At 54.6% G+C, this 57671-nt stretch carries 38 protein-coding genes; 23 read left to right on the top strand and 15 right to left on the bottom strand.

Features of this window, described 5'->3' with window-relative positions; all coding sequences use genetic code 11:
• The first annotated feature begins 2 nt into the window (after nt 1–2).
• The 10 genes from ABQ298_13215 to ABQ298_13170 all read left to right on the top strand — a co-directional run bounded on the left by ABQ298_13215 (nt 3) and on the right by ABQ298_13170 (nt 22813).
• On the top strand, nt 3–317 hold the full coding sequence (locus tag ABQ298_13215) for a hypothetical protein (GenBank protein ID MEQ9825338.1): 315 nt from the start codon (nt 3–5) through the stop codon (nt 315–317).
• 69 nt (nt 318–386) lie between these two features.
• Nucleotides 387–1559 (top strand): Rid family hydrolase, encoded by a 1173-nt coding sequence (locus tag ABQ298_13210; protein ID MEQ9825337.1) that lies wholly within the window; start codon nt 387–389, stop codon nt 1557–1559.
• A gap of 46 nt (nt 1560–1605) precedes the next feature.
• Entirely contained in the window at nt 1606–5145 is a 3540-nt protein-coding gene (locus ABQ298_13205) for an FG-GAP-like repeat-containing protein (GenBank protein ID MEQ9825336.1), read from the top strand.
• A 43-nt stretch (nt 5146–5188) separates the two neighbouring features.
• Nucleotides 5189–7060, top strand: coding sequence for a DUF255 domain-containing protein (locus ABQ298_13200; protein ID MEQ9825335.1), 1872 nt, complete (start codon nt 5189–5191; stop codon nt 7058–7060).
• Between the two features lie 850 nt (nt 7061–7910).
• Complete coding sequence (locus ABQ298_13195) at nt 7911–11534, top strand: TonB-dependent receptor plug domain-containing protein (protein ID MEQ9825334.1); 3624 nt, start codon at nt 7911–7913, stop codon at nt 11532–11534.
• A gap of 350 nt (nt 11535–11884) precedes the next feature.
• Nucleotides 11885–13837 carry a glycoside hydrolase family 97 catalytic domain-containing protein gene (locus tag ABQ298_13190; GenBank protein ID MEQ9825333.1) on the top strand — a complete coding sequence of 651 codons (1953 nt, stop codon included), beginning with the start codon at nt 11885–11887 and terminating at the stop codon, nt 13835–13837.
• A 165-nt stretch (nt 13838–14002) separates the two neighbouring features.
• On the top strand, nt 14003–16030 hold the full coding sequence (locus ABQ298_13185; protein ID MEQ9825332.1) for an alpha-L-arabinofuranosidase C-terminal domain-containing protein: 2028 nt from the start codon (nt 14003–14005) through the stop codon (nt 16028–16030).
• 153 nt (nt 16031–16183) lie between these two features.
• Nucleotides 16184–18262, top strand: a complete 2079-nt coding sequence (locus ABQ298_13180) for a hypothetical protein (GenBank protein MEQ9825331.1) — start codon at nt 16184–16186, stop codon at nt 18260–18262.
• Between the two features lie 258 nt (nt 18263–18520).
• Nucleotides 18521–21673, top strand: a complete 3153-nt coding sequence (locus ABQ298_13175; GenBank protein MEQ9825330.1) for a family 43 glycosylhydrolase — start codon at nt 18521–18523, stop codon at nt 21671–21673.
• A 141-nt stretch (nt 21674–21814) separates the two neighbouring features.
• Nucleotides 21815–22813 (top strand): glycoside hydrolase family 16 protein, encoded by a 999-nt coding sequence (locus ABQ298_13170; protein ID MEQ9825329.1) that lies wholly within the window; start codon nt 21815–21817, stop codon nt 22811–22813.
• A 145-nt stretch (nt 22814–22958) separates the two neighbouring features.
• Here the strand turns inward: ABQ298_13170 and ABQ298_13165 are convergent, their stop codons facing one another.
• From ABQ298_13165 to ABQ298_13150, 4 genes are all read right to left on the bottom strand, one after another.
• Nucleotides 22959–25577, bottom strand: a complete 2619-nt coding sequence (locus ABQ298_13165) for a TonB-dependent receptor (GenBank protein MEQ9825328.1) — start codon at nt 25575–25577, stop codon at nt 22959–22961.
• 239 nt (nt 25578–25816) lie between these two features.
• The gene (locus tag ABQ298_13160) at nt 25817–27301 is read right to left on the bottom strand and encodes a TolC family protein (GenBank protein ID MEQ9825327.1); all 1485 of its coding nucleotides are present in this window, start codon (nt 27299–27301) and stop codon (nt 25817–25819) included.
• A 96-nt stretch (nt 27302–27397) separates the two neighbouring features.
• Nucleotides 27398–29815, bottom strand: coding sequence for an ABC transporter permease (locus ABQ298_13155; protein ID MEQ9825326.1), 2418 nt, complete (start codon nt 29813–29815; stop codon nt 27398–27400).
• 12 nt (nt 29816–29827) lie between these two features.
• Nucleotides 29828–30388 (bottom strand): ATP-binding cassette domain-containing protein, encoded by a 561-nt coding sequence (locus ABQ298_13150; protein ID MEQ9825325.1) that lies wholly within the window; start codon nt 30386–30388, stop codon nt 29828–29830.
• A gap of 141 nt (nt 30389–30529) precedes the next feature.
• On the opposite strand from ABQ298_13150, the gene ABQ298_13145 reads away from it, so the two are divergent.
• Genes ABQ298_13145 through ABQ298_13130 form a run of 4 tightly spaced genes read left to right on the top strand, consistent with a single transcriptional unit; the run spans nt 30530 to nt 36744 of the window.
• Nucleotides 30530–31072 carry a sigma-70 family RNA polymerase sigma factor gene (locus ABQ298_13145; GenBank protein ID MEQ9825324.1) on the top strand — a complete coding sequence of 181 codons (543 nt, stop codon included), beginning with the start codon at nt 30530–30532 and terminating at the stop codon, nt 31070–31072.
• Between the two features lie 2 nt (nt 31073–31074).
• A complete protein-coding gene (locus ABQ298_13140; protein ID MEQ9825323.1) occupies nt 31075–32130 on the top strand; it encodes a FecR domain-containing protein in 1056 nt (351 codons plus the stop codon).
• Nucleotides 32131–32158: 28 nt separating this feature from the next.
• Nucleotides 32159–32557, top strand: a complete 399-nt coding sequence (locus tag ABQ298_13135) for an STN domain-containing protein (protein ID MEQ9825322.1) — start codon at nt 32159–32161, stop codon at nt 32555–32557.
• A gap of 44 nt (nt 32558–32601) precedes the next feature.
• Nucleotides 32602–36744, top strand: coding sequence for a TonB-dependent receptor plug domain-containing protein (locus ABQ298_13130; GenBank protein ID MEQ9825321.1), 4143 nt, complete (start codon nt 32602–32604; stop codon nt 36742–36744).
• Between the two features lie 139 nt (nt 36745–36883).
• On the opposite strand, the gene ABQ298_13125 is transcribed toward ABQ298_13130, so the two are convergent.
• The 11 genes from ABQ298_13125 to uppS all read right to left on the bottom strand — a co-directional run bounded on the left by ABQ298_13125 (nt 36884) and on the right by uppS (nt 50002).
• Complete coding sequence (locus ABQ298_13125; GenBank protein MEQ9825320.1) at nt 36884–37642, bottom strand: alpha/beta fold hydrolase; 759 nt, start codon at nt 37640–37642, stop codon at nt 36884–36886.
• A gap of 136 nt (nt 37643–37778) precedes the next feature.
• Nucleotides 37779–38285, bottom strand: coding sequence for a plastocyanin/azurin family copper-binding protein (locus ABQ298_13120; GenBank protein ID MEQ9825319.1), 507 nt, complete (start codon nt 38283–38285; stop codon nt 37779–37781).
• Between the two features lie 97 nt (nt 38286–38382).
• Nucleotides 38383–40398 carry a plastocyanin/azurin family copper-binding protein gene (locus ABQ298_13115; protein MEQ9825318.1) on the bottom strand — a complete coding sequence of 672 codons (2016 nt, stop codon included), beginning with the start codon at nt 40396–40398 and terminating at the stop codon, nt 38383–38385.
• A 64-nt stretch (nt 40399–40462) separates the two neighbouring features.
• Entirely contained in the window at nt 40463–41836 is a 1374-nt protein-coding gene (locus ABQ298_13110) for a hypothetical protein (GenBank protein ID MEQ9825317.1), read from the bottom strand.
• Nucleotides 41829–42320 carry a DUF2249 domain-containing protein gene (locus ABQ298_13105; protein ID MEQ9825316.1) on the bottom strand — a complete coding sequence of 164 codons (492 nt, stop codon included), beginning with the start codon at nt 42318–42320 and terminating at the stop codon, nt 41829–41831. Before ABQ298_13105 ends, ABQ298_13110 begins: the two co-directional genes overlap by 8 nt.
• A gap of 302 nt (nt 42321–42622) precedes the next feature.
• Nucleotides 42623–43186: a class I SAM-dependent methyltransferase gene (locus ABQ298_13100; protein MEQ9825315.1), complete on the bottom strand. Its 564-nt coding sequence runs from the start codon at nt 43184–43186 to the stop codon at nt 42623–42625.
• Between the two features lie 55 nt (nt 43187–43241).
• Nucleotides 43242–45269, bottom strand: coding sequence for a (E)-4-hydroxy-3-methylbut-2-enyl-diphosphate synthase (gene ispG / locus ABQ298_13095; GenBank protein MEQ9825314.1), 2028 nt, complete (start codon nt 45267–45269; stop codon nt 43242–43244).
• Nucleotides 45270–45281: 12 nt separating this feature from the next.
• Nucleotides 45282–47123, bottom strand: a complete 1842-nt coding sequence (gene rseP / locus ABQ298_13090) for an RIP metalloprotease RseP (protein MEQ9825313.1) — start codon at nt 47121–47123, stop codon at nt 45282–45284.
• Nucleotides 47120–48280 (bottom strand): 1-deoxy-D-xylulose-5-phosphate reductoisomerase, encoded by a 1161-nt coding sequence (dxr, locus tag ABQ298_13085; protein ID MEQ9825312.1) that lies wholly within the window; start codon nt 48278–48280, stop codon nt 47120–47122. The genes rseP and dxr overlap by 4 nt, the downstream gene beginning before the upstream one ends.
• Before the next feature lie 22 nt (nt 48281–48302).
• Nucleotides 48303–49226 (bottom strand): phosphatidate cytidylyltransferase, encoded by a 924-nt coding sequence (locus tag ABQ298_13080; protein MEQ9825311.1) that lies wholly within the window; start codon nt 49224–49226, stop codon nt 48303–48305.
• A 38-nt stretch (nt 49227–49264) separates the two neighbouring features.
• Nucleotides 49265–50002: a polyprenyl diphosphate synthase gene (uppS, locus tag ABQ298_13075; protein MEQ9825310.1), complete on the bottom strand. Its 738-nt coding sequence runs from the start codon at nt 50000–50002 to the stop codon at nt 49265–49267.
• Nucleotides 50003–50248: 246 nt separating this feature from the next.
• Between uppS and ABQ298_13070 the strand changes: the two genes are divergently transcribed.
• From ABQ298_13070 to ABQ298_13030, 9 genes are all read left to right on the top strand, one after another.
• Nucleotides 50249–50542 carry a 4a-hydroxytetrahydrobiopterin dehydratase gene (locus ABQ298_13070; protein ID MEQ9825309.1) on the top strand — a complete coding sequence of 98 codons (294 nt, stop codon included), beginning with the start codon at nt 50249–50251 and terminating at the stop codon, nt 50540–50542.
• Between the two features lie 38 nt (nt 50543–50580).
• On the top strand, nt 50581–51477 hold the full coding sequence (locus ABQ298_13065; protein MEQ9825308.1) for a histone deacetylase: 897 nt from the start codon (nt 50581–50583) through the stop codon (nt 51475–51477).
• A gap of 67 nt (nt 51478–51544) precedes the next feature.
• Nucleotides 51545–52126, top strand: coding sequence for a TlpA disulfide reductase family protein (locus tag ABQ298_13060; protein MEQ9825307.1), 582 nt, complete (start codon nt 51545–51547; stop codon nt 52124–52126).
• Between the two features lie 188 nt (nt 52127–52314).
• The gene (locus ABQ298_13055; protein ID MEQ9825306.1) at nt 52315–53283 is read left to right on the top strand and encodes a CsgG/HfaB family protein; all 969 of its coding nucleotides are present in this window, start codon (nt 52315–52317) and stop codon (nt 53281–53283) included.
• A 104-nt stretch (nt 53284–53387) separates the two neighbouring features.
• The gene (locus ABQ298_13050) at nt 53388–54167 is read left to right on the top strand and encodes an SDR family oxidoreductase (protein MEQ9825305.1); all 780 of its coding nucleotides are present in this window, start codon (nt 53388–53390) and stop codon (nt 54165–54167) included.
• A gap of 17 nt (nt 54168–54184) precedes the next feature.
• On the top strand, nt 54185–55156 hold the full coding sequence (locus tag ABQ298_13045; GenBank protein MEQ9825304.1) for an amidohydrolase family protein: 972 nt from the start codon (nt 54185–54187) through the stop codon (nt 55154–55156).
• Nucleotides 55143–55697 carry a DNA-3-methyladenine glycosylase gene (locus tag ABQ298_13040; protein ID MEQ9825303.1) on the top strand — a complete coding sequence of 185 codons (555 nt, stop codon included), beginning with the start codon at nt 55143–55145 and terminating at the stop codon, nt 55695–55697. Before ABQ298_13045 ends, ABQ298_13040 begins: the two co-directional genes overlap by 14 nt.
• A 50-nt stretch (nt 55698–55747) precedes the next feature.
• The gene (locus tag ABQ298_13035; protein ID MEQ9825302.1) at nt 55748–56338 is read left to right on the top strand and encodes an ACP phosphodiesterase; all 591 of its coding nucleotides are present in this window, start codon (nt 55748–55750) and stop codon (nt 56336–56338) included.
• Nucleotides 56339–56434: 96 nt separating this feature from the next.
• The coding region (locus ABQ298_13030) for a hypothetical protein (GenBank protein ID MEQ9825301.1) at nt 56435–57671 on the top strand (1237 nt) is incomplete at its 3' end.

Below are 57671 nucleotides of genomic sequence, written 5' to 3'. Positions count from 1 at the left end.
CTATGAACAAAACCCCATCCCTATTCCTACGATTACGCTCAGGATTCCTCCTGGCACTGCTTTCGATGATGCTCTTTTCGTGCGTCAAGAGTGAAAATCCAGCCCAGCGAAAAGCTTGGGACAGCGCAGTGGAAAAAGAAAAAACTTACGCTGTTGAAACTGCCGAAACGATCATCGCGGAATACCGTAAAGTGATCGCTATTGAACCTGGGACTCCCCTCGCAAAGGAAGCAGAAAAACGTTTGAAAGCAGTCGAGCAGCGTCTCAAAGCAGATGAACGGCATATTTCCGTGTTCCAGGAACACGGCATCGACTGACTCCTGTGTGATCTCACTGCAGATCGAGCAATTTCACCCCAAGCATTATTCTTCTAACACCCTGAGAACATGATTAATACCCAAAACCCAGCCAAGCTCTTTGTGAAGAAATTCGAACGAAGCGCTTATAACGAGTACTATTTCACGGCGATCATGACCGTCGAAGCTCCGCTGTATGATCAAGTGGAGGCATTGTATGCACAGGTGCTGCATTCATTGAAGCAGCATGAAATACAGGTTATTCAGGAAAAAGTCCATGGATCTTCAACGGTACGCGAAGCGTTTGAACAACACCGCAAAACCGTATACATAGCGAATCATCTGGATGCCAGCATTCCCTACACCTATGTGGAAGGACGTCCACTGTCCGGGCAGAAAGTCGTGAGCTTGCAGGTATGGGGTGTGCAATTGAAAGATCCAAATTTGAGTGTTCGGACCGAGTGGGATTCGGTTGCACCCGTGCGAATTTGGGAAGGGAGCGGGTTCAAGTATGTATACGCCCCATGCATTCATGGGCTGGATCCCCGTCAACCGGACAATGAGGTCTGTGTGCACCGGCAATGCAGCAACATGTTCGAACGGGCAACCCACGTGCTGAACCGCTATGGTATGAGCTTCAAGGAGGTAGTTCGGACCTGGATTTATTCCGCTCGTTTGCTGGATTGGTATGGGGAACTGAATCGGGTCAGGACGGAGCATTTCCGGAAGGTCGGGTTGTATGAAAGCGAGCAGCGTCCGCGCTTTCCTGCGAGCACGGGTATCCAGGGGCGATTCTCCTCGGAAGAATGCTTTTTTGATGTGCTGGCACTTGATTTTCACCCCGAAAGCGGGATCTGCATGACGCCTGTGAACGCAAGTTCGAGGCAGGAGCAAGCCTTTGACTATGGATCATCATTCTCGAGAGGCATGGTGGTGGAACACGATGGGAACAAGACGGTTTACGTCTCGGGAACCGCAGCCATCAACAGTCTGGGCGATAGTATTTACATCGGAGATGCGGAGATGCAGGCACTGGATACGCTCTTGAATATTGCCGCATTGCTGGAGGATCAGGGTGGCAGCCTGCACGACATCGTCTCGGGCGTCGTCTATTGCAAGAATCACGAAGCCTATGACGCCTATCAGCGAGCGATGAAACTGCTGCAGATCCCCTCGCTTCCTCTCGTGTGCGTGGGAGCGGATGTGTGCCGGCATGAACTCCTGATTGAGATTGAAGTGGTGGCAGTCGTGCGAGCTGGATGACTTGTGCTGTCCTTTATTCAACAACCCCAATGACCCAATGATACCCATGAAAATCCAAAAATACTTCCTTTTACTGACGATACTGCCGTGGTTTCAAACCCTGCCTGCGGCTCCAGATTCCGAATGGCATTCGCGTCCACTGGAATGGATGACCAGCGGTGACGCGACATTGTTTACAGCAATCTCCCCGGAAGTATCCGGGCTTGCCCTTATCAACTCGTATGCTGATCCCAACATGTGGGGAGAGCGATACCAGGAGTTTCAGGGCGGTGCGATTGGCACCGGACTCGCTGTGGCTGATGTCGATGGTGATGGGTGGTTGGATCTCTATGTGGTCAACAAGTTTGGCCCCAACGCGCTCTATCGGCAAACGGGACCGCTCGTGTTTGAAGAAATCACTGACACCGCAGGAGTTGCTGGACATCTGGATGCCTGGTGCACGGGAGTATCGTTTGCGGATGTGAACAACGATGGGCGGCCGGACTTGTATGTATGTTATGTCAACGCGCCGAACCGGCTCTACATGAATCTAGGCGGTGGACGTTTTGAAGAGCGATCAGAGGATGCAGGACTCGGCATCGTCAGCGGTTCAGTTGTGGGTGCTTTTGCAGACTATGACCGCGATGGGCATTTGGATCTGTTTCTGGTCGCCAATTTGGCAGATGCTGCGCGCTCACCCAAGGGTGAACCCAACCGGTTGTTTCGCAACGATGGGACGGGACACTTCATGGATGTCACGGAGCAGAGCGGCATCCTTCTTGAGGCTGCTAACACCCATACCGCAACCTGGTGGGATGCCAACGGAGATGGCTGGCCGGACCTCTATGTTTCCAACGACTTCGAATTGCCTGACCGCTTTTATCTCAATAATGGAGATGGCACCTTTACAGAAGTGAGCGAGAGCGCCATTCCCCACACTCCCTGGTATTCCATGGGGGCGGATTTTTGTGACTTCAACAACGATGGACACTTCGACTTTTTTGCCGCAGATATGGCCAACACCACGCACTACAAGTCCAAGGTAGCAATGGGCGACATGGGAGGACTTGTGGACTACATGGATACGCTGGTCACCCCGCAATACATGGTAAATGCCTTTTATATCAACACCGACTCACCTCATTTCATGGAAGGTGCCCGCTTGCTGGGAGTTTCCAGTACGGACTGGACCTGGTCTCCGAGATTTGAAGATCTTGATAATGACGGATGGCAGGATTTGTTTGTGACCAATGGCATGGTTCGCAGTTTTAATGATTCGGATATCCTGAATCGCATCAAGCGTGCAAGTTCTGCTCGAGAGATCATTGCCATGGTCCGGAACAGCCCTCAACTCAAGGAAGACAATCTTGCCTTTCGCAATACGGGTGAATGGAAATTCAAAAAGGTGACGGGTGATTGGGGTTTGAAGGACTTTGGCACCAGTTTTGGGTCGGTCCTCTGTGACCTCGATAATGACGGTGACGTTGACATCGTCTATGCCAACTACGATGGAACGGTATCGCTCTACCGCAACAACAGTACTTCGAATCGCATCACGATCGACTTGGAAGGGGTGAGCAGTAATCGGTGTGGTGTGGGAGCGCAGGTATTTGCGCAGACCTCGACCGGACTGCAGTCCCGTGAGGTGGCCGTGGTTCGCGGTGCGCTTTCGAGTTCGGGAACTCGGGTGCACTTTGGACTGGGCAACGATGAAAGGGTGGAAAAACTGACCATACGCTGGCCCAGTGGTTCCGTGCAGCACTTTACCGATCTGCCAGCCAATCAGGCTTACCATATTCGGGAGCAACATACGCCAGAGCGGTGCGAAGCGAGTTCACCATCACTCCAGTTGCAAGCTCGGTTTACGGAAGTGTCGGAGGAAAGCGGTCTGTCGTTTGAAAACCGGGAAGCCCTCTTCAACGACATGATCAGGCAGTCATTGCTCCCCAATCGCATGAACACGCTTGGCGGAGGAATGGCCTGGGGTGATGCCAATGGAGATGGATTGCATGATCTCTATTTTGCGGGAGCGAAGGGACAGGTGGGACAGTTGTATCTCAATCAGGGGAATGGAACATTCCGCCTGGATTCGCAGACGCAACCGTGGAACCTGAAGGTGGAGACGGAGGAAATGAGTGCAGTGTGGGTTGATGCAAATAGCGATGGAGCGATGGATCTGTATGTGACGAGTGGTGGAGTGGAGTGTGAAGCAGAAGATGTAATACTCGTCGATTCCCTTTACCTCAATGATGGAACGGGGCGTTTTCGTGAAGTGAGTGCAGACACGCTGCCTGCGGTCGCAAGTAGCACTTCGGTGGTAATTGCTGCCGACTATGATCAGGATGGTCAGATGGAGCTTTTTGTCGGAGGTCGGGTTGTCCCGGGCGTCTATCCAGAAATACCCCGCTCAATGCTGCTCAAGCAGGTGGATGGTCGATGGGTGGATGTGACGGCGAAGATGGCACCGGGATTGGAGAAAATCGGCATGGTGACAGGTGCGCTGTGGTCTGATACCGATGGAGATGGTTGGCTCGATCTTGTGCTTGTCGGCGAATGGCAGCCCCTCCGCGTGTTTCGCAATGTGGAGGGCGTGCTGGAGCAGGTTTCACAGGAAGGTCTGGTGGATATCGATTCGCATGGGTGGTGGAATGGACTTGTCGCTGCTGATGTCAACAACGACGGTCACATGGACTACATCGCCACCAACTTTGGACAAAATACGAAGTATCATCCCGGTCAGGACAAACCGGTTGACCTGTATTTCGGAGATTTTGAAGGACGCGGAACCAAAGAAATTGTGGAGGCGAAATACGAAGGAGATTGCCTTTATCCTGTTCGGGGGCGCAGCTGTAGTTCGCGCGCCATGCCTTCATTGAAACGGGAGTTTCCCACTTACAAAGCGTGGGGCAGGGCACTGCTCGAAGAGATCTACGACCTTGATGTGGCGGAACGTCGCTACGTGAAAACCATTGATCACGGAGTCTTTGTGAACCGAGGCGATGGAAGTTTTCGCTTCAAGCCATTGCCCTGGGTATCCCAGATCGCACCGGGATTCGGACTCGTGGCTCAGGACTTTGATGGAGATGGCTTTGTCGATCTGGTGGTCGGACACAACTTCCGTGGACCTCAGGTGGAGACGGGCAGGTTTGATGGTGGACACAGCTGCTTCCTGCGCGGGAATGGAGATGGTACCTTCGAGCAGTTGGACTGGAAGCAAAGCGGTATCCTTATTCCAGAAGAAGTGCGCAGCATTTCGGTTGCGGACCTCAATGGGACGGGTTGGCCGGATCTGGTGATAGGGCGTGTGAATGAGCGGGTTCTGGTGTACCAGAATTCGACCGTCGGAGGAAACTCCTTTGCGGTGAAGCTTGATGCACCTCAGCATCTGAAAGTTGGCGCGCGTTTGACGGTTCGCTTTTCTGACAGTAGTATGCGCGTTTCTGAACTCTTTGCAGGAGAAGGTTACCTTACCCAGTCGCAGCCACTGTTGTTTGTAGGCTATCGTTTAGAGTCTCCCCCAACTCATTTGGAGTTGCGTTGGGCTGATCGAACCATCACTGAGGTCACCTTGGACCAGCCCCTTTCTATCCTCACCATCACACGGTAGACAAAAACATCATCAAAGAATGCATATGAAAAATCTCCCATTCATGAAAATGCCCTTCGGTGGCAACCTCGGGTTTTTGAATTGTATCCTTGTGGGCACCATGCTTGCCGCACCGGTGCAGGCGAGCGAAGGTTATGGTTCACTGTTTGGAACTGACGATGCTGTGACCTGGCATTCGTGGGGACCCGAAACCCAGGCCGAGGTGCTGGAGGCTCAAAAACCGGTATTTTTCTCGATTTCCCACGAATTCAACAACTTGTCCCGGTCGATGGTTACTGAGTCTTTTCAAAATCCAGAAGTCGCCGAAATCCTGGAGTCAGGCTTTACGGTGGTCGTGGTGGACCGCAATGAGCACTCTGCTCTGGCGGGTTATTTTCAGGCAATTTTGCAAGGGACGGTGCAGGTGACAGGGTTTCCGCTCACGGTGTTCACCACCCCCGATCTTCACTGGATCGATGGAGGTGGGTACTTTCCCCCATCCGATACGTGGGGTGGGCAGGGTTTCCCCAATTTGCTGCGAACGGTTCACGACAGTTGGAATCAAGACCGGGAGCAGGTGATCCTGGCAGCGGAGCAGAAGTTGAAAACCCACAATGCCACATTGGGAAGTGCCTCTGTGTCATCCGGAACCCTGGATGCATCCATTCTGGACGCATTGATTCACAACTTGCGAGATGTGCATGACGCCGACTTTGGGGGATTCATTGTTGGACCCAAGACCCCGGATTTTGTGAAGGTTGGCTTGCTCCGCTCTCCGGCTGTCCAGGCCCGCGAACAGGCCGAAGCCGCCACAACAATGGCGGTGGCAACACAGAATGCAGTGCTCGCCAGCAGTATTCATGATGTGGTGAGAGGTGGTTTTTTCAGCTCATCGACGGATGATCTCTGGACGGTGCCCCAGTTTCTCAAAACGGCCTCGGATCAGTGCAAGGCTATCGAATTTCTGGTTGAGCATGAACCATCGCGAGTGCGATTGCTTGAACGCGTAGTGCGTTGCCTGCTTCATGACTTTCAACGAGAGGATGGTTGGTTTGTGGACAGTGTTGTGATTGCAGAGGCTGAACAAGCAGAACTGGAGCAAGCCATGCAGGGCAAGGCGCACCTTTGGTCCTACGATGAGCTGCAGAGCTTACTGGGGGCAGAGGCATTCGAACTTCTGTCGCAATGGGTACAAGTGGAGCCGTCTGGGAATGTACCGGGTGAACAAGATCCCGAAGGGATTTTTCAAAATATGAATCTGCTTCGTCTGAAAAATCCACTGACTGGAGATTTGCCTGAAGCGTTGGTGCACACGTTGGATGTGCTTCGGGACGCGCGCTCCGAAACGACGCAGGTGCTGCGTGAAGGAGCACCCGGACTGACGACCAATGCGCGCATCGTTTCGGCTCTTGTCAGCGCTTCTTCCGTGCTGGGTGATGCTTATCTCAAGCAGGCCTTGGCGCATGCGGATCGTCTGTGGCAGCAATGTGTTGACGCTGAGAGCCATCGCCTGCTGCCCATTGTGCAGCGCGACTCCGCTCAACGTGCTGCAGATCTTGCTTCAGTAGAGTATGCGGCAGTGATCCGCGCGTTTCTCGATCTTGCAGAGGTGTCAGGCGAGTCAGCCTTTTTGGATCGTGCGGTCGCACTGCAAGGCATTTTCGAGCAGTACTATACGAAGGATGGAGGGTTGAGTTTTGTGACAAGCAGCGATGCCGAAGTCTTTCCGCTGCAACTTTATGCCATCTGGGAGGAAGCTGACCTTTCTGCGGTTGCGCTTCAAATCCGGAATCTGGATACGCTGGCCCGATTGACAGAAGATGCGACCTACGCAGAGCACAAAGAGAAGGTTTTGGCACAGTTGCCGGATGCGGTTGGATATGCGCCCGAGCACTTTCCCTATTTGCTGACAGTGTTGTTTTCAGGAGCACACTGATTGGCTCCCGACCCCATCTGCACACCTGCGATTCGCTCGATTCAGCAACGCAGGTGTGTACTTTTTTGTAAAGGATTGTGCTGTATTCTCACGCACCGGTTCTGAGGCGTTCCCAATAGGAGCCATGCATGTTGTGGGTTGAACCTGCGATTCCAGAGCTGAACGGAAGCGGGGTAGACGGACAATTCGGAAGTGGTGCATCCACGGTTCTGGCTTGCAGGTATGTGTTCTGGGCTGTCGGGATTTTTCCGGTGTTCAGGAATTACGATGGACTTGCAAGATTTGAGTGAAGAAACATCGAGTGTGTAATTTGATGTATCCCTGTTCTATATCAAAAGAAATAGAACGCCGAAATCCTGTCGGTTTTAGGTTCACTTGACTGTTCCGAAACCTGAAATGCTGCGGATGATCAGGGGTCTGATATACGTGATTTATATTAAAAGATATATGGTTTCTATTTATATGGATATATGGTTGGTTTGTTGTGGATCAGTGATTCTTATAAGTGGTTGATTTAGAGTTAAATGTGGAATCGCAGGTGATTTTTTTGTGTCGGTGTGACGTGAGTTATATTGATCTATATAGAATGATATAGTAGAGCCTTGAGTATTCGAAAACCACCTTGACGGAGTTTGGCTTTGGGCTATCAATGCTTACTGTAATATTGAATCTCTTGCAGGTTTAAGCAGTACCCCAAAATGCAATATTATTCTGTTAGATTCTCAGGATTTATTGAGGATGGGTTTCTTGTATTTGCCTGAAACCATTGTTGCAGAGGTTTTAATCCGAACTACACCCAAAAATGATACTAACAAAAACTAGATTCTTACGAAAATGGACGGGATTCTGGTTGGCTCTGTCTGTATTGGCTCCTGTCTCAGGTTTTGCGCAGCAAGTCCTGGACGAGTCTGAAGACGAAGTCTACACCATGTCGCCATTTGAGGTGACCACCACTGACGATGAAGGTTACTTCACCACGACGACGCTCGCCGGGAACCGGTTGAATACCGATATTCGCGATCTGGGCACGTCTCTCTCCATCTACAACATGCAATTTCTGGATGATGTGGGAGCGACAGACAATCAAACCCTGCTGAAATACACGCTCGGCACAGAAGTTGGCGGTGTATTCGGGAACTATTCCGGATCGGGCGGAGGAGCAAGCCCCAATAAGGATGCCTCCTATCTGAATCCGGGTTCGACGAACCGCATTCGCGGACTGGTTTCGGCGGATAATACCCGTGACCTCAACTTGTCGAGCATTCCTTGGGATGGATACAACATTGAGGCCGTGGATATTCAGCGTGGCCCAAATGCGATTCTGTTTGGACAGGGTAGTCCTGCCGGTGTGATCAACACCCGCACGAAGCAGGCTCTTCTGTTGAATGATATTCGCGAAGTGAGCATCCGCTTAGACGAATACGGAAGCTTCCGTGGGTCTGCCGATTTCAATCAGGTCCTGATTGACGGTGAGCTGGCGGTGAGAGTTGCAACCGTGTTCAATAGAGGCAAGTTCAAGCAGGAACCTGCCTTCGAAGACTTTGACCGTCAGTATATCGCGCTCCGCTATCAGCCAAAATGGTTTGAGAACCTGGACGGACGTACCACGATCAAGGCTAGTTACGAAATGGGAGATTCCGAAAGCAATCGCCCGCGCAACATGCCTCCTGAGGACCGCCTCACTCCATGGTTCACGGAGTTGGGTCAGTTCACCAGCAATCCTGCCTACATGAACAACAACAACTGGCAGATCCCTGGTTACGGTATGGCAACCCAGGCTGACAATGATGGGAATACAAATCCCAACTACGAGCCATGGGTGAACACCAACTTCGGGAACAACTACTATGGTGGATCCATCTTCTTCTATGATGGAGACTCTTCGCAGTATACCTACGCCATGGCGCTGAATCCCATTGGATACCTTGGTATCAATGCGGAGGGTGAACGTGATGGCGGTATTGGCGGATTGGCACCGTCCCAACCCCATGGAATCCGCGGTTACCGCGACTGGGCGTTGGATGTGGGCATTCCGTTTGCGAGCCTGACGGTGAACAACTCTATCACGGACCCGAAGGTGTTTGATTTCTACAACCGTCTGATCGACGGCGATATCAAGCGGGAGTGGCATGACTTCGATTCACTCGATCTGCAGTTCAGCCAAACCTTCTTCAATGATACGGTGGGTATCGACATCATCTACCACGACGAAGAATACAAGAGCGGTAACTACTCTCCTCTCGTGGGTGGAAATGGTGCTCTGTTTGTCGACTACAATGAGCGTTGGGCAGACGGGAACAATCACGCCTCTGCGGGTTGGTACAGTGACGGTACGGTCAACCCCAATGTGGGACGTGCGTTTGTGTTTGCCAGTAACAACGAAGGCGATGCTCGCCACGAGCGTGAGTCATTCCGCGCCACTGCCTTTGTGACGCACGACTTCAATCGTCATGGTGACAACTGGTTCTGGCGCCTGCTGGGAAATCAAACGGTGACCGGACTTTCCTCACAGGATGATTCTCTTCGCTACTCGCGCAGCTGGGTCAAAAGCACCTTTGTGGATGATTATTTCAATCATCCTCAGTTCGCAGGAGTCAAGTCTGCCAACCCGAGATTCTGGGCGGATTTTGTTCCTTGGAAGGCCATCTATCTCAGTCCCGACATGCGCGGAAAATCGCTGGGTCAGGACCTGGGAATCCGTCCGCCGACGGCAAGCCCGGTCATTGGTTCGACTGCCAACTTGCGCTACTTCGATTCCACCTGGAATGCTCCCAATGTGGATCCTGGCGCGCTGTGGTACAACCGTGGATCGGTGGGTCTGGAAGGCAATACGCTTGGCTTTGAGTCCGTTCAGGCTGAAAACCACTCCAACTACGTCGGCTGGGGCAACCGTGAGGTTCGTTTGCTGACCGACAGTAATGAAGCTTCCAAGGAGCTGCTCACGACTGGCAAGGACTGGGACAAGCGTTACAATGATGCTTACGCCTTCGTCTGGCAGGGCAAGTTCTGGGATGATTCCATCATCGCAACAGCAGGTGTTCGTCATGACAAGGTGGGTCAGACCCTGACACAATGGCGTCGCACGGGCACGGACTATGATCCTGCATCGAACGAATTCCTTGACCAGATCACGGGTCCGATTGAAGAAGATTCGGAAAGCTGGGGCACGGTCGTTCACTTGGATCGTCTGCCGTTTGTGAGCCGTATCATGGATCGTTCACCTGTGAGCATCAGCCTGTCCTACAATGAGTCGAAGAACTTCCAGACCGGACAAATCTTCACGGACTACTGGAAACAGGATCATGCCCTGCCTTCGGGTGAAACGGAAGACATGGGGATCATCATTGCGACCAAGGATGGACGCTACTCCCTGAAGGTGAACAAGTTTGAGTCTGCAATTGCCAACAACCCATCTTCCGGACTCGAATTCTGGAACTACGGGAACAACATTGGCATCATGGCGGAAGCCTACCACCAGATTAAGTACAACTACGAAACCCGTGGAAATCCGAACAGCACCCGATATGGCAATGGTATCATCAGTGACCTGCCGCGTCCTGAACCGGGTGAACCGGGCTTCCCGAAGGATCAGTTCGACTATTTCCCGGTCGCAGGTCAAACTTGGGAACAGGCAGAGGCAATGGAACTTGCAGCCATTCAGGCCTGGGATCAGTGGCTTGCCGAAATGGATCCGCTTCCAGAACTCATGGCGCATGCCTGGGGATTTGACTTCGAGCAGCGTGAGGAGTATGAAACGGGCCTCGACAATCCGAACTTCCGCTTTACGGAAGATTTGGTGGCCGAGGGCTACGAATTCGAGTTGAATGCTCAGATCACCGACAACTGGCGCTTGTCCTTGAACGGTGCCCGCATCGAATCCACTCGCGACAACATTGGTCAAAGCCCTGCTCCTGGAGGTGAAATGACCATGGTTGATTACCTGCTCGACTTCGACCGTCGGATGCGGGAAACCGCAATGGGTGACCTGCGTATTTGGGGACCAGGAGGCGGAGCTGATGCCCGTGAGAACTGGTCGGGATATGCTGACGGAGACCTGAAGGCCCGTCTTGCCCAGCAGGGAACAGTGGTTCCGGAAAACCGCCTGTGGCGCGTGAACATGGTGACCAACTACTCCTTCAACGATGGCAAGTTCATTGGGCTGAACGTGGGTGCTGCAGTGCGCTATCAATCCGCTGCGACCTTGGCCTACAAGCCAATTCAGTATTCGAACTACATCGGGTTTGATCTCAATGCACCCTATCGGGATGACAAGCAGGTCGATGTGGACCTCTGGGTGGGTTATCGCCGCAAGATCTGGAATGACAAGATCGAATGGCACGCCCAGCTGAACATTCAGAATGTGGGAGTGGGTGATGAGCTGATTCCGGTAACGGTACAGCCTGACGGGACCCCTGCGTCCTATCGCATCCGACCTCCACAGTACATCTTCCTAACCAATACCTTCCGATTCTAGGTATGTCATTGCGCGGGAGCCTGCCCTGGTGGGTGCGGCTCTCGCTGCAATTCCTTTCCATTTCGCTTCTTTCGGTTCGATCCGTTGGAAGCGAGAATGAGTTTTAAACTTTGGCCGATTGAATTCACTGAAGCTGAACGGGTTTAGTAGGGTTTCATGCTAGCCGTTTTAGGGTATTCGCTTCAGCGAAGATCGGTCTTTTAAGGGCTTCCCCTCGATTGGGTCAGGGGGAAGCCCTCTTTTTTGAAGGGCGTATGCTCAGGTATGGATTCGGGTGCGATTCGCCTCGCACCCAACGCTTTCCCTGCTAGCATATGCTTTGAATTTCCGTCCCAACATCCAAACTGACCATGATGTTTTCAAGACTCCTGTTTTTCACCTTTCTGGTTCATTCGCTTGCTGCCGACAACTGGCGTCACACTCCGGTTGTTCAGAGTCCCGATGGAGGAATTGCATTTTATTGCAGCACACAAGGCGGTGACTTGAGCTATGCCGTACGCTATCAGGGCCGCACGGTAATCGAACCCTCAGCACTCGGTTTCCTGAGCGATCTTGGAAACTTTTCGACGGGGCTGAAATTGCAGTCCACTGCCACAAGACGGGTGGAACAGGAATATGAACTGCCGGGCGGCAAAACCTCCACTGTGCATTCGCTTGCCAATGAGTGGAGTGGCAACTGGGAAAGTGCCGATGGGCACCTGTTGACTCTCATCGTGCGCATCAGTGATCAAGACGTTGCGTTTTGTTATGAAATCCACTCTGAAACGGCGCAACGCCTCACTCTCACGGAAGAGTTGACGCGGTTTCGCTTTCCCACCGGCACGCATGCCTATCTTTCGCACCAGGTACCCTGGGGCGGCGGATACATGAAGACCAAGCCGAGCTATGAGGAAGGCTATGCCGTTGGCGTGCCGACGAACCACGCTTCTCCGCACGGACTGGGCTTCACTTTTCCCGCATTGTTTCAAACCGAAGCAGGTGACTGGGTGCTGTTGTCCGAGACCGGTGTGAGCGGCTCCCATGCTGGGGCGCGATTGAGCGACTATGATCCGGAGCTGGGCTACCAGATTGCGTTTCCCGAACCCGAAGAAAATGCGGGACTGGGGGAAGCTACGATTGCGGGCAGTCTTCCCTACCAAAGCGCATGGCGCACCCTTAGCATCGGGCATACCCTGGCGCCGATTGTGGAGTCAACGGTTGCAACCGATGTGGTTGAACCCCTGTATGAGGCATCGATGGATTATCAGCCGGGTCGGTCCACGTGGAGCTGGATTCTGTGGCAGGATGCGAGCATGAACTGGGATGACCAGATCGCTTACATCGATCTCGCCGCCGAGATGGGCTATGAATACATCCTCGTTGATGCCTTCTGGGATCAGAATATTGGACGCGAGCGCATGCCCGAGTTGGTGGCATATGCAAATGAAAAGGGTGTGGATGTGCTGCTGTGGTACAATTCCAATGGTTACTGGAATGATGCACCGCAAACCCCGCGCGACTGCATGCACACTGCGCCAGCACGGCATCGTGAAATGCAGTGGCTGCAGTCCATTGGCGTGAAAGGACTGAAAGTGGACTTTTTTGGGGGTGATAAGCAGGTGACGATGAAGCTCTATGAAGATATCCTCACCGATGCGAACACGTATGGACTGCACCTCAACTTTCACGGCGCCACCCTGCCGCGCGGATGGGAACGCATGTATCCGAATTTCATGACCAGTGAGGCCGTCACCGCCTCGGAAAACCTCGTGTTCTCCCAGGGCTTTGCCGACAATGAGGCCCGGCTGTCCACCCTGATTCCCTTCATTCGCAATCCGGTGGCGGCGATGGACTATGGACCTGTCTTTTTGAATAAACGCTTTGGTCGTCATCCCGATCAGGGCAATCTTCGCCGCACGACCGATGCCTTTCAGCTTGCGACTGCCGTGCTCTACCATTCCCCCATGCAGCACTTTGGCCTGACGCCGGACAATTTGCAGGACCAGCCCGCGCCCGTGCTGGAATTCCTCAAAGCCGTGCCCACTGCATGGGATGAAACCCGCTATGTGGCGGGACATCCGGGTGAATTTGTGGTGTTGGCCCGACGCTCGGGAAATACTTGGTACATCGCTGCGACACATGCCGGAACGGAAGCGAGGGAGTTGTCACTGGATTTGCCCTGGCTGGTAGGTGCAAGCATCACCTTGCTGGAGGATGAAGAGTCGGGTAAAGTTTCTCAGCGCAGCATTAAAATCGCGGAGCATGGAAGGGTGAACGTAAAGCTCCAACCCAACGGTGGAGTCGTAATGACTGCGAACCAATGATGCGGATTGCAATGCCTGGTAGTCCAATTTAACACAGGAGGGAGCTGGAAGCTCCCTCAACTTTTTCGAGATTCAAACAACGATTTTTCTGAACCCATTCAGGGCGGCTTCCGCCAAACGAAAGCCCTGTCAGACGGTATGACCCTTAACGTTCTACGAAAGCCCATGAAATCACGCATCCGTTTCTCTTTCTTTCTCAATTTGTTGGTCGCCGGAATGGTTTCTTCGGGTGTTTGCGCATCTCAACCCCCAGTTCGGATTGAGATTGATGCAACTGCGCCAACCCGTGCGATTAGCTCGGATTTGGTCGGTGCATTTTTTGAGGACCTCAACTATGCTGCAGATGGGGGACTATATGCGGAGTTGATCCAGAATCGTTCCTTTGAATACAGTGCGACCGAACGCACGGAGTGGGGTCCGCTTTCCTTTTGGGAACTGGTGAAATCCGGTGGCGGAGAAGGTCATTTGCGTGTTGGAGAAGTGCGTCCACTGCATGTCAACAATCCGCATTATGCCATCATGGTGGTGACTGATCCCGGAGAGCAAGGGGTAGGGCTGGCAAACTCGGGCTTTGGTGGTGTTGCGGTGCAGGCCGGGAAGGCTTACCGCGCATCCTTCTGGAGTTATCAGCTCTTCCAAAATCGGCAGTGGGGTCCGGACAGTGATCCCGGCGACCAGGCGACACTTGTTTCGCTTGAACTGCGCAGTCATTCCGGCGAAGTGCTGGCGAGCCAGCACTTTGAAGTGCACGGTCGGAAATGGACGCAGTATTCGACAGAACTGATCCCAAGTGCAAGTGACGAGCAGGCGCAATTGGTGCTCAGTGTGCATGCAGCGGGCGGGCTTGCCGTGGATATGGTTTCCCTGTTCCCGCGCGATACGTTTCGGGGGCATGAAAACGGGCTGCGGCGTGATCTCGCAGAGCACCTCGCCGCGATGCAACCCCGGTTTGTTCGCTTCCCGGGAGGGTGCCTGGTGCACGGGCAGAGCATCCATACATTTTATGACTGGAAAAAGACGGTGGGACCCATCGAGCAGCGTCAGTCACAGCGCAACCTGTGGGGCTACCATCAGACAAATGGGCTGGGGTATCACGAGTATTTTCAATTCTGTGAAGACCTGGATGCCATTCCTTTGCCTGTCGTTGCGGCGGGGGTTTGCTGTCAGCATGGGGGCGATTCTCCCCACCGTGGGCAGGAAGGACTGCCCATGGAGGCCATGCCCGCCTACATTCAGGATATTCTGGACCTGATCGAGTGGGCGAATGGACCTGCGGATTCGGAGTGGGGTGCCGTGCGTGCCGCAGCGGGTCGGACAGAACCTTGGGGACTGAAATACCTGGGTGTGGGCAATGAAGATGCGATCACACCGGCGTTTGAAGAACGCTTCCGCATGATCCATGAGGTGTTGAAGGAGCGTCATCCTGAGATTGTGGTGGTCGGCACGGTCGGACCCTTTGCAAGCGGGGAGGACTATGACAATGGCTGGCGCTTTGCGAACGAACTTGATCTGGCAATGGTGGATGAACACTACTATGTGCCACCCCAGTGGTTTTGGGATAACCTGCACCGCTACGATGCCTACGACCGCAGTAAGGCGAAGGTGTATGTGGGGGAATATGCCGCGCACGAACCGGACCGCCGCAATACCCTGCGCTCGGCACTGGCTGAGGCTGCGGGTCTGATCGGATTTGAACGCAACGGCGATGTGGTAAAGTTTGCGTCCTATGCGCCCCTGCTCGCGCGCCGTGGTCACACGCAGTGGACTCCGGATCTGGTCTATTTCACTCAGACCGACATTGTCTCCACGCCCAACTATTTCGTGCAAAAACTGTTCGGAAACCATGCAGGAGACCAGTTGCTCGCCTGCAACCTCCATCATGAAAAGGTCGATGGCCGACTGGCGGTGTCGGCGGTGCAAGACAGCCGGAGCGGGGATTGGATTCTCAAGATTGTGAATGGTGACGATCAGCCACGCGCGCTTAGCATTTCCCTGAGCGGGTTAGAGATGCGGGTTCCAGTGACCGGGCATTGCGTCGTGCTGACGGGTCCGTCACTCGATGCGGTTAATGATGATGCTGAAGTCCCCGTTGTGTTTCCGCGCGAAAGTCCCATCGCCATCAGCCAGAACTTCGCTTACGAAGCTCCTGCGCATGCGCTCTCCGTGATTCGATGGAACGCCCGTTCCAACTAGTTGACGGCTGTTGATATTGGCAACGGGGAGGTAGGGGAGTCGCTGAGAATTCCGTTTCAGGGTTGACTCTGGAGGATTCAGAAGTTTCCTGTTTGCAATACACCATCAGATTCCCCATCTCCTCCCGCATCGTCGGGATTTTTTTTGTCATTTATGAAAACACTGCTTTTGGCAGGAGTGGCGTTGTTTGCCTACGCGTTCGCACACTCCGCGACACAAACCATCAATCTCAATGCTCCTGACCCGCTTGAGATCGCCGTGAAGGACGATACATCCCCGGCTGTCTGGGTGCAGCAACCCGACGGACGCCAGGATCAGTATTTCGCTCAATTTGCCTGGGGCAACATACTCTGGCTCAATGGGACGGATACCTCTGATTCTCACGCCTCCGATTATCTCGGAGGTGGATTCAATGCGGTTTCCAACACCCTCACGGGCACTGGCACTTCCGCTGATCCGTGGAGGATCACCACCACCGCCAGCGTCGACGTGACGGGAGTCTCCTTCACCCAGATCATTACGTATGTGAACGGTGATCGACAAATTGGAAAAACGTTCGTGATTGAGAACAACGGGAGCACCACCTGGACTGATCTTCGCTTCATACACGGGGGTGATTCCTTTTTTGGAGGTGATGACAGTGCACGTAGCTGGTGGGATGCAGAGAATCGCATGATTTACATTCACAATAATGATTTCACGAATCAGGGCATCATGGGTTTCTACGGCAGTCCTGCGACACCTGCCGATCACTATTTCGGCGGAAGTTTTTCACTTGGACAAACTCAAGCCCGGACAAACGGACGACTGAACGATACAGCCAATGCAAACTATGTTGACGCAGGCTACTATTTGGAATGGGACCGGGAAACCTTGGCACCGGGCCAGACCTGGTCGATCACTGCGTATGAATTCTGGAGCGAACCTACCTTCTTGCAGGTCATTGCACCTGCGAATGCTTTCGTCAAGGCGGGGACCTCTCTCACGCACAACTTCAAGGTGCACAATCTGAACTCCGCAACACAGGACATTGACCTCACAGTGAGCAGTGTCCCCTTGGGTTGGACCGTATCGCTGCCCGACGGGGCTAGCATCCAAGCGAACAGCCTGGAGGTAATGACGGTGCCCGTGGAAATCGTGGTTCCAGCGGGTGCGACTCCTGGAGACGTGGAAAAAATCACGTTGGAAGCAGAGACGTTGGACGGTTCGGTCACGGTGGAGGGTGCGTCATCCATGAATTTGACGGTGTTGGACCTTGACGTATCCATTACTCCCGATCCAGCAAACTTTGGCAGTGTGGAAATTGGCAGCAGTGCCACACGCACCGTGAGCTTTAGCAACAACAGCTCTTCAGATGTGACCTTGGGAACCGTGAACATATCCGGATCGGGTTACAGTATTGTGAGTGACAATGCCTCGGGACAAACCATACCCATCGGGCAAACCCGCACGTTGCAGGTGCAATTTGCTCCGGTCAATACGTCGGATGCAAATGGAACACTTGCCTGGCCTGTGACCGACCCCGTTGCTGCGATCCTGAACTCTGATCTGCAGGGAACAGCTGTGCAACCGCCGCCCTCGCCGACACCCGAACCTGAGCCCACGCCGACACCCGAACCTGTGCTGGAAGAAAACCGTTACGAGTTTACGGCCACTACGCTTCACCTTCTGGATCAGGAACTCGACCCGAATGGAGTGCTGGGTAACTCCGTGAGCACGACCCTGCTCAGCGGCAGCCTTCCCTCAGGCCTGGAGATTGTTGGAACCCGATTGACCGGTCGGCTGGCTTCGACCGGGACCTATCATTTCGTGATCTCTCAGATGTCGGGAGACGACGAAGTGCGAAGCGAGGTAACCATCGTGGTGATGGTGCCCACAGTGACACCCATGATTTCCGGGATCTGGGTAGCCGATGAGTACGTGCCCATGACGGTGATCCAGGAGTCGGGGTATGGTGACGCTGCTGTAACGGAGCTGTTTCATGTGGACACCTCCGTTGGCAAACAGGTGGATCTTCTCTTTCACTGGGATTATATCAAGGAGCCCACCAGCTTCCGCATCGTCGGAGGAAGCCTGCCGCCGGGACTCGAACTGGTCGAAACAGAGCACAACGGAGTTCCGACTGCGCGTATCCAGGGTATTGCCGAGCAAGCGGGTGAATACACCTTTGTTGTTTCGGTTAAGGACTGGCGGGGTCGTGGTTACCAATGGATTTACGTGCGCGTGCAGTGAGGAAAGTGGATTCGTTGCGTTCCAGCTGCAACACTCCCTGGGTTGACAGATACATTGCCAGCCTAGTGAGGCTCGACTGAAACGGATGCCGCCTGGAGTTCGTGAAGGGTGAAGGCATGGTCGCATGGAACTCTGACATTTTTCGGAGTCGCTCTATGCCTTTGGTAAAAGTGATTCGGATTGGATTCGCATTTGGCTCTTCAGTGTAGCAAGATCCCCTGTGGTCGACTCTCCCTTTTATACTGCAACCCTGTTGTCATGAGATTTTTTACCCTACTGCGTGTCGCCCTGAGTTTACTGCTTGGCACAAGTATTCTACCGGCGCAAACCGCAACCGTGCAATTCGACAGCCAGCGGCAGGAGATTCATGGCTTTGGCGCGGTGAATATGCCCAGCTGGATCGAGAACCTGAGTCCTGAGGAACTGGAGCGCGCGTTTGGCACTGGAGAAGGGCAACTCGGATTTTCCATTCTGCGCATCAAGGTACCAACAGATCCGAATACCTGGATACACGAAGTACCTGCAGCGCGTCAGGCAAAGGAAATGGGGGCGCTGTTGCTGGCTACGCCCTGGTCACCGCCACCCCACATGAAAAGCAATGGCAGTATCGTGGGCGGAGAATTACTGCCGGAGTATTATGCGGATTTTGCGCAGCATCTGGCTGATTTCCAGACCTTCATGACTGCCCAGGGGGCACCGCTCGATGCGATTTCAATCCAGAACGAACCCGACTATCGCGTGGACTACGAGTCCTGTGATTGGTCACCACAGCAGATGATCGCGTTTCTGAAAGCGCACGGAGCGGACATTCCGGCGAAGGTTGTCATATCAGAATCGTTTCAATTTCGACGTGACGAAACCGATCCCATCCTGCGTGATGCGGAAGCGGCAGCCCAGGTGGACATCATTGGCGGACACATTTATGGTGGTGGACTTTTCGCCTATCCGATGGCGCAGCGCATGGGCAAAGCGGTTTGGATGACCGAGCACCTTGACCTTGAGACGGACTGGGAGAGTGTGCTGGCAACCGGCAAGGAAATGCATGACTGCATGCTCAGCGATTTTAACGCCTACATCTGGTGGTACCTTCGCCGGTATTATGGACCGCTGGATGAAGACGGAAGCATCAGCAAACGCGGCTACGTGATGAGTCACTTCTCTCGCTTCATTCGCCCCGGTTATTTTCGCGTGCAGGCCGACGCCTCGCCTGTGGCGGGTGTGTCGGTGAGCGCCTACCGGGATTTGCACACAGGAGTGCTCGTGCTCATCAACCAGCACTCGGAGGCACGTGAGCTGGTATTGGCATGTGAAGGAGCAGAACTCGAACAGATGCAGCGCTTTGAAACCACGCAATCCCACAATGTAGCTTTGCTTGAAGCGGTGGAGGTGGTGGATCAACAGCTTCACCTGACCCTGCCTGCAGGCAGCATTACGACATTGGTGGGAGCCTTGCAAAACCATCCGGTTTTTCAGAATCCTGTGCTGCCCGGAGATCATCCGGACCTCACCCTGTTCCAATACGGTGATGACTTTTATGCGGGGTTTTCCAATTTTCACCGTGCACCCTTTGGCACGATCCTGCACTCGAAGGATCTGATGCACTGGCGCACGCTGACGCATGTCATCCCGGCAGACTGGCAGGGGCTTCGTGGTGCTGCACCGACCGAAGGCACCTGGGCGGGCGTGATCACCCACTTCTACGATTCCTTCTGGTTCTATTTTTCCAACACTGCTGGCGGCGGACAGTACTTCAGCAAGGCAGATGCTCCGGAAGGTCCCTGGTCTGAACCCGTGCAGATGCAGGGCACTGCGCAAACGGGTCCGACTGGCTACGACAATTCGATCTTCGTGGATGATGACGGCACTCCCTATTTGCTGATCAAACCCGGACAGTTTGCCAACCGCATCCAGCGCATTGGACCGGATGGTCATCTGACTGGGGAACTGCTCAATCTCGACTGGGTGAATGAGGGTGAGCGCTACAGCTGGGCAGAAGGACCCGTGATGGTGAAGCGGGATGGATGGTATTATTATTTTGTCGCGGGCAACGTAACGGGTGGGCAGTGGGTGCTGCGCTCGCAAAGCCTCACCGACGATCCTGCGAGCTGGCAGCATTTGGGAGAGTTTTTTGAACCGATCACCGATCCGGCGACCGGCTTTCGCGGACCGAATCACATCACTGCCCCCGTGCAGCTCGCCGATGGCACATGGTGGACGCTCTCGCACAGTTACGAACGCATTGGAAATGACGACTGGAACGCCATGGGCAGACAGGGTCTGCTGCATGAAGTGACCTGGGACGAAAATGGCAAACCGACCGGATCGGCTCCAGTGAGTGGATGGACTCCCGGACCCCGTCTCATGGCGGGTGGGATTGGGAAAAAAACGATGCGTTCGGATAGCTTTGACGATGGTTGGATGATTCCGGACTGGTATGTGCTGCATCCCTCCGCTGCGGAGCGCCATTCGCTGGATCCTCAGCAGGGAACCTTGCGGCTCGATGCAAGCACGGATCGTGCGCACCTGTTGCAGCGTGAATCGGAAAAAACCTACGAAATCGTCACGCAGGTAAGACTTTCCCAGCAGGACACTGCAGTGGGTGTCGAAGGCGGAATATGGCTCACCAACGGGGATGCATCGCTGACGCTCGAACTCTACGCCATGGCGGGACGTGTGGGTGTGCGGTACTTCGGCATGCAGCACGAAATCGACTTTGTTGCTCAGCAATGGGTGTGGTTGAAGCTCAAGCGCTCTGGACATCAACTGGATGCGTATGTCAGCAGCGATGGTGAGGACTGGAATCCGCTGTTGCTCGGCATTGATGCGCGATCACTGGATGCAGCGCAGCCCAATTTCAACTCCTGGATTGGCAACAGTGTGGGGCTGTATGCAAATGGGGGAGCGGTAGAGTTCTCCGAGTTTCTCGTGAATGAAACCCCGCAGGAGGCAACGCTTTGGCTGGAACCCGAGTGCGGGATGGTCGGAACACTTTGGCAGAGTCAACATGACGACAGCGCCTCGGGGTCAGCATATGTCGAGGTACCGAACGGAAACAGTTTCACCGCACAGGCTCCATCAGATGAGGCGGCTCACCTTGTGTTTAATCTGCAGGTGGAACACGCAGGAATTTATTCCCTGTGGGCACGCGTCATCTGTCCGACTGCGGATGACGACTCCTTTTGGGTGAGGGTGAATCATGGCGACTGGATTCTGTGGAACGGTATCGCACCGCAATCGGCGCAATGGACCTGGGATCAACTGCCGCAGTCCTTTTCGCTGCATGAGGGTCGCAATACCCTGACCCTTGCCGTGCGCGAGGATGGCATCCTGCTGGACAAGCTCTGCCTGAGCCAGTCGGATCAAACTCCGGAGGGTCTGGGTGGCGAGGCGTCAAATTGTGAGGGCCAATGATGGTGGTGTGCAGACCTGGAAATGCTCAGGGAAACGGGTAAGGGTTCGCATGAGGGATCGTATCTGAATCTGAGCACAAAAGCGGTGTTTTGGATCATATCGGTCAAATCTTGACCATGAGCGTTCTGCTAGCATGGAAGCATGAAAACCTACCTGCCCTTGCTTGTCTCCTGTACCGCCGTTGCCATCATCAGCGCAGCCGCCAACGACGAGTTCGATGGGAACTCTGAACAGTTGCCATCGCTCAACCCTGGATTCATGGAAGACTTCACGTCCGAATCCCCTCGCTTCTTCCGACACGGAACGGGAGGAAACCGAGCTGAATTTACCTGGAAGTCAGGTGTGCAGGCTTCGACGGCCCCCGATGCCCGGGTGTTGCGACTGAGTGTGGACCCGGAAGATCGTGCAGGTGCGTGGCAGGGACCCAATGCGGTGGCCGTCGGGCAGCAGTTGTTTGGGTATGGTCATTATGCTGTCAGTCTGAAATTGCCAAACGTGAGCGAACTTCAACCCGACGTAGGTATCGTGGCCGGGTTTTTCACCTATCTGAATGACACCCAGCAGACGGGGCAACGCAAGGACTGGAATCAGAACGGACTACCTGACAACAGCGAAATTGACATCGAGTGGCTGGTGGCGGATCCCGAGATTCTCTACCTGACCGCCTACACCGATCACGATCCGCAGAGTGGAGCGACGCGCAAAGTATCGCGCATCGTGAATCTGGCGCAAGGGAGCATCCTTTCAACCGAGTATGCGGAAACCTTGGGCGGACCCGGAACTGCGTTGAGTGGACTCGAAAACCAACCGGAGACGTTGCAGGCGATACCCGGATTTGATGCGAGTGAACGCTTCCACACCTACGGCTTTGACTGGGAGCCGGATCGCATTTGCTGGTGGATTCTGCATCCCGATACGGGCGTGAAAGTGGTACTCTGGGATTACCGGGGACCTGTTGCACGCATACCGCAGCGACCAGCGGCCTACATGATCAACTTTTGGCATACTGATAACTGGCCGGTTGTGACCAATGCCAACAGCATTGAGCAACCCGACCATGCGTTTGCATTAGAGGTGGATTGGGCGTCGCATGTGCCGTTTGCGGCGCAACCGGAGGCGTTGGAACGCACACTGCCCTGAGCGTGAACGGTGTGAGGTCGACGCAGGTTGGACCCATGAAACGCAACACACCGGAGTCCGCAATTGCGAACGCCGGTGTGTTGATGCATCAGCTTGAAGCAACCGGATCAGGCGATTCCACCTGACTCGGATGCAGTGGCAGTTACTAGAAACGGCCCTTCACTCCGAGATTGAAAGTCGTGCTGTATTTTTCGAGCTGCAGGTTGTTTCCCTTGAACCCCTGATACAGCTCCAGCGGTTCGTCGGTGATGTTGCTGATTTCGGCAATGATTTCCATGCCTGGACGGATGCGGTAGGAGAAGGTGAGGTCCCACTGATTGTGATCGGCAACATAGATGTCGAACTCGCGACTCTCTCCGATCTGGTCGAGGAACTGGCTGCGCCAGTTTGCGCTCAGGCGGGTGGAAAGGCGTCCACGTTCATAGGCAAGGTAGAGATTGAATACTTCTTCTGATGCGCGAGGCAGTTGGAATGTTTCGCCAGCGCGCTCACTGATTTCAAACTCCGTATCGAGAAACGTGGCATTGGTGCCGATGAGAAATCCTTCCAATGCGCTCGACCATTCACCAAGTTGCTGCTCCCAGTTCAACTCAAAACCGACGACGCTTGCATCGGTGCCGTTGATCGGACGCTCCACCTCAAAACCCTGAAATTCCGGATCACTGGTCGTCGTAAAATCCACGATATAGTTGTCGATTTGTTTGTAGAAGACCCCGACGGAGAACACCCCGGCTCCGTCCAGATAGTAGTCGAGCATCAGGTCCAGATTGGATGCTTCATAGGGATCGAGATTCGGGTTCCCGACGGATACTTCGAAGTCTTCGAGATTAATCTGGGAGTTGGGTGCGAGGTCACCAAAGCTGGGACGACCGATGGTATTGGACCATGCAGCGCGGATCACCAGATTTTCACTGGCTTCGTAGCGCAAGTGAACTCCGGGGAGAAAGCTGTTGTAGTCGGATTTTGCACGGGTGGGATTGACGCTGGCGAGGTCGCCGTTTTCGTCGAGAAGGATTTCATTGCCCTCGGCAACAAAGTCGGTTTGCTCAAAGCGAGCACCCGCGATCAGGCGCCAGTTGTTCCAGTCCCAGGTTCCCATCAGGTAACTTGCGAGCACATCTTCATCGGCCTCATAATCCTGAGAAGTGTTGAGGATGAGGTTTTCTTCGACATCACCGGGACGTTCATTGAAGGCACTGCGATTGTCAGCGAAGTATTGCTTGAACAGAGTTGAGCTGATGCCCTCACCCAGTCCACTGAACTGGAAGGAACGACGTTTGGCGCTAAAATCCGCCAGATTGAGGGATGGCACAGAGCGCAGTTCGAATTCGGTGACATCGACTTCCTTCTGGGTGTAGCGTGCGTCCACACCGAACTTGAGAGTCGGAAACAGCGAGTCCGGGTCTGCGAGACGTTCCAGATTGATGGAGACATTTTGCGTATTCTCTTCGACGTCGACTCCCTCGCGAACGACGCGGTCGAGTTCGTAGTTTGCGTTTTGCAGGTGAGCGGAATCAACGGAGCCTGCGTTGGTGATGGTATAGGTGGGGATGCCATGGCCCACATTCACGAGAGCATGTAATGCATCACCTGTCTTTTCGAATCGCCCCTCGATTTCGTCGGGCACTTCTTCGCGTGCTCTCGAGATCCCTGCAAGGTAGTCCAAGTGCCAGCGGTCAAATTGGTGGCGCGCGCCTCCGGAGATTGCAAAGATGTCTTTCTCCTGGGTGCGGAAGCGGATGCGGCGGCGAAAGGCATCTTCGGCCACCTCACTGAATTCAAATTGCCCATTTTCGGCACGCACCAAGTCACCGTCTTCAAAGACAAAGATGCTGCGCTGGCGGGTTTCCGCATCGGTGAACAGGCTCAGGACGGTATTGAGAAACAATTCATGTCCCTCATTCGGCGCATAGTTGAGGTTCAAGCTGAGTCCGAGGCGCTCGCGGTTGACCTGGTACTGACGCACCTGGGTTTCAATCGGTGCGAGCACATCCTGTCCATTGCTTTCATTTTCAAGGAAATCATAGACGGTCTCAATGTTGTCCGATCCAAAATCGCGGTCCTGATAATTGATCCCAAATGACACAGCCAGGTTGTCGCTGCCATTGCCGACACTGAACACGTCGGAATATCCGAGTTTGAGCTTGGGTCCGAGATCTTCGGTCAGTTCAGAATAAGTGCCCAGCAAGCTGTAGGAGATTTCGCGTCCCTTCTGGTCGAAGGCTGATTTTGTCGAGATATTGATGGCCCCACCGATGGAATCTCCCGGCATGTCAGGTGTGGGTACCTTGATCACCTCCAAGAGCTGTGCGGTTCCCGAAGGAATGATATCGAGCGGCAGGTTGCGGTTTTCATTCTCGGGTGTGCCGATGCGCATGCCGTTAACCGTGGTGGTGTTGAGTGCGGATTCGATACCGCGGATGGATACGAATCGCCCTTCGCCCTGGTCCCGGGTGATGGAGATACCGGGGAGGCGGTGCAAGGATTCGGCGACATTCTGGTCGACAAACTGACCGATTTCATCGGAGGAAATCACATTCATCAGAGCATCGGATTCGCGGTAGCGTTCCAGAGAAATGGCCTGGATGCTGGCCTGTGAGTTCACGACCCAGGGATCGAGATCGACGATGCGTTCTGGAATGTCGGAATCGCTGCTTTGTGCGACGACGGTAGTGGAAAGTGCGCACGATGCAGCGACCGCAAGTGTGCGCACAGTTGTGCAGAAAAGAATGCGACGAATCGCATTGGGCAGAAGTGAATTCATGGGGCTGTTCGACAATGTAGTTTGTTTGTTCAGCACTGGGCTGAGGTTCGAACAGTGGGTTGTGCAAGCGCCGAGGTGAGTCAACGCGATATGGCTGCTTACGCAAAGCTATCACATGGCTGTAACAATCGTAACATTGCTGTGACGAAAGCACTCGCCTGAGTGCCTCAGACAAGGGGCAACATACGCTGCGATCTTATGCCGCAGTTGTGGGGTGGGTAGGGAAGCTTTTGGGGACCTCAGAGTTCAATGTGATGGCGTTGCAGCAGTGTGCCAGTTTGCCGTTCCCATTCCACGACGGATTTGCGGTAGTCGTTGGCGGCGATCAGTTCGCGGATCTGGGCGTTGGCGAGGTCGGTTTGAAGGCGAATGAGAATGAAGGTGGAGGAAATCCCGGTTTGAAAACGCTTTTGCTCGGCGTCGAGACTTTGTTCCGCGAGCTTTCGGCCCTGGCTGGCGGTGGTGAGGCGCTTCCAGTTGGATTCGATTTGCGCGGCAGCCGTGTGAAGATCGAGCAGAATCGCCTGTTCGAGCTCGAGCAGGGACATCTGGCGCCGGTTCTGCTCCAAACGAGCGATGGATTTCCGGGCCTGGGAGGCCCGATTGCTCAGGGATCGGGACAGGGAGATCCCTACGGCGTAGTTGGGGTTTGCATCGCGGCGAACCTCGGCAAAGGTATCTTCGAAGGAGTCGCCCCATCCCTCAAGGCTCATTTGAAAAAACAAATCGAGATTGGGCAGAGTGGCGTGGCTTTGACGCAGGACTTCGATTTCACCGATATCGAGGTTGAGGATGGTCTGGCGGTAGTCAGGTCGGTGCAGCAGAGCGATTTCGTAGTCGCGCATCAGCACGATGTCCTGCGCCTGGGGTTCAGGAGGTGGCAGCATGGAAAACTCCCACTGAAGTGTGCGCATGCCCTGATTGGACAGATACTGCTTGAGCGCATTGGTCGCACGCACGAGCGTTGCTTCGGCCTGATAGACACGGTCGAGGCGGGCAGCGACTTCTGCTTCGGCCTGAAGGATGTCTGATGGAGCAATGGAGCCGATTTCGGAGCGACGGTGGTTTTCCTGCAGGAGCTGTTCTGCGAGCGCGAGACTCTCCCGTGCCACACGCAGGTTGGCATCTGCGAGCAGTGCATCAAAATAGGCGAATTGTGCGGCAGTGAGGGTGTCGATAACAGTCTGTCGCAGCGCTTCGGTTGAAATTTCGGCCTGCTTGGATGCGATGCGAATGGGTGCCAGATTGTAGGCACGGCTTCGCCCCCGAAGAAGGTTTTGCTGAAGCGTGAGCATGGCTTCGCCCGAGCGTGGAGTATCGAGATCTTCGAAGTGATCACTGTTCAAGGAGAGATTTACCGATGTTCCAGTGCTGAAGGATCGGTTGAGAGCGATGGATTGTTGGCTTCCCTCGACCGAATATGGAAAATTGTTTGGATCGGAGTTTGCATCACGAAAAGTCAATACCTCTGCCTGGATGCGGGTTTCGAAAGGTTCTGCGGCGACTCGGGTTGCTTCGCTCGCCTGCTCCTGTTCGATTCGGCCTATGGAGATTTGGAACTGGTTGGCAAGTGAGAGTTGTACGACCTGCTCAATACCAATGACTTGAGGCAGGGAAGATTCCGGACTGACCTGCGCAGACAGTGTGGGGATGAGCGTGATTCCCAGTGCCAAAACCCGGATTGGATTGTCGGTGATCAAAAGCGGAAGGTATCGAAATTTCATGGAATGGAAGCAAGGTTTGCGGGCCGCAGGAACCCAATGCAACCTGCGACCCGCCCCCATGTGTTGATGTTGTATCGGGAAAGCGAATGGTGGGATTCAGTCGATGCGCAGTGCCTCAGCAGGATCGGTGGTTCCACCGCGAATCGCGGGAATCAGAATGGAAACGGACGAAGTCATCAGGATGCCGAGCAGAACCGTCACATACATGAGGGTGCTTTCCACAAATGGGTTGAGCACCATCATGAACAGGTAGCGCAGCAGAAATGCCATCATGATTCCGATAATGATACCGATCAGCACATTGAGAAAGCCCTGTCCAAACACGTTGCGCACCACACGCAGAGGTTCGGCTCCAAGGGCCAGTCGAATCCCAATCTCTCGGATGCGCTGGTTGACGGAGAAGGAAACCACTCCGTAGAGTCCTGCCGATGCCATCAGCAGGGCGCCGAGGGAGAAGGTGACAAACATCACAAAAATGAACTGCAGGCCCACCAGGCCGCGCTGTTGGGTTTCATAGAGCGTTGCGATGCTGGACACCGTCGCCTGGCTGTCGATTTCGTTGACCGTTTGCACCAGTTTGGATTCGAAGGCATTGGGATTGCCGGAGAGGTGCACGTGCAGTCCAATGTCGAACCAGGGATCCTGATAGGCGGACATGAAGAATCCGGTGCGGCGGTCACGGTCACGGTCGGACTGGTAGAGATCGGGCATCACTCCGACCACTGTGGTTTCGTAGCGTGCATCACCATCAATGTAGGTGAAACGCTTGCCAATCGGGTTTTCATTGCCCCAGAACTGCCGGGCAAATACATCGGTGACGATGACCACGCGTGGGGCATTGGGGGTATCCAACTCGTTGAATTCCCGGCCCGCAATGAGGTCGGTCTGCATGACCTTGAAGTAGTCAGGCGCGACGAGGCGGCGGTAGACCAGTGGATAGGCGTCGGGCGATGCGTAGTCCTCGCCCTCGATCAGGATGGGATTGATGTGGTTCCCTGCATAAAACTCGGTGGAGTAGGTGACTCCCTTGACCTCTGGAAAGGCCAGCAGTTCCCGCTTGACGGATTCGAACAGCTGCACCTTGACGTTGGGGTCGCTGTGAGCATTGGCGTTGGTCGTCAGGGTTGCATACAGGTATTCGTGCGGATTGTAGTCGCGTTCACCCTCGGACATTTCGTGCAGAAAGTATCCGACAATGACACCGCCCGTGATCACCGCAAATGCGGCGGCAATTTGAAAAATGATCAGCAGGCGACCGAGCATGGACATGCGCAGGGAGGAACCGGTTCGCGTGGAGTCCTTCAGCAGGTCATTGATACTGGTTTTGGACGCGCGCAGCGCGGGCACGAGGCTTGATGCGATGGTAACGACCGTCATCAGGGCGATGATGAATGCAAGATAGGCCAGATTGTACGAACTGTTGAAAAACCAGGAGGGAACCTCAACACGTTGATAGTGAGCGGCCAGGATGGCCCGGTCGAACCACACCATCAGCAGCCATCCGAGCACGAAGGCGATCACGGTGGTGAGCAGGGATTCAAACAGCATCTGCACGATGATCTGCGGACGAGAAGCTCCCAGTGCGGTGCGAATGGCCAGTTCGTTGGCGCGCTTTGCGCAGCGCACGGTGATCAGGTTGGAAGCGATCACGCAACCCATGAGCAGGACCAGGATCGCGCAGATTCCCATGGCTACAAAAATCTGTACCGTTCCGCCTCCCAGAAGAAAGTCTTTGAAGCTGACGACACGGATGGATTCATACTCCTCGTTTTCGACGGGAAAGCGTTCTTTGATGCGTGCAAACACGTCCTGCAGCTGAGCGGTGGCTCCTGCCTCGGAGATGCCCGCCTTGCGCTTGCCGATGATCCACACGGAAGAACCCCAGCCAACACTCTGCTGCAGGGTGTCGGTGTTGAGCGGAAGCCATGCCCGGATCACAAACGGAAAATCAAAATCCGCATCAGTGACGCCTATGACGGTGCGGTAGATCCCGTCCACAGCAAGCGATTTTCCAATGACATCGGGGTCGCGCGCAAACAGCTCGTTCCAGATGGTTTCGGAAATCAGGATAACCGGCGGGTTTTCGGGCTGGGCGTCCTCAGCTGTGAAACTGCGTCCCAGAATTACCTTTTCACCAAGCACTTCCATGAAATCAGTAGAGACATAAACACCCTCCTCAATGGAGGATTGGTTCTCATGTTTGAGAATCAGGGAATCTCCAAAAAAGGCGATGGTTCCCTCAAAAACCTGCTCGAGTTTGAGGAACTCGTGATACGAGTTGAAGGGCATGTTGCGGTCGCTGTACTGGTTCCCCGGGTTAAGGCGTTCGACCCTTACCAGGCGTTCCCCGCTCTCGTAGGGAAGTTTGCTGAACAATACGGAGCTGACCATGTTGAACATCAACGTGGCCTGGCCGATGGATATTGCCAGAACCAGGATGGACAGCACGGAGATGAGCGGTGTTTTTGCAATGATGCAAAAGGCAAACCCGAAATGACTGATGTAACGCTTCATGGTGACGGCGGTTTAGCGGTTGGTTTTTTCGTCAACAATGCGCCCGTCGAAGAGGTAAACGACGCGCTTGACGATGGCATTGTATTCCTCGTTGTGGGTGACAATGCAGACGGTGGAACCCTGCTGATTGAGTTCGGTCAAGAGTGCCATGACGGCCTCGCCGTTTTTGGAATCGAGATTGCCGGTGGGTTCGTCTGCAAGCAGGACACGCGGTTTTCCAGCAAGGGCACGGGCGACCGCCACCCGCTGTTGTTGGCCGCCTGAGAGCTGGCTGGGCAAATGATTTTCCCGGTGGTCCATTTCCACGCGTTCGAGGGCCTCACGCACCATGGTTTTGCGCTCAGCGCTCGGTATGTCGCGGTAGACCAGGGGTAGCTCGACGTTCTCAAACACACTCATCTCGCCGATGAGATTGAAGTTCTGGAAGATAAACCCAACCCAGTCAGTTTGTCTACGCGCAGCCTGCAGCGATCCGTTTTGTGGAATACTCCCGTTAAAATACCATGCGTTTTCATCGTCAAAGACTCGCGGTTCATATGAGCTGCGAGTCTTTTTCTTTTGGCCTTCCTTCAACCTGAAGGTGGACAGAATTGCGCGTTACCTTCCTGAATTCGAAAAAAAGTGAAAATAAATGCAATTTGTTTTAATGGTTTTCGGGAGTTGGGTGTTGTTCAAGAAGCAGGGGTGAAGTCTGTCCCCGGTTAATTTTGATCGATGGAACATAGGAAACGACAGGAATCGCAGTGGTTTCTTGAAGAAGTGGTTCCGCATGAGGCGGATCTGCGCGCGTGGTTGCATGCGCGCTTTCCGATAGTTGATGATGTGGATGATGTAGTTCAGGAGGCGTATTCGCGAATGCTGCGTGCCTACGCTTCTGGACCAATCGTCAATCCCAGGGCATTCCTTTTTGTAACTGCGAGGAATATCTCGCTGAATCGCATCCGTCACTCCCGCTACGAAGAACCTGCCGGAGCGAAATCCATCGATCCGCTCAGTGTTATCGATGAGACGGTGATCCCCTCCGAGACCGCAGCGATATCGGAAGAGGTTCAACTCCTGATTTGTGCGATTCAGCAGTTACCCAAACGTTGCCGTCAGATCCTCACGCTTCGAAAGATCTACGGTTACTCCCAGCGTGAAGTCGCGCAAAAACTTGGGATTTCAGTGCACACAGTCGAAGCCCAGGGAAGCATAGCACTGCGAAAATGCACGCAATACTTCCAGCGCATGGGATACACAACCAAACGAAATCGATGAAGATGCCTCAATTTAACGGAAACAACGACCCCGTTTCGAAAATTAATACGGAAGCTGCAAACTGGGTTCTCCGCAGAGATCGTGGCTTGTCTGCCGAAGAGCAGGACGCCCTGTCGGATTGGCTGGCCGCAGATCCCTGTCATCGCGAAGCATACTCCCTGCAGAGTTGGGGATGGGATGAGCTGGATCGCATCGCTGGCATGCACAAGGTGCATGCGACTCCTGAAAATGACGACCTTTTGGGATGGAATCCGAACGCGAGTCAACGTGTGCGTGGTTTATTTCCTCGGCTATTGCCCGTTCTGGCGATTGCAGCCTGTGTGGCATTGGTGCTTGGAGGCTTTCTTGTAAGCACTCGACAGGACGAGATACTGACTCCGTCGGGATCGGCGATTGTGTATGAGCGCATTCAAAAACTGCAACTAGACGATGGTTCTGAGATTGAACTCAATCATGGTTCACGCTTGCGAACCGCCTACACCGAGAGCGAGCGAGCCATCCATTTGCACGAAGGTGAAGCGAATTTCAAGGTGGCAAGTGACCCGAATCGACCCTTCGTGGTCTATGTCTCGGGGGTAAGGTTTTGTGCCCTTGGAACGATTTTCAACGTGCGCTACAACTCAGCGAGTGTCGATTTGATCGTTACAGAAGGGCGAGTGCAGGTGCTCGACAACATGAGCAATCAGGTTCCGTTTGACGATGAGGCAATCCATGCCCCCATTGTGGAAATGTCGCAGCGTGCAATCATTCGTCTGGACAATGCTCAGCGCGACATGACAGTTCGCCAGCTGGCCCCGGACGAAATCGAGCGAGAGCTGCTCTGGAGGCCTGAGCTGATTGATTTTGATGATGAATTTCTTCCGGTAATCGTTAATGAATTCAACCGTCGAAACCGGGTCCAGATCTACTTGAATGATCCCAAACTACGTCGACTTAGGCTGACGAGCATCTTTTGGTCTGACAACGTGGAAGCATTTATTCGCCTTCTGGAGTCGAGTTTTGACGTAACCGTTGAGCGGCACAGCGAGTTTGAAATCTACCTATCGATTGATTCGTGAACTTGCGCATTTGTCCGGAGCTTACGGCATGAAATTTACCCCTGCATCGATCATTGGAATGGGAGTCTTCGCATTACTGCTAACGATCTGGATTGGCTGTGATCGGGATACCCGGAAATTTTTTGAGATTCAAGAAGGACCGGCGGTTCGGACACTGAAGGTGTTTGCTGTACAAGCCGAGATTGAAATTCTGTTTGATCCAAAACAGCTCGATGCGTTACAGACTCGCGCCGTTTCGGGCAAATACACTGCCCAGAAAACGCTGGAACTCATGTTGGGCGATACTTCGCTGGTGTATTCGATCGATCCCGATACTCGTGCCTACGCTGTATTTCTTCCGAAGGAAGGAATGAGTACCGAACACATCCCGCCAGGAACGGGGGAGAACGTAAGTTGTGAATCGATTCCCCGAACGCATCCAAACTGATCAACCCCAAACTCCCGCTGAGCCTGTAAACCCCATCCCCCATCATGAATGTAGCTCACCCCAAGACGATACTGCGTCTGCTGTGTGTGATATTGAGCGGATTGCCGTTCCTTCCACACACCTTTGCGAGCATGATGAATTTTCAAATTCCCCAAGCAGATGCGAACGTTACGCTTACGTTGTTTGCCCGTCAATCGGGCATCAGTCTGCTCTACAGCAAGCAGGAAGTTGCAGGAGTCACCACTAATGTGATTCAGGGGAAATTCGACCCTGTAGAGGCACTTGAGCGCATGCTGGAAAATACGGCACTCCGTTTTGACCAAGATGTTGAGACGGGTGCCATCGCAGTTGTGGTGAACTCAAAAAACGGGAAACGCCTTTCGCCGGAGTCATCGAGCGGCAACTCGACAGCTCCGAACCATAGCAACCCAACTCAACATACTGATATGAAAAAAAATAAGGATAGATCGTTCCTGGGCAAGTTTTTACACGGCTTGCTGGGGATCATCGTGGCAACCGCTTCCACTCAGGCAGTTTCCCAAGAGTATTCGGAAGACGAAGAGATCTATGAGCTATCGCCCTTCGAAGTATCCACGGCACAGGTACAAGGCTACAACGCCGAGACGACATTGGCCGGAAACCGGTTGAATACCGAACTGCGCGATGTTGGAAGTGCAGTTTCCGTGATCACCAGTGAGTTTCTCAAAGACGTGGGTGCAACCGACAATGCATCGTTGCTGCAATACACCACGGGAACTGAGGTTGGTGGATTCATGGGGAATTTTGCGGGAACGGGTGATGCGGCCAGTTTGAATGAAGACACCATCAGTCCCAATCAAAATACCCGTGTGCGGGGATTGGCGGCGGCGGATAACACACGTGAGTTTTTCCGCACGGACATTCCGTGGGATGCCTATAATGTCGAGCGAGTCGATTTGCAGCGGGGACCCAACTCCATCCTCTTTGGCCAAGGTAGCCCATCGGGGATCATCAACACGGGACTCAAAGGTGCATATTTCAACAACTCAGGACAGGTTGAGCTTCGCATCGGCAGTTATGGCAGCATGCGCGGCACTCTGGACCTCAACCGGGAAATCCTGAAAGGAGAATTGGCGGTTCGACTCAATGCCCTGTATGATGACGAAAAATACCAGCAAAAACCCGCCTATTCACAAGATGAGCGCATCTACATGGCTCTGCGCTATGAACCAGCATTTCTAAACCGGAACGGACACCGCACGATCATCAAGTTCAACGTAGAGTCCGGAAGTGTGAGCAGCAATAATCCGCGCTTTTTACCACCCGCCGACGCTATCACCCCCTGGTTCACAGAGCTGAATCAGGCAACCTACAATCAGTTTCAGGCCTGGGATCACCTTTCAGGTCGTCCCAATCATGGACAACTGCGTGTGAATCTCGCAGCTGATGGGTCTCGCAATCCGGCCTATGAACCCCATTTGGGCAACTTTGGATTTCCTGCAGCCCGAGCGGGCACCTATGTTTTCAACGCTGATGGGGGACAGAGCATGTGGGTCACCAACATCAACGGACCCTTTGTGTCGGGAGGACTGGGAGCGGATGGAATGATCGACGGTGGGATTGCTGCCTATCCGGACAACGCATGGGTCTCGCTCGTCGGTACTTCCCAATGGGCGATCAATGCGGGTGCGGACTACGCCAGTGCGGGTCTATGGAAGAACAATCTGCTGACCGATCCATCGATTTTTGACTTCTACAACAAACTGATAGATGGGCATACGAAACGGGAATGGCAGGATTTTCGTGTGGCAAATATTAATCTGACACAGACGTTTTTTTATGATCGGCTGGGAGTGTCATTGGACTATAATCGGGAGCGCTACGAAAATGGACAGAAGGCAATGTTGCCGGGTGAGGTTCGCTTGCAAATCGATCCGATGGCAGTGTATGGCGATGGCACACCGCATGTAGGTCTGCAAGCGGGGGTGGAACCCTATTCGGATGGTTCGCCCAATCCGAATGTAGGACGTCCATTCGTCTCAACAAACAATGCCTGGTCCAATCGTTCGTACGAGTCTGAGCGGGAGACCCGGCGATTGACGGTGTTTGCAACCCATGATTTCAGCGATGGGTCGGACAGCTGGCTCCGAAAGCTGCTGGGAAGCCACACGCTTACCGGATTGTTCGGAGAAGAGTTGCTGGAGAGTGATTCCCGCAGCTGGCAACGCTATGGTGTGTTTGACGATGCATACTATGCTTTGCATGGCCTGCCAAATGAACGCTTCAACGGACAGTTGACGCCGACCCAAATTGTCTACCTGGGCGATTCCCTGCTGGGACGTGGTCTTAGCGGTGCAAATATTCCCTCCATCAGTGGTTATCCGGTGATCCAAAATGGACTTGTGCAGTATTTTGATTCCACCTGGACTGCCAACGATGTTGATCCCGGAGCACTGTGGTACAACGGGTTCGAAATTCCGGGAAGCGCATCCTCAGTCTCAACTCAGTCGGAGAATCCCTCCAACTATGCCGGATGGAATACTTACCGTCTCAATTTTGTCGATGCGGAGATGTCCTCGGATGCGCGGGATCGGTTGACTACCCGAGCGACACTCAACAAGGCTGAAACGAGTTCGCAGGCTTTTGTCTGGCAGGCCAAGTGGCTCGGCAACGCACTCGTCTCCACTTATGGTTGGCGCAAGGACGTGGCAAAATCGTGGGCGTTTGACATGTCTCCCAACGATTTTGATCCCACACATGACCGTGCCCGCGTCGATTTGAGTCCGTCCTATTACAGGCTTCCAAGCTCAGGTGCACGTGTCGAAGTGGAATCCCGCTCCTACAGTGTGGTTGCACACCTGATGGATTTTCCCTTTCTGCAAGATGTCACACGGAATATGCCAGTTGAGCTGAGCCTCTATTATAACAAATCGACGAACTTCAAACCGGATTCCAGTCGTGTCGATATTTACGGAGAGCAGCATCCTGCACCGTCGGGCAAGACCATTGATCGTGGGGTTCGGATTGAAACCCGGGATGGTCGTTACACGTTGAGAATCAACAAATACAAGACCTCTAATAAATCGGCAACGAGCACCGAAATCAATGCTGCAGCGATTGGGAACTGGATGCAGCTGACGCAGAACTATGCGAATGTGTTTGGATACAACATTCTACCATGGGGATACGATGCGACCGATCCTTCGCTGCGCGGAGGTGATGCAGACGTTGTCGATGATGCATCAGGCATCTGGCAACCCATGCGTTACAACTTCCACCTGTTCAACGATGGTCGCACTTTTTCAGATCAGGCTGTGGTCTCACCAGATGGGGCTTGGGTGGTAGATCCTGCGCTTGAAAATGCGGTGATCCATGCCGTTCGCGAATTCCAGCGCGCCGTCGATCCGAGATTCTGGCAGGCTTGGCGCATTGATACTTTTGGCGACTTCGGGCCTCCGGTTGGCGAAGCAACCTACTCGGTGCCGACTGGATTTGCACTGACCGAAGACAATGTGTCGGAGGGTTGGGAAATCGAACTGAGTGCAGAACCCTTGACGGGATGGCGCATCACGGCCAACGCGTCCAAGACGGATGCGCGGCGCACCCATGTGGGCAATGCCAATATCCGGGAGTTCATGAACCTCGTTCAAAATTCCCTGCGCATTGCAGAAGGAGATGGAGTGGGCCGTCTTCAGCACTATTGGGGAACAGAGGACGTGGTGACCGCCGGGAAGAACTGGTTCGATGGTGAGGGACTTGCCGGCGCACCGGGAAGCGAGTGGCGTCTGGCACAGTTGGTGGAAAATACCACGGTTCCCGAAATGCGGGAGTGGCGCATCAACGTTGTAACAAACTACGATTTCAGTGACGGATATCTGAAGGGAATGAACATTGGTGGCGGGATGCGTTACCAGAGCAGCGTGATCATTGCCTATCCTCCGACAGGAGACCCGTCCGATCCTACCAAGGTGCAGTATGATCTGACTGAACCAGTGAAAGGACCCTCAGAAACCAATTTTGATTTCTGGGTGGGATACCGCAAACAACTGACTCAACGGATTCATTGGCGCATCCAGGTCAACGTTTACAATGCGTTCAGCGGTGACAACGATCTGATTCCGATTACGGCGCAACCCAACGGGACATTTGCGGCCTACCGCATTGCTCCGAAGCGCTCCTGGAGCATCAGCAATACGTTTGAGTTCTAGGACCAACCACGCCCTGGCAATCCTTTTTGGGGTTCGCCGGGGCATGATTTTAACTGCCTTTTCAATCAGACGCTTCCTGTTATCTGTGCTTGGACAAAGCAACAGAACTACGATGGGAATGATCAGGTGAAAAAAGGGATCAGTTGGCGCGATCCTGCACTTCCTGGATCAACAGATCGGCAACTCCACGCGGATCCTCCTGCTGCGCGACATGGTGGCCCGGGAAGGTGCGAATGTGCCATCCGCGAGCCTCTGCCTTTTGCCAGCTCTTGTCGCGCTCAGCTCTGGCCTCGATGGATTGATCTTCAGGCACGAAGGCGACGTAGGTAACGGTCAGCTTGAGTGCATCCGGATGATTGAACTGAACGGGCTGGCTAAAGGTTTTTTCCGGATGCGGCACATTTTTGGGGTAGGGACCGTCAGGGTTTCCCCAGCCAAAATCGACGAGACCGTCCTTCACTTTTGCATGGGGAGGAGGACCGCCCACGATGTCATACATGGATTCACCGTCGTTGGGCACGGCTGCGTCGAGAAAGAAGACATGCCGGATGCGTTCGGGAATGCGGTTCATCACCCCTGTGATGACCATGCCACCATAACTGTGTCCGGTCAGCACGACATTGTGAAGATCCTCGAAGAGGATGACATTGACGACATCGTTGATGTGGGTATCGAGGTTGACCTCGGCATTGGCAAGGTGATGGCGTTCTCCGAGTCCGGTCAGGGTGACGCGGTACACCTCGTACCCGTCATCGTGCAGGCATTTGGCAGTGGATTTCCACTCCCAGCCACCAGCGGTGGCGCCGTGCACCATCACAAAAGTGAGCGGTTCGCTGGCAAAACTGGCGAACGGGGCCGTCAAGAGGGTGAGGAACAGGCAAATGGATCGTGAGAACATGGGAAAAATGGGATGTGTGGGTGAGTGGGGAACCCGTGCAACTGGCTGCATCGGGTGAATGCCAATGGAGCGTAGCGCACCCCAGCGGCAACGGAATTCTGCAATGGGTTGACAGTTCAGTTGACGGCTGTGTGGCTCAGCGCACCACGGTCATGCTTCCCACCATGCCAGCCTGAGTATGTCCGGGAAAGGAGCAGACGACGGGATAGCGTCCGGGTGTGGATGGGGCACGAAACTGCAGGACCTGTGCCTCCCCCGGACCCAAAATTCGTGTGGTTGCAACGACGCGGTCGGCGTATTGGGGCGCGATGTAGTCGTGCTCGAGGAAGTTCGTGGCGGCGGTAGCGAAGGTCAGGGTATTGGTTCCCGGCAGCAGAATGACCAGGTTGTGCCCCATGGTGGCTTTGGGCATGGTTCCAATGTTCCTGAAGGTCAGTGACACCTCCGAACCGGCCCGCACGGTAAACGTGGCAGGTTCGAAGCGCATGCGGTCGTTACCGGTGATGGTGACCTCGCTGACTGGCGGGCTGGCAGGGATTTGAGAGGTGGCCGTGTCATCGGGTGAATTGCCGCAACTGCTCAGCAGTGAGAGCAGCAATCCGAGTCCTGTGCAGCGGGCGAGGTGGGCAATGGGTGATTTCATGGGAACATGGATTGCAGGGGGTACGCATGACAGGTGCGCCTGCACAGGTGAACCCGCCAGGGGTCCACCTGCGCGGTGAGCTAAAGATCAAACCGCATCATTTTCCGCGAAAGGCAAAGCTGGCGGTGGCGAGAATCAGGCACAATGCCAGCAGCGGCAACACCCACCCTCCGAGCGCGACGCTGCCACCTCCCTTGCTCGAGAGGCTGTACTCCGGAGTTTTCACAATCACCTTGCCCATCATGTAGGGATGCGGTGTGCAGATGTAGTCGTATTCCCACTCCTGATCGAAGGTATAACTCCAGGATTCCCCGTGCGCGAGCAGGGGACCGTTGATGCCGTCGGAGTCCTCGGGACTGCTCGTGGACTGAACGTTGTGGATACCGGCATACTCGCCAGCAAGGTAGGTGAAGGTGTCTTCATTGGTCCAGGTCACTTTGGTTCCCGGAGCGATTTCGATGACCTTGGGATAGAAGGAGTTTCCAATGATTTCGACAAACACCTCCTTGGTTTCCGGTCCATAGACGACCGGACGATCATCCCGGTGCGTGCCAATGCCGAAGGGTGAAATCGTACGGGTGGCGCCCTTGATGTAGGCATTGAGTTCATCTGCCTTGAAGGATGGTCCGTCAGCAAGAATCGTGCGGTGCGGTTCCAGCTCGGCCTCATCATCCACCACGATGAGTCCGATGGCGCCGCGATTGGTGGAACCTACGGCATGAGTGAGCATGGTGTAGGCCCCTTCATCCGGAGGCATGCGGAATTCAATGACAAACGAATCGGTGGGCCCTGCCGTGATGGATTGTCCGCCGGGCATTTTGACATCTGGATTTCCCTGCCAGTAAATGTAGTCCCAGATGATGCCGACGATGTGAAACGTGGAGAGGATGTTGGGGCCGACGTTGAGGAAGTACATTCTCACATAGTCACCGGGTTTGGCCATGATCGGGTCTTCCACATACTGGTAGGTGCGCCCGTTGAACAGAACATACTCCGGATCTCCGGCGATGGCATCCTTACCGCTCGAATACAGCTCGTGCTGAATCATGTAGAGTTCCAGGTTGGGTTCATGACCGAGCTGGCGCTCCATCTCATAGGAACCGGCGGGCGGTTTGACCACGATCATGCCATATTGTCCGCCGAGCACATGCATGCCGATGGCGTGTCCGCCGGGTGCACAGTGGTACATGTAGACACCGGGCATCATCGCGCGGAAGCGAACCGACTTGCTCGATTTGGGTCCAATTTTTCCAACATATTTCGACGTCTGGGTGTAGGCGGCATGGATGGATGCTCCATGGGGGATGGAGCCATCATTGACGATGGTCATCTCCACCACATCGCCCTGGTCCACGATGAGTGTGGGGCCCGGGATTTTTCCATCGATCAGGAATCCGTCGTAGACCACCCCGTTGCCAATGTAAGTCTTGCCCTCGGTCAGGGTCACGGTGAACTGCTTGTCCACCGGTGCGTCCTGGGGCACGGTCGAGTAGGGTGTGGCGTCGAGCGCGTAGTCCCGCTCAATGATCTCGATGAATTCATGCGACTTCATGTAGTCTGGCAGCGGATGTCCCTTGGCGGGAGCCGGGGCACTGGTGGACAGGTTGGTGGAGGCCTGTTGCCAGAGAGTATTGGCTCGCGCCGCTACAGATGCGCCTTGAGCGGTTGCGACTTCGGTGACCTCGACTGCTTCGTCGGATTGGGCCTCCGGGGCGCACGGGATACCAGCTGCGCAGTTGGGACAGGCGGGTTCAGATTCCATATCGGATGCCATGGAAGTTAACTGAGCCTCGTCGGATTGGGCGGCGTTGGCTGCTTCCAGTTTTGCGACCTGGATATCCGTCAACTCCTTGTCGACCATGCCATCGAGGTTGAGATTTTTCTGGTTTTCCATGGCCCTGCGCAGGTCCTTGCCGATAAGGGTGTCGGCGCGGTCGCTCAAAACCTGGTCGGCGAAGACCAGGTTGCAGGCATCACAGGCATGCAGTTGGGAGATTCCGGTGGCCCCACCGACGATGACCGTCAGCGCAAGCAATACCTGACGCGTCAGGCGGGCGAGAGATGGGCGCGCGGAAGCGCGATTTGGGGATGATGAAGAATGGTCGTGTTTCATGGCTAAAGGGATGGGTTGAATGTTCATGGATGGGTGGAACCGTGGTGTTGTGGTGTTGGCTAACTCAGACAGATTCATGGGATGGGGTTGACGGGAGTTCAGAATCCGAATCGAGGGTCATTGCCCCAAAAAGAAAGAGCATGACAGCGGGGCGAATCACCATGAAGAACCAGAGGATGCCGATGAGGATGCAGAGTACCCCGAGTTGGACACCGGCAGCCTGAATGTTCCATTGTCCCGCTGCGATGTAGATCCACCCGGCAAGCAGGCACAATAACAGAACTGGCAAGCCGCGTGGGTCGATGAGTTCGTCGGCAGCCGGACCGTTGTGCTCTCTGACAACGGGCAAACACCGCAAGCGCCAGACCAGGAGGGGCACGAGGTGGGTGCCGGTCCCTAAGGAGAGCATGAGCACCGTACCCAAGACGGTCAGGCTCGCATGCATGCGCACCTGTTCCCTGAAAAAATTATCCACGAGTTCGGGAGGTGTGATTGCCCCGGCCAAGAGCAGGCTTTCAAGTCCAATCAAGCCAACCCCCACGACCAGACCGCATGTTGCTAGAGCGATTCCTGAAGTCAGGCCCGAGTTGGATGTGCGGATGCGAAGAAATGCCGAAATCAGATACAACAGACTGCCCAAAAAGATGATGCCAACCGGGACGGATTGCGCCGACCAGTCAAAGGAAACGGCGGTGATGGGGATCATGAAAAGCCCGAGGTTGATCAGTATGCATCCGGTCCACATGAGTCCCGATGTGTGCAGCCCTCCCACCAGAAACATATCAAATAATTTGAGTGTGGTGCCCAGAATCCCGAGGCAGAGAAACCCGGCCATGGAAACAATGGCATACACCTCGATGTAGCGCAGAGCCTTGGCCTGGAAGATGTCAAAATTCCAATGAACGAGCAGGGTCAGGCCCAGAATGGCTGAGACTCCGAGCCAGAATAGTGCGAAGAGTACTGTGATGGATTCAGGTTCCCAGCGATTGTGTTGGGCTGCCGTGAGCACGAGATTCAGGAACAGAAGGAGCACGCCAATCAACTGCAAGACGGCACCTACACCGACTCCGAGAAATGGATTTTCCAGAAACGGCATCCCGCCCAGGGCGAGCACCATGCCACACAGTCCCATTGTATGCAGGAACCAATGCGCGACTGCGAGAGGACGGCTCCACAAACGGCTTCCTGTGAGCACGGACGAAACCGCGTAGAAGGTTCCGAAAACGGCGGAACCTGCAAATCCGGGCAGAACCAGTGCGGCAAGGGCAGTGACTTCGAGGCGATACGGATTTCCGCTGAGCACATCGGGAAAGAGCAGAAGGACGGCCAGGCAGGCGAGCAGGCAAATCTGTCCAACGGCAAAAAACGCGAGGGCGACCATGGCACTCATCATGCCAGTGCTGGGAGAATTCAAGGTATTAGGGTGTGCGTTATTCATGTGAATTTGAGTCAGTGCGGTCTTTGGAAATTGGGATTTGGCTCAATCGCGTCTGCCAATGCCCCGGTGTGACTTCGGTGCAGTGGATTTCAACTGCTTCCTGTTCGAGTGATTCCAGCAGGAAGACGGGTCGAAAACGCGTGTGGATGAGCAGCGTAGATTGGGAGGGAAGCTCTGCGAGGGCGACCATGGTGTGATTTAGCGGAGCTGGTGGAGGCAGGTCGCGCAGATCGAGTTCGAGACCGGGGTCGGCAGAGCGCGTCAGTGTGGTTTCCCAGGTTTTTCCTCTGGCAGGAATCGGGTGTATCTTGCAGGGATTGCGCAGCAGCAGAGGATAGAGCGTAATGGGATTGACCCGCGTCCGAAGAGTAGCGGATTTTCCCGGCTCCAGCGCGGAAAGTGTCTGACACCATTCGCTATTCGCATCCAGCGCGCCTTCGGTGAGGTGCAGTAGATCCAAAACAATGGGGGAATGTGAAGTCATGATGAAAATTCTAGCACAATCCCAGGGAGCATTTCTTGACGGATATCAATTCCGGGTTGGGATTGTGGTAGAAACATGGGGGTGTGCTCAGGGGGTGGCGCAGGTTCAGGTTGGGCAGCTTTGGCGTTGAAAGGGGTATGCGGGTGACGCTCCAGCAGACAGTATTACGCAAAGCCTCTGGTTTTCAAATCGGGAGGGGAAAATCGCATGAAAGGCATGAATTGACATGTGGAATGGGGTTCGAGGTCGTGCTTGGAAATAAACTCGAGTGAATTTGCAAAAAGGGGACTATGTGGGTGGACTTACGTCTTTTGCATCAGCCAGAGGAAGGGGCCTCGGCCATCGGGATTTGCGCTATCCTGTTGCAGCATGGGTGAAAGCTGTGCCTGCATGGAGTTCAACCATTGCCGGATCTGACGAAATTCCTCCAAGCCCCCCGGATGCCCCCGGTAAGAAAGGATCGACAGGATGCCCCCGGTTTGCAGGAGCGTGAAGGCCTGTTCCAGTGCGGCAAGTGTGGTCAGGGGTTGGGTGGTGATGGATTTATCGCCATGCGGCAGGTAGCCGAGATTGAACATGATGACGGAGACGTTTCCGACGCAGTTTTGAGGCACATGAGTTGCCATCAATTCATGACCGATAGTGAACAGCTGGCATCGGTCCGCACATTTGCGTGTGGTGAGAATCAGAGTTGCCAGTTCGATGGCCAATGGCTGCACATCGAAACCATAGACTCGCCCGTCACGACCCACTGACTCTGCGAGGAAGAGTGTGTCAAATCCATTGCCCACTGTGGCATCGATGGCGATACTGCCCGCCTTGATCAGAGGGCTGATCTGTTGGTGGGCGAGTTCGGTAAGGCGCATGGGTAAGGAAGTGACATGTTGGAATTTCGGAAAGTGCAATAGGTCACATTCCGATTCAGGCCGATTCGACGACTTCCGGCTCCACCCACTTGCCGTGCTCGCGAATGAGTTCAATGAGCGCATCCACTGCCTGGGCCTCGGGGATGCCGACCTTCACGCAGGATTTTCCGACGTAGAGGTTTACTTTCCCCGGAGCACCTCCGACGTAGCCAAAATCCGCATCGGCCATTTCTCCCGGACCGTTCACAATGCAGCCCATGATCGCAATGGTCACTCCCTTAAGGTGATGGGTGCGACTGCGAATTTTTTGGGTAGTCGATTGCAGGTCGAACAAAGTGCGACCACAGGAGGGACAGGCAACAAATTCAGTTTTTGAAATGCGTGCGCGTGCACCCTGCAGAATGTTGTAGGCAAGGGCGGTGGCTTTGAGCAGATTGGGTTCAGATTCGACGCTGATCAGATTTCCTGCACCTTCGCAAAGCAGCGTTCCTGAGAGAATGCTGCTCTCCATCAGCAGATCTGCAAATGCACAGGGATCTTGTTTGATGAAATTTTCGGGAAGATTGCGAAGCCAGAGTCCAGGCTTCGAACCATTGGCATCGAGCTCGGCGATCAAGGCCCGGTAGCTGCCAATGGCAGTCAGTCCCTCCAGCGGAGCACTCAGGGTGACCAGACAGTTCGAAAGATTGGAGAGCAGACGAATCCGGTCTGCCCGCATGCCTGCAAAATCGATGCAGCACGTCAATGCAGGGGCTTCCGGGAGCTTGCCAAGCACCTGCTCAAGATCGCGATGAGCCACATTGAGGATCCAGTGAAAGGATGTATTCCGGGAAATCAGCGGAAGGAGCGCATCGATGCAGTCGCATTGCATGAGGTCGATGACAAATCCATTAATAACACCCTTCCATGCCTCTGCAAGTATGGCCAGCTGCTCAATGTGTGTGGGTTTTTCGACGGCATGAACCCAGTATTCGATGCGCGCGGATTTCTGCCGCACCTGAACTTCGGCGACCCGCTTGACCAGATCGGAAGGGGAGAGGTTTTCGGCAGAGCCGACGGCAACTTTAGTGGGCAACTCATGATCCCAGTTCGTGCCATCGGGCAGCAGGATTGGTTTTACTTCGCGGCGATTAGCCTGGTAGAAATCAACGGATTCCGGTGCTACTGTTGCATCGGGTGCCAAGTAGGAAGATTGCTGCCAAAGGGCTTCGGTCCAGCGCACCAGATCCTTGCCCACGGGGACTTCGTGCACGGGATCTTCGGTGAGGGATACCCGTAGTGTATCTCCCAGCCCATCGGCGAGCAGGGAACCCATGCCGATGCAGCTTTTGACGCGGGCGTCCTCTCCATCGCCGGCTTCGGTGACACCGAGATGCAGTGGGTAAGCCATGCCCTCCTCCTGCATGCGTGCGACCGCCAGTCGGTAGGCGGCGATCATCACCTTGGGGTTGCTCGCCTTCATCGACAGCACGATATCGTGAAATCCGTGGGATTCTGCGATGCGGATGAACTCCAGCGCGGACTCCACCATGCCTTCCGGTGTGTCACCGTAGCGATTCATGATGCGATCCGAAAGGGAGCCGTGATTGGTGCCGATGCGGATGGCACGCCCGAGTTCCTTGCAGCGCAGAATGAACGGGGTGAATGCATCGTGGATGCGGTCGATCTCTTCCTGATAGGCAGCGTCGGTATATTCAATTACCTTGAATTTTTTATAGTCTGCGAAATTTCCAGGGTTGATACGCACTTTTTCAACGTGCTCAACGGCCTCCATGGCTGCCTTGGGAAGGAAATGAATATCGGCAACCAGAGGGGTAGTGAAGCCATCCTTACGAAACTGATCCCGAATCGCCTGCAGTGCGCGCGCCGCCTTGAGCGATGGAGCCGTGATGCGCACAATGTCGCAACCTGCTTCGGCGAGTTCCCTCGCCTGGGCTACAGTCGCGGCCACATCTTCGGTGGGAGTGGTGGTCATCGACTGTACCGCGATGGCATGATTGCCCCCGATCCTGACCGGCCCTATCGCGACCTCACGGGTGACGCGCCGGATGGTTTTTAAACGTGATTCGCAATACAGTTGCATGGGCTGTGATTCCTACTCGGATTCTGAAGTCGTTTCCGGAGTTACAAAAACGGGTTCGATGTAGAGCTTGCTCATGGCTGTGGTTTCGTCCACATCCTGTGCATCACCGTGCCAGCGAACACTGTCTTTGAAAATAACGTAGATCATCAGGGACAACAGCAAAACCATGAACGCTCCTTGAAGACTTGCCACCAAGCGGGCGGGCAGGGCTTTGCGTCGAATTTTGGCGAGGGTTGCAAAGAGGATGTGTCCGCCATCCAAAATCGGAATGGGCAGAAGGTTGAGGATGCCCAGATTCACATTCATCAGGATCAGGAACGACAGGGCCAACCGCAGGTCGATTCGTGTGATTTCAGTGAGCTGGCGCACGATTCCGATCGGACCACTGAGGTGTCCGATGCCAATCTCTGAACCGCGGTGCATGAGCGCACCCAGAATGCGGAATGTCATGTCGATTTGCTGGCTGAACTGCTTAAACGGATTGACGTGAGTGATCACAGTCTCACGCGTCGTGGAAAATCCGACCATCGGTTGTGTGATAGGACCCTCCACTTTGCTGCTCAAACGGTTGAACACCACCGCCTGGGTTTGCGTGTTGCTGCCGCGTCCGAGTGTGAGCTGCAGGACCGGACCTGCTGCGTTGGCAAGCGCAGTTTGGGCATCGGCGAGCGATTCCACGGCCTTGCCATTGATCGCGATGAGCCGATCCTCGGACCGAAGGCGGTCCAGATTTCCAGCGGAGTTGGAGCGAATCTGGTGGATGAACAGGGTTGCGCTGGATGTCAGGTCGGTTTTTCGCTCGGTGGAATCTTTGGAAAAGTCAGGGCGGATGGTAAACGTGGAGGTTTCACCGGAGCGCTCGAGGCTCACAGCTAACACCGGTTTGGTTCGCGCAACAGTAGAAGGTTGCAGCAGAAGGGTCTGACTCTGACCCTCACGTTCAATTACCATTTCTGCTGGCTGGCCGGGTTTTTGAGAAATGAGATCGATGAACGCGCGCAGGTGATAAATGGGGACGCCGTTGGTGTGCGTGACCACATCGCCGGGTTGCAAGCCTGCCTTTTGAGCAGGAGAGTTCGGGGAAACCGTATGGATGCGTACGATGCTGGCGGGCAGGATGCCAATCGTGCGGATGGGATCGCGGGATGCCGAGTTGAAATAGGCAATGGCCGGTTGAACGACGAGTTCCTGCCTCACACCATCGCGCTCGATTTCGAGTTGCACTTCGGGCTGTCCATCGCTGGTGCGTCCCACACTGGTGAGCACCATCTGCTGAATATCCATGAAGGTTTCCACTTTTGACCCATCTACAGCAGTGATGATATCTCCAGGCTGAATGCCTGCTTCAAAGGCAGGACCGGGAATGGCCTGCCCATCAATGCTGAGTTGTTCGCTCACATAGCCCACTTCGGTGGTGAGCATTTCATTGGTGGTGGGTTGTCCGGTCCCCCAGAGCACCAGGGCCAACAGGAAGGCAAATATGAAGTTAAAGACGGCACCCATCACCGCGACAATCAGTTTGTCACTGAATGAGATGGGCGGCAATGGCTCGTTTTCCTCAGGTGAGGCCTCGTCCTCTCGAGCACCCTCAAGGCGTCCCATGTCTGCCAGCTGAGGGAGGGCGACATAACCCCCGATCGGCAGCAGAGAAAGGCGGTATTCGACCCCGTTTCGATTCCATGACCAGATGCGCGGACCCATGCCAATGGAAAAGCGCGTCACCTTCAGTCCACGCTTGCGAGCGGCCAGGAAGTGTCCCAGTTCGTGTACAAAAATGGAAAGCCCGAGACCAAGGATGGCTCCGAAGAAGAATGGCAGATTGCCGAGAAAATTGAGAGTGCTGTCAAACGTCATGAAACGGTCCATTGATGGCTGATCCTTCGTGCCTCCTGATCGGTTTCGATGATGGTTTCGATGTTGGCAGGCTTGAGGATGGGCAGGTTTTCCAGAGTAAATTCGATAACGCGTGGGATATCAAGGAAGCCGATTCGTTTTTCAACGAAGGCGGATACGGCGATCTCGTTGGCGGCGTTAAAGATGGCGGGGGCAGTGTGCCCGAGGCGCAATGCGTCAAACGCCAGTCGCAGGCACGGAAAGCGATCCTGATCGGGCGGTTGAAACTCCAGAGTCAGGCACTGCGAAAAATCGAGCGTGGCATCGATTCCGCAGGCACGCTCAGGGTAGAGCAGGCAATGCTGGATGGCAAAACTCATGTTGGGCGGTGAGAGCTGCGCGATCAGCGAGCCATCGCGGAACTGCACCATCGAGTGCACGATGCTCTGTGGGTGGATCACCACCTCGATCTGCTCGGGTTGCAGCCCAAACAACCAGCGTGCTTCAATCACCTCAAGACCTTTGTTGGCCATGGTCGAGGAATCGATGGAAATTTTTTGCCCCATGCTCCAGTTCGGGTGTAGAACGGCCTCTTCGGCTGGAATGGAAGCGAGCTGTTCGACGGGGGTGTTCAGGTAGCGTCCGCCGGATGCGGTCAGCAGCACCTTCTCCACCGTGCGAAGGGGTTCATCCCGCAGGCATTGAAAGATGGCGTTGTGTTCGCTGTCGGTTGGCAGCAGTTGTACCCCGTGTTCCCTTACCATTGGCATGATGAACTCGCCGGCCATAACGAGGATTTCCTTGGATGCGAGTGCGATATCCTTTTTCGCGCGAATTGCCTCAATACAGGGAAGCAGTGCGGTTGTGCCGACAACTGCGATCAACACCATATCGACATCCGGGTGGGTTGCGATTTCGATCAGCCCCTGCATGCCTGTGACCACCTGCGTCTGCGCAGGGAATGAGCCATGCAATTCGCCGGGTGGGATTGGAGGTTCAAAAACACCGACCTGCCGGAGTTGAAATTCTTGCGCAATGGCTGCGAGCGGAGCGATGCGCGATCCTCCGGCAGCGGCGACCAGTTCGAGCTGGTCAGAGTGCGCCCGTATGACGCGCAGGGCATTCTGTCCGATCGAGCCTGTGGCTCCGAGAATGGCAATGCGGCGTTTGGATGGCATGGGCGGGAAGGATCAAGCAGGATCAGGAGGGCAGCAGGAAGTATTTGATCAGGAAATAGGCGACTGGGGAGGCAAGGATGAGGCTGTCGGTAAGGTCATACATGCCACCCAGGCCGGGCAGGATGGAACCCGAGTTCTTGATGGAGAGGTGACGTTTCCACGAGGATTCATACAAGTCACCAAGGATGCTCGCTATTGAGATTGTTCCCGAAGCCAGAAGGATGCGAGTGAGATTCCACCAGTCCGGAGAGGGGTTGCCCAGACTGTGCAGGCGGATGTTGCCAAGCAGATAGATCAACAGCGCGCAGAGCATGCTCACAACCACACCGCCGATGGCACCCTCGATGGTTTTGGCCGGGCTTGTTTTGGGTGCGAGCTTGTGTTTTCCGATCCAGGAACCCACGAGCAAGGCTCCAATATCGGTTGCTTTGGTGACAAAGATGATGGTGATCACCCACAGCAGTGCGATGGTGCTCGTGCGCCCCAGACCCACGACGTAGTGGGCGGTGAAGATGAGTGCGGTCATCGGCAGCGCAATGCCCCAGATCGGAAATAAAATGCTGCGGGAGAGCACCTTGAGCAGGGCTACATAGCGCAGTCCGAGCAGGGTCAGGGTGATGAAAATGCCCAGATAGATCTCAAACACCAGTAGGGTCAACCCGGAGCGCGACGGATCAATGAGCATGCGGTGACAGAGATAGGGGACAAAAAAACTGATGACTGCGAGCAGTACTATACGGTAGCGCGGCATGCGCAACGGTGAGCTGTGCAGAAATTCAAAGGCGGTGAGTCCGCAGAGTGCACCCAGCAGGAAGAGACCGCCTACCAGACCCAACCAGTAGAGATAGGCCCAGGTTGCACCGACCAGAGCAAAGGTTGTTCCAATGCGGGCCAACCAGTGCATCCACTTGTTGCGTGGTTTGCGGTTGTCAGGGGTGGATTTCATGTCCTGCTGGATTGGGTCGGGTGCTGGGTTTGGGCGCATCAGGATGTGCGGGTTTTGAGTTGTTCGCCCGTGCGGCCGAAGCGTCGTTCGCGGGCACGATAGTCCGCGAGTGCGGCCTCGAATGCCTCACGACCAAAGTCGGGCCAGTTGACGGGGCTGTAGTGGATTTCGGCGTAGGCGGCCTGGAGCAGGAGAAAGTTACTGAGGCGGGTCTCGCCCGAAGTGCGAATGATCAGGTCAGGGTCTGGCATGTCACCCGTATACAGGTGTCGGGAGAACTGTTCCCAGGTCAACTGTTGCAGGGCCTGAGCATCGCTTCCAATAGTAGCCATGCAGGACTTGACCGCATCGACAACCTCGAGTCTGGATCCGTAGTTTAGGGCAAGTGTGAGGTTGCGGGAATACTGACAGGTGCGCGCCTCAACCTCTCTCAGCAGAGTGACCACGTCTGCGGGCAGCTGCTCGATTCTGCCAATCGAGCGAAGGCGGATCTTGTGTTTGTGCAGCATGGTTTCCTTTTCACTCAGGAAGTGTTTGAGCATGCGCATCAGGGCATTGACCTCATCCTCTGGACGCTTCCAGTTTTCGCTGGAAAAGGCATAGAGCGTGAGAAAACCCAGCCCGATTTCTGCTGCCATTTCGACGACCAGTTCGACGTTGCGCACGCCCTGTCGGTGGCCTTCGATGCGGGGCAGGTTGCGTGCGCACGCCCAGCGTCCGTTGCCATCCATGATGATGGCAATGTGTTTGGGATTTCCTGTTTCAGCGTCGTTCATGCGGCGTAGGGTTAGGGTCTAGCACAAGATTTGCCTCACCGCCAAGCCATTCTTGAGGGAATATTGGAGATGGGCATGATTCAAACAGGGGGAAGCCGAAATGACACCTGGCAGGCATTGCAAAGCAGTCATAAAAATGGGTTCCATGCATCGAGCTGGATGTGCCCGGGTCGCAATGCGGATGCGATTGCTCGGTTGACAGGTTCAGGCATTGAATGTCGTAATAGTGCGTCACATTACAACATTATGGAAAAAGCACTCACTGAGTCTCAAATCCGAGAGGAGCTGACCCGCCTGAAGGGATGGGAATACAAGGATCATCGCATCGTGAAGACGTTTCACTTCAAACACTTTGCTGAGGCAATGTCGTTTTTGGTGCGACTCTCCTATGAATGTGAACGGCGTGATCACCACCCGGAGATTTACAATCTGTATAACCAGGTTACAATCGGGTTGAATACCCACAGTGCGGGTGACCGGGTAACACCGCTCGATATCATCCTGGCCAAGGACGTGGATCATTTTGCATGGCGTGACTGAGCAAGACTTGTTCAGCCCCTTGTCAGTCTGCGCTTTGCATGAAGTGTTTTTCGAATCCGGGATATTATGTGCCACTCCCGGAGGGGCATCCCTTTCCGGTTGCCAAGTATCCGGAACTTCGGTGCCATCTGGACGAATGTTCGCAAGCTCCCTATCTGGAGTTTGAACGAGCACCCCTTGTCACCTGGCAGCAGGTGCTTGCAGCCCACGAAGCATCCTATCTCGATGCAGTGAGCCAAGACCAGTTATCGCGCTATGCGCGCAACCGCCTTGGATTGCCACACCATCCGCGCTGGGTGGAGCGCAGTCGACTCGATGCGGGTGGCACACTGGCAGCAGCGATGGCCGCGCTGGATGAGGGAGTTGCGTGGAATCTTGGTGGCGGCACCCATCACGCCATGCCTGCCGAAGGATTGGGGTTTTGCGTGCTCAATGATGTGGCGATTGCGGTGCTGGCGATGCGGGAGCAGCAGCCTGGTTTGCGTATGCTGGTGCTGGACACTGACGCCCATCAGGGCAATGGAACACACCGCATTCTTCGTGCAGTCCCAGATGTGTTCACCCTGTCGATCCATGTGGGTGCCAACTACCCTGCCCAGAAGGAGCCGGGGGATTTGGATGTGGGCCTGCCGCGGTACGTGGATGAAGGCACTTATCTGGACGCTCTCGATGCGGCGTTGGTTGAGGTTTCGCAGCGCTTTGAACCCGAGCTTGTTTTCTGGATCAGTGGTGTGGATGTGCTGGAGTCGGATCGGTTTGGGCAGATGAATCTCAGTCTGGATGCAATGACACGGCGCGATCAGCGCGTCTTCCAGGCAGTTTCGGATTGGGATGCGGGCTTGGTTGGAACGCTCGGAGGGGGGTATCCGAAAGACCGTTCCTGTCTGCCCAAATGGCATGCACAGAGTGTGCTGGAAAGCCTTGAACTTTGTTGAAATGTGCGGTGGATGGAGCAGGTTAACGTGCAGTCAAATCCAGAATCCGAACGTTTTTACCCTGTTCATGATCGTAAAAATCAAAAATTCACTGAAGAAGCATCCGATCCAGAGCCTGCTGCTCATTCTCTTACTTGCCTACGGAGCAACCTTTGCGTTTACCGGGCAGTGTCCCTTACAGCGCATGAGCAGTCCGGGGAAGCAGGATGAACTTGCAGTTGCCGCTGGCAGCACGGCAGGTGCATTCAATCTGCATGAGGCTGCCATGACTTTTGAATTGGTGGATGACCAGACTCTGAATTCGGCTGATTTTGCAGGCAAGGCAACGGTGATCAATTATTGGGCGACCTGGTGCGGTCCCTGTGTGCGAGAGATTCCGGCATTCAACAACATTGCGACGGAGCTGGAGTCTGAGGTGCAGTTTGTGGGGATTTCGCTCGATCAGGATGTTGGGGCAGTGCATGGATTTCTCAAACGCATGCCCATCGCATATCCCGTGGTGCATGGGGATTTGAGACTAACACAGTTGACCGGACCGATTCGCAGCATCCCGACCACCCTGTTTTTTGACTCGAAAGGCAACTATGCCGGCAAGGTTGTGGGCATGGTCAATGAATCCCAGTTGCGAAAGAAACTGAAGCAATTGTGAATACAGAGCGCAGGCATCGCGTCATTAAAAAAGTCGGCACATTGCCGCCAATTCAATTGTAGCTTTCCAGCATGGGTGAGCGAACCGGAATTTTATCAGTCTGGTTTGCTTTCCAAAGGGGAGCTTCTAACCTTTTGTAGCGTTCTTTCGTTACCGAAGAAGCGTTTAACCAAGTTGCAAAATCTATCATGAATCACCTCAGAACTACAGCACTCTTCACAATCGCGTTGCTGGCGAGCACCAGTTCGGCCTTTGCGCTGTTCAGTCGAAAGACGGAAGCGAAGGACGGAAATGCGGAACTTGATCTACCCCCCTACAACGGGATCAAGCATGCAATCGGGGTCATTCCTTTTGAGAACACTTCGTTCTGGAAAGGAGACATCGATCTTCAGGAAAACATGACCACGATGCTGGAGAACGTCTTGCATCAGTCGGGCCGGTTTGTCGTGGTCGAACGGGAAAACATGGAAGCAACGCTTTCCGAGCAGGATTTTCAGAGCAGTGGTCGCGCGGCGCAGGCTGGAGATGTGGCTCAGACAGGTCAGGTGCGCAGCGCCAAATACCTGGCACGCTGCACAGTTACTGGCGTGGAGGCTGAGGAGTCTGGCGGCGGCGGTGGCATCCGCATCGGCAAGTGGAATGCCGGGCTGAGTGGCGGAAAAGCCCAGATCGAAATGATCATCAAAATTTTTGACTCCAGTACATCCGAACTCAAGGCAACGCAGCGCATCGTGGGCAAGGCGGGTAACCGCAGTTTCTCTCTTGGATTCTCGGAAAGTGGACTGAGCACCTCGATCGGAGGATTTTCAAAAACACCCGTGGGTGAAGCAGCCTATGACTGTGTGGCACAGGCGGTGGAATACGTTGCCCGTCTCTTTGAAGACTATGATACAGAAGGCAGCGTCGTGACCGTGACCGGCGACGGCCGCATTGTGATCAATCGCGGAGCGGAGTTTAACGTGCAGCAGGGAGCACAGTTTCAGGTGCGTGAGATTGGGGAAGTGCTGATCGATCCCGGCACGGGAGAGGTGCTTGACCGCATCGAAGGCGATGTGACGGCCACGATCCGCGTCACGCGTGTCACGGACAAGGTTTCCTACTGTGAACTTGTCAGCGGAGAGCTGCCTGTGCGTGGCGATGCGGTGATCGGGATCTGACCCGACAACCCTGCGAGTGTCTTTCGTTTTGCAAAAAACCGGGTTTCATGGGAAACTCGGTTTTTTTATGGCATCCGTATGGAAATGCCGGAGTAATTATTGCGATGAACCTTGGATTACGTGGAAAACCTGCCCTGGTTACAGGCTCGAGCCGGGGAATCGGATTGGCGATTGCGCAGCGCCTGCTTATGGAAGGCTGCCCCATCACGCTTTGCGCCCGCAATGCGGAGCCGATGGAAGAGGCACGAGATCAACTCAAGAAGTTGTGCACTGATGCGACAATACACCTGATCCAAGCTGACCTGTCGCAAAAGGGGGCATCTGCCGATGTGGTTCGCGAGGCGGCAAAGCGCATGAATGGCCTGCAGTTACTGGTCAATAATGTCGGCACCAATCGGCGCATGCCTTTCGAAGCTACAACGGATGAGGATTGGGATGCACTGCTGGCGACCAATTTTCGCGGACCGCTCGAGGCGACGCGAGCGGCCTTTCCTTTCCTGCGTGAAAACGGAGGTTCCGTCGTGTTTAATGCGTCGATTTACGGTCGGGAATTCGGGGGACGTGACATGAGCCTTTACCACGTGTCAAAGGCTGCATTGATCGCGCTGTCAAAAAGTTTGGCTGTCGAGTGGGTAGGCCAAGGCATTCGCGTCAATACGATTGCACCCGGGTCGATCTGGTTTGAGGGCGGAAGCTGGGATCGTCGTCTGAAGTCAGATCCGGAGGGCATGAAAGCCTTCACGGAGAGAGAGCTACCACTTGGACGCCTGGGGCGTGCCGATGAAATTGCAGATGCGGTGGCCTTTTTGCTATCGGAGCGTGCGTCGCTGGTGAATGGTACCTGCTGGAATGTGGATGGCGGGCAATCCCGCTCCATGCTCTGAGCAACACAGCTGGTGGCATGAAAAACGAATTCATTGATTTTCACGTGCATGCCTTTCCTCCGGAGATGGGAACTGCCGCAAAGGGCGCTACCATGCTCCCAAACGAACCTTTTTGGAATGCGCTGATGGTGGAGGAATTGCTTCCGCAGGCAGAAGTGGATGAAAGCTCAGCCGCCGAACGAGGAACTGCCCGTAAAGCTTTGCGCAGCCGGAGTCTGCAAGGGTGGGTGTCAGTGGAGCAGATGCTACGGCACATGGATGATGCTGGAATTGAAAGAGTGGTGCTACAGGGATGGTACTGGCAGCGTGCGGAAACGGCACAGGCGCACAATGCATGGATGGCGGCTTGTGTGCGCCGATATCCAGACCGACTTTCGGCTTTTGCGGCGTGGGTACCCTTGCAGGAGCAGGAACCCCATCTGAGCAGGATTGAGGATCAGGGGTTTTGTGGATTGGGGGAGTTGCATCCGGGCGTGCAGGGATTTTCTCTTGCTTCCGAGCAGTGGTTGGTCGCTGCGGCGTTTGCTGCAAAGCGAAGCTGGCCGGTTCTCCTGCATGTGACCGAACCTGTCGGACGTCCTTATGCACCGCGAGAGGAGACGGATTTCCGTGAATTGCAGGCCTTCATTGAATCTCATCCCAGTCTTTCGATTGTGCTGGCACACTGGGGTGGGTTGGTGTTCACCCATCTGCTCAACCCCTACATCGCGAAGCGTTGGAAGCACGTGTATTTTGACTGTGCAGCATCGGCATTGTTATACGATGCAAAAGTGATGCGACTGGCTCTGGAAGTCCTATCTGCCGAACGCATTTTGTTCGGATCGGACTACCCGTTGCGACTGTATCCCAATGATGCCAGACAACCGGAATTTTACCGGTTTTTGAACTCCATGCAGGAGCAGGTAAAGGAAGAGCTGGATTGGAAGCGCATTTCCCGGGGCAATGCCAGCCGTCTGCTCGGATTTGACCGCAGCGATGAAGGAAGATGAATCGAACCATGGGGGTGCTCTTCGGCTACCGGATCTCTCGCTGAACGCATTGGAGCTGGCTCCCCTGCTGTTGGATTGTGCCCTTTGTATCCGGGGCGGGCAGGGGGAAGTCCGGCGCTGCGCGATCCTGGAAGTGGAGGCCTACCATGGATTTGAAGATAGGGCTTCACATGCGCACCGCGGGCGAACTCCCCGCAATGCTGTCATGTTTGGACCACCGGGCTACTGGTATGTTTACCTCTGTTACGGAGTGCACTTGTTGTTGAATCTGGTGAGTGCGGAGCAGGACTATCCCTCTGCAGTATTGATCCGAGGGGTTGAGGGGTTTCAAGGTCCCGGTCGTCTGACCAAAGCACTTGGCATTGATCAGCACTATAACACGAAGCACTGCTCGGAGGCGACCGGGTTGTGGCTCGAACCTCTTCCATTGCAGGCACCCCAGCGACAATTACCTGTGCGCTGTACGCCGCGCATTGGAGTGACTTATGCGGGACCGGAGTGGGCGTCGGTCCCCTGGCGCTTTATGCGCGAAGTGCGGTGAGAGCTTTCGCGTACCTTGACCGAACGAGATGGCTATGATTGAAGTCAGGGGTGAATTTTGTCGCCCATGCCCGGATCGCTGCGGATTGGGAGCATTTCATGCTCGGCCAGTTATTGGGGGATTTTGCGATCAATAGCATTCTGATCGGACAGCATCCTGAACTCGTTCGCGGTGTACGTGCCCATCGTGCGCTGGACGCGTGGACGGACCAGCACCCCCTGTTCCTTGAGGCGTGTCGATTGCTGCAACCGGGTTGTGGCAGATATGCGCCCGTCGTCATGGATGTATTGCTGGATCACGTGCTGGTGCAGCATTGGGCAGTGCTGGGCCCTGACCCTGGGTTTTCTGATTTCCTGGGCAAACTGTATGCCTCGTTGCGCACCCATGCGCAGCACTTGCCCGAACGCATGCGCATTCCGGCAGAACGCATGCATGCGATGCACTGGTTTTCCGGATTTGCAGAACCCTCCTCACTTGAACGGGTTCTGGGATTTATGAGCAAACGGGTGCGACGACCTCATTTGATTCAAGCGGCGTCTCAAACGATTGAGTCTGCCTGGGAGAACTTGGAAAGTCTTTCGCTTGAACTTTTGCAAGAGCCCGCATTGAATGGGTTCAGTGTGGATCGATTTTCCTACTGACCCGGAATGCACCCACACTGTTGATTTCACAAACTGCCCAAGCGATTTCGCATGGGAATCCGAGCGAATCCAAGCAACTGAAGGGACCCACACTGTATGAAGCCAGAAGAAATGTCCGCGCGACTGAGCTGGAAAGAAGAATCAAATCCGAGTGAGCTGATTGAATATCTCAATCTCAAACTCGCCGCCCTTGGAAAACCCATTTATGGGGAAAAAGCGGACTATCACTTTCTGAGCATGGGGGCGTCCATTATCGCCAACATGCGCGAGAAGAACCGCTTGCTTAGTGATCATCTTCCTCCGGTGGATCGACGGATACAGGATTTCCTGGACCGCAAACTCGCATCGGTGTTTGGCGATGATGTTCCCCTTTTGCCCACCCGCACCTTTGTCCTGGACCGGCACGGGCTGGCGCGTTGCCTGTCCCTGCCGCCCGACCGGGATTGGTTCAAGTCGGACATCGTCTGGTCTTACCGAGTCAAGCAGGGCGTACTGCACAATCCACTGAATGACCGTCGCACGACCCAAGGGGTTTTTCACATAGCAGACACAGGATACCCGGTGCCTGCGGACAAGATCGAGGTTCCGTTGTCGGTGTTTGCAAAGCTGTATGAGGCGGCGCTTCAACCCCCGGAAAAACTACAGGAGTTTCCCTTTACGGACACACAAGCAGCCAAAGCGCGCGGCTTTGTATCCCTACTGCTCAAACCCCTGGTGGTCCCTGAAGTGCATGGGTTTAATCGGGCAAAACGCTCGGAGATTCGGTTCTTTGTTCCGGGCAACCTGATCTGTAATCTTGATTTTGTGGAGTCCATTTTTGGCAATGGGGGTGATCCCTTTCTGCCGGAGAACGACCTTTCGCTGGATCCGCAAACGTGGACGGGTACATCGGGTTGCGTCATTCTCGCCCCGCACCTCATCCGTTTGCGCAAGAAGGATTTGGGACTTCCTCACATCAGCGAGGCAAGCGAGCGGCAGCGCCGGGAAGGCATGTGCTGGGAGCAGGAGGACGAGTGTTACAACAACGGCGGTGCCTTCAAGATCACCTGTCGGGATCAGTCGGGCGTCGTGGTCACGTTGATCGCGGATAACTACTTCGGATACTGTAAGAAGGAAGTGAAAACCCAGATCGGATTTGCAGCCAACTTGTACGGGCTTGCGGAAGAGGAACATGCCGGCGGTGCCATTGCGTTCCCCTCCTACGATCTTGGAGAGGATTTCAAGTTTCCGAGCATCGACTTGGGCACAGATCATACCTTTGAAGATACAGTGAACGCCATGGGTGAGGCGATGGTAGTCAAGGAGGGGCGTTGGGGTTATGACCGGCAGTACC

This window comes from Puniceicoccaceae bacterium (assembly GCA_040224245.1).
Lineage (GTDB): Bacteria > Verrucomicrobiota > Verrucomicrobiia > Opitutales > JAFGAQ01 > JAKSBQ01.
The sequence above is the reverse complement of the archived record's forward strand: the minus strand, read 5'-3'. Positions and strand labels throughout refer to the sequence as shown.

What these genes read in the sequence shown, in the direction of transcription:
- ABQ298_13065 (MEQ9825308.1), top strand. Translation starts at nt 50,581, where the DNA reads ATGAAGTGTTTTTCGAATCCGGGATATTATGTGCCACTCCCGGAGGGG.
- dxr (MEQ9825312.1), bottom strand. Translation starts at nt 48,280, where the DNA reads ATGCCATCCAAACGCCGCATTGCCATTCTCGGAGCCACAGGCTCGATC.
- ABQ298_13200 (MEQ9825335.1), top strand. Translation starts at nt 5,189, where the DNA reads ATGAAAATGCCCTTCGGTGGCAACCTCGGGTTTTTGAATTGTATCCTT.
- ABQ298_13185 (MEQ9825332.1), top strand. Translation starts at nt 14,003, where the DNA reads ATGAAATCACGCATCCGTTTCTCTTTCTTTCTCAATTTGTTGGTCGCC.
- ABQ298_13125 (MEQ9825320.1), bottom strand. Translation starts at nt 37,642, where the DNA reads ATGTTCTCACGATCCATTTGCCTGTTCCTCACCCTCTTGACGGCCCCG.
- ABQ298_13170 (MEQ9825329.1), top strand. Translation starts at nt 21,815, where the DNA reads ATGAAAACCTACCTGCCCTTGCTTGTCTCCTGTACCGCCGTTGCCATC.
- uppS (MEQ9825310.1), bottom strand. Translation starts at nt 50,002, where the DNA reads ATGAACGACGCTGAAACAGGAAATCCCAAACACATTGCCATCATCATG.
- rseP (MEQ9825313.1), bottom strand. Translation starts at nt 47,123, where the DNA reads ATGACGTTTGACAGCACTCTCAATTTTCTCGGCAATCTGCCATTCTTC.
- ABQ298_13130 (MEQ9825321.1), top strand. Translation starts at nt 32,602, where the DNA reads ATGAATGTAGCTCACCCCAAGACGATACTGCGTCTGCTGTGTGTGATA.
- ABQ298_13135 (MEQ9825322.1), top strand. Translation starts at nt 32,159, where the DNA reads ATGAAATTTACCCCTGCATCGATCATTGGAATGGGAGTCTTCGCATTA.
- ABQ298_13055 (MEQ9825306.1), top strand. Translation starts at nt 52,315, where the DNA reads ATGAATCACCTCAGAACTACAGCACTCTTCACAATCGCGTTGCTGGCG.
- ABQ298_13040 (MEQ9825303.1), top strand. Translation starts at nt 55,143, where the DNA reads ATGAAGGAAGATGAATCGAACCATGGGGGTGCTCTTCGGCTACCGGAT.
- ABQ298_13140 (MEQ9825323.1), top strand. Translation starts at nt 31,075, where the DNA reads ATGCCTCAATTTAACGGAAACAACGACCCCGTTTCGAAAATTAATACG.
- ABQ298_13045 (MEQ9825304.1), top strand. Translation starts at nt 54,185, where the DNA reads ATGAAAAACGAATTCATTGATTTTCACGTGCATGCCTTTCCTCCGGAG.
- ABQ298_13160 (MEQ9825327.1), bottom strand. Translation starts at nt 27,301, where the DNA reads ATGAAATTTCGATACCTTCCGCTTTTGATCACCGACAATCCAATCCGG.
- ispG (MEQ9825314.1), bottom strand. Translation starts at nt 45,269, where the DNA reads ATGCAACTGTATTGCGAATCACGTTTAAAAACCATCCGGCGCGTCACC.
- ABQ298_13175 (MEQ9825330.1), top strand. Translation starts at nt 18,521, where the DNA reads ATGAGATTTTTTACCCTACTGCGTGTCGCCCTGAGTTTACTGCTTGGC.
- ABQ298_13190 (MEQ9825333.1), top strand. Translation starts at nt 11,885, where the DNA reads ATGATGTTTTCAAGACTCCTGTTTTTCACCTTTCTGGTTCATTCGCTT.
- ABQ298_13080 (MEQ9825311.1), bottom strand. Translation starts at nt 49,226, where the DNA reads ATGAAATCCACCCCTGACAACCGCAAACCACGCAACAAGTGGATGCAC.
- ABQ298_13180 (MEQ9825331.1), top strand. Translation starts at nt 16,184, where the DNA reads ATGAAAACACTGCTTTTGGCAGGAGTGGCGTTGTTTGCCTACGCGTTC.
- ABQ298_13115 (MEQ9825318.1), bottom strand. Translation starts at nt 40,398, where the DNA reads ATGAAACACGACCATTCTTCATCATCCCCAAATCGCGCTTCCGCGCGC.
- ABQ298_13155 (MEQ9825326.1), bottom strand. Translation starts at nt 29,815, where the DNA reads ATGAAGCGTTACATCAGTCATTTCGGGTTTGCCTTTTGCATCATTGCA.
- ABQ298_13205 (MEQ9825336.1), top strand. Translation starts at nt 1,606, where the DNA reads ATGAAAATCCAAAAATACTTCCTTTTACTGACGATACTGCCGTGGTTT.
- ABQ298_13165 (MEQ9825328.1), bottom strand. Translation starts at nt 25,577, where the DNA reads ATGAATTCACTTCTGCCCAATGCGATTCGTCGCATTCTTTTCTGCACA.
- ABQ298_13100 (MEQ9825315.1), bottom strand. Translation starts at nt 43,186, where the DNA reads ATGCGCCTTACCGAACTCGCCCACCAACAGATCAGCCCTCTGATCAAG.
- ABQ298_13210 (MEQ9825337.1), top strand. Translation starts at nt 387, where the DNA reads ATGATTAATACCCAAAACCCAGCCAAGCTCTTTGTGAAGAAATTCGAA.
- ABQ298_13145 (MEQ9825324.1), top strand. Translation starts at nt 30,530, where the DNA reads ATGGAACATAGGAAACGACAGGAATCGCAGTGGTTTCTTGAAGAAGTG.
- ABQ298_13070 (MEQ9825309.1), top strand. Translation starts at nt 50,249, where the DNA reads ATGGAAAAAGCACTCACTGAGTCTCAAATCCGAGAGGAGCTGACCCGC.
- ABQ298_13120 (MEQ9825319.1), bottom strand. Translation starts at nt 38,285, where the DNA reads ATGAAATCACCCATTGCCCACCTCGCCCGCTGCACAGGACTCGGATTG.
- ABQ298_13060 (MEQ9825307.1), top strand. Translation starts at nt 51,545, where the DNA reads ATGATCGTAAAAATCAAAAATTCACTGAAGAAGCATCCGATCCAGAGC.
- ABQ298_13050 (MEQ9825305.1), top strand. Translation starts at nt 53,388, where the DNA reads ATGAACCTTGGATTACGTGGAAAACCTGCCCTGGTTACAGGCTCGAGC.
- ABQ298_13110 (MEQ9825317.1), bottom strand. Translation starts at nt 41,836, where the DNA reads ATGAATAACGCACACCCTAATACCTTGAATTCTCCCAGCACTGGCATG.
- ABQ298_13105 (MEQ9825316.1), bottom strand. Translation starts at nt 42,320, where the DNA reads ATGACTTCACATTCCCCCATTGTTTTGGATCTACTGCACCTCACCGAA.
- ABQ298_13215 (MEQ9825338.1), top strand. Translation starts at nt 3, where the DNA reads ATGAACAAAACCCCATCCCTATTCCTACGATTACGCTCAGGATTCCTC.